At 59.7% G+C, this 56,800-nt stretch carries 53 protein-coding genes and 6 pseudogenes (2 of these 59 cut by a window edge); 13 read left to right on the top strand and 46 right to left on the bottom strand.

Going from position 1 to position 56,800, the window contains the following annotated elements; translation table 11 throughout:
• Both C1896_06925 and C1896_06920 read right to left on the bottom strand, forming a co-directional pair.
• Window positions 1-1,026, bottom strand: the 5' portion of a protein-coding gene (locus tag C1896_06925) for a tRNA pseudouridine(13) synthase TruD (GenBank protein AZZ44671.1). The gene continues 15 nt to the left of window position 1, outside the view; 1,026 of the gene's 1,041 nt are visible here — the first part of the coding sequence; its start codon is at window positions 1,024-1,026; the stop codon falls past the left edge of the window.
• A complete protein-coding gene (locus tag C1896_06920) occupies window positions 1,023-1,496 on the bottom strand; it encodes a 2-C-methyl-D-erythritol 2,4-cyclodiphosphate synthase (GenBank protein ID AZZ47557.1) in 474 nt (157 codons plus the stop codon). Before C1896_06920 ends, C1896_06925 begins: the two co-directional genes overlap by 4 nt.
• A gap of 185 nt (window positions 1,497-1,681) precedes the next feature.
• Here C1896_06920 and C1896_06915 point away from each other — a divergent pair, with 185 nt between their 5' ends.
• Together C1896_06915 and C1896_06910 are read left to right on the top strand one after the other, a co-directional pair.
• Window positions 1,682-1,984, top strand: a complete 303-nt coding sequence (locus C1896_06915; protein AZZ44670.1) for a transcriptional regulator — start codon at window positions 1,682-1,684, stop codon at window positions 1,982-1,984.
• Between the two features lie 38 nt (window positions 1,985-2,022).
• Window positions 2,023-3,072, top strand: a complete 1,050-nt coding sequence (locus C1896_06910) for an alkene reductase (protein AZZ44669.1) — start codon at window positions 2,023-2,025, stop codon at window positions 3,070-3,072.
• Window positions 3,073-3,295: 223 nt separating this feature from the next.
• On the opposite strand, the gene fghA is transcribed toward C1896_06910, so the two are convergent.
• On the bottom strand, window positions 3,296-4,141 hold the full coding sequence (gene fghA / locus C1896_06905; protein AZZ44668.1) for an S-formylglutathione hydrolase: 846 nt from the start codon (window positions 4,139-4,141) through the stop codon (window positions 3,296-3,298).
• Between the two features lie 69 nt (window positions 4,142-4,210).
• Window positions 4,211-5,326 carry an S-(hydroxymethyl)glutathione dehydrogenase/class III alcohol dehydrogenase gene (locus C1896_06900; protein AZZ44667.1) on the bottom strand — a complete coding sequence of 372 codons (1,116 nt, stop codon included), beginning with the start codon at window positions 5,324-5,326 and terminating at the stop codon, window positions 4,211-4,213.
• A 143-nt stretch (window positions 5,327-5,469) separates the two neighbouring features.
• Here C1896_06900 and C1896_06895 point away from each other — a divergent pair, with 143 nt between their 5' ends.
• From C1896_06895 to C1896_06885, 3 genes are all read left to right on the top strand, one after another.
• On the top strand, window positions 5,470-6,369 hold the full coding sequence (locus C1896_06895; GenBank protein ID AZZ44666.1) for a LysR family transcriptional regulator: 900 nt from the start codon (window positions 5,470-5,472) through the stop codon (window positions 6,367-6,369).
• Window positions 6,370-6,500: 131 nt separating this feature from the next.
• Entirely contained in the window at window positions 6,501-6,818 is a 318-nt protein-coding gene (gene raiA / locus C1896_06890) for a ribosome-associated translation inhibitor RaiA (GenBank protein AZZ44665.1), read from the top strand.
• A gap of 81 nt (window positions 6,819-6,899) precedes the next feature.
• Window positions 6,900-8,066 carry a hypothetical protein gene (locus tag C1896_06885; protein ID AZZ44664.1) on the top strand — a complete coding sequence of 389 codons (1,167 nt, stop codon included), beginning with the start codon at window positions 6,900-6,902 and terminating at the stop codon, window positions 8,064-8,066.
• Window positions 8,067-8,136: 70 nt separating this feature from the next.
• Here C1896_06885 and C1896_06880 read toward each other — a convergent pair whose 3' ends face one another.
• From C1896_06880 to C1896_06850, 7 genes are all read right to left on the bottom strand, one after another.
• Window positions 8,137-8,841 carry a 2-C-methyl-D-erythritol 4-phosphate cytidylyltransferase gene (locus C1896_06880; protein AZZ44663.1) on the bottom strand — a complete coding sequence of 235 codons (705 nt, stop codon included), beginning with the start codon at window positions 8,839-8,841 and terminating at the stop codon, window positions 8,137-8,139.
• Window positions 8,838-9,116, bottom strand: coding sequence for a cell division protein FtsB (locus C1896_06875; protein ID AZZ47556.1), 279 nt, complete (start codon window positions 9,114-9,116; stop codon window positions 8,838-8,840). The genes C1896_06880 and C1896_06875 overlap by 4 nt, the downstream gene beginning before the upstream one ends.
• 175 nt (window positions 9,117-9,291) lie before the next feature.
• A complete protein-coding gene (locus C1896_06870) occupies window positions 9,292-10,581 on the bottom strand; it encodes a phosphopyruvate hydratase (protein ID AZZ44662.1) in 1,290 nt (429 codons plus the stop codon).
• A gap of 33 nt (window positions 10,582-10,614) precedes the next feature.
• Window positions 10,615-11,460, bottom strand: a complete 846-nt coding sequence (locus tag C1896_06865) for a 3-deoxy-8-phosphooctulonate synthase (protein AZZ44661.1) — start codon at window positions 11,458-11,460, stop codon at window positions 10,615-10,617.
• Entirely contained in the window at window positions 11,457-13,088 is a 1,632-nt protein-coding gene (gene pyrG / locus C1896_06860) for a CTP synthetase (protein AZZ44660.1), read from the bottom strand. The genes C1896_06865 and pyrG overlap by 4 nt, the downstream gene beginning before the upstream one ends.
• Window positions 13,089-13,228: 140 nt before the next feature.
• The gene (gene tilS, locus C1896_06855) at window positions 13,229-14,548 is read right to left on the bottom strand and encodes a tRNA lysidine(34) synthetase TilS (GenBank protein ID AZZ44659.1); all 1,320 of its coding nucleotides are present in this window, start codon (window positions 14,546-14,548) and stop codon (window positions 13,229-13,231) included.
• A gap of 74 nt (window positions 14,549-14,622) precedes the next feature.
• A complete protein-coding gene (locus C1896_06850) occupies window positions 14,623-15,156 on the bottom strand; it encodes a hypothetical protein (protein ID AZZ44658.1) in 534 nt (177 codons plus the stop codon).
• A gap of 70 nt (window positions 15,157-15,226) precedes the next feature.
• On the opposite strand from C1896_06850, the gene C1896_06845 reads away from it, so the two are divergent.
• Entirely contained in the window at window positions 15,227-15,538 is a 312-nt protein-coding gene (locus C1896_06845; GenBank protein AZZ44657.1) for a hypothetical protein, read from the top strand.
• Here the strand turns inward: C1896_06845 and C1896_06840 are convergent.
• From C1896_06840 to C1896_06810, 7 genes and pseudogenes are all read right to left on the bottom strand, one after another.
• Window positions 15,519-15,669: pseudogene (locus tag C1896_06840) on the bottom strand (energy transducer TonB). The gene C1896_06845 and the pseudogene C1896_06840 sit on opposite strands and share 20 nt — an antisense overlap.
• Before the next feature lie 219 nt (window positions 15,670-15,888).
• The gene (locus tag C1896_06835; GenBank protein ID AZZ44656.1) at window positions 15,889-16,113 is read right to left on the bottom strand and encodes a hypothetical protein; all 225 of its coding nucleotides are present in this window, start codon (window positions 16,111-16,113) and stop codon (window positions 15,889-15,891) included.
• Between the two features lie 284 nt (window positions 16,114-16,397).
• Window positions 16,398-17,615: a hypothetical protein gene (locus C1896_06830; GenBank protein AZZ44655.1), complete on the bottom strand. Its 1,218-nt coding sequence runs from the start codon at window positions 17,613-17,615 to the stop codon at window positions 16,398-16,400.
• Window positions 17,616-17,826: 211 nt separating this feature from the next.
• Window positions 17,827-18,171 carry a QacE family quaternary ammonium compound efflux SMR transporter gene (locus tag C1896_06825; protein ID AZZ44654.1) on the bottom strand — a complete coding sequence of 115 codons (345 nt, stop codon included), beginning with the start codon at window positions 18,169-18,171 and terminating at the stop codon, window positions 17,827-17,829.
• Window positions 18,172-18,238: 67 nt separating this feature from the next.
• A pseudogene (locus tag C1896_06820) lies at window positions 18,239-18,776 on the bottom strand (aminomethyltransferase).
• 71 nt (window positions 18,777-18,847) lie between these two features.
• Window positions 18,848-19,051, bottom strand: a pseudogene (locus C1896_06815) (hypothetical protein).
• A 3-nt stretch (window positions 19,052-19,054) separates the two neighbouring features.
• A pseudogene (locus C1896_06810) lies at window positions 19,055-19,276 on the bottom strand (hypothetical protein).
• A 6-nt stretch (window positions 19,277-19,282) separates the two neighbouring features.
• Between C1896_06810 and C1896_06805 the strand changes: the two are divergent.
• The 3 genes and pseudogenes from C1896_06805 to C1896_06795 all read left to right on the top strand — a co-directional run bounded on the left by C1896_06805 (window position 19,283) and on the right by C1896_06795 (window position 21,149).
• Window positions 19,283-19,684, top strand: a pseudogene (locus C1896_06805) (aminomethyltransferase).
• 2 nt (window positions 19,685-19,686) lie between these two features.
• Window positions 19,687-20,373: pseudogene (locus tag C1896_06800) on the top strand (sarcosine oxidase).
• Window positions 20,370-21,149, top strand: coding sequence for an IclR family transcriptional regulator (locus C1896_06795; GenBank protein ID AZZ44653.1), 780 nt, complete (start codon window positions 20,370-20,372; stop codon window positions 21,147-21,149). The pseudogene C1896_06800 and the gene C1896_06795 overlap by 4 nt, the downstream one beginning before the upstream one ends.
• 262 nt (window positions 21,150-21,411) lie before the next feature.
• Here the strand turns inward: C1896_06795 and C1896_06790 are convergent, their stop codons facing one another.
• The 17 genes from C1896_06790 to rpsB all read right to left on the bottom strand — a co-directional run bounded on the left by C1896_06790 (window position 21,412) and on the right by rpsB (window position 40,949).
• Window positions 21,412-22,362: an acetyl-CoA carboxylase carboxyl transferase subunit alpha gene (locus C1896_06790; protein ID AZZ44652.1), complete on the bottom strand. Its 951-nt coding sequence runs from the start codon at window positions 22,360-22,362 to the stop codon at window positions 21,412-21,414.
• Window positions 22,363-22,548: 186 nt separating this feature from the next.
• Complete coding sequence (locus C1896_06785; protein ID AZZ44651.1) at window positions 22,549-26,070, bottom strand: DNA polymerase III subunit alpha; 3,522 nt, start codon at window positions 26,068-26,070, stop codon at window positions 22,549-22,551.
• A 136-nt stretch (window positions 26,071-26,206) separates the two neighbouring features.
• Complete coding sequence (locus C1896_06780) at window positions 26,207-26,866, bottom strand: ribonuclease HII (GenBank protein AZZ44650.1); 660 nt, start codon at window positions 26,864-26,866, stop codon at window positions 26,207-26,209.
• Window positions 26,866-27,999, bottom strand: a complete 1,134-nt coding sequence (locus C1896_06775; GenBank protein AZZ44649.1) for a lipid-A-disaccharide synthase — start codon at window positions 27,997-27,999, stop codon at window positions 26,866-26,868. The genes C1896_06780 and C1896_06775 overlap by 1 nt, the downstream gene beginning before the upstream one ends.
• A gap of 1 nt (window position 28,000) precedes the next feature.
• Entirely contained in the window at window positions 28,001-28,777 is a 777-nt protein-coding gene (locus C1896_06770; protein ID AZZ44648.1) for an acyl-[acyl-carrier-protein]--UDP-N-acetylglucosamine O-acyltransferase, read from the bottom strand.
• Window positions 28,774-29,214, bottom strand: coding sequence for a 3-hydroxyacyl-[acyl-carrier-protein] dehydratase FabZ (gene fabZ, locus C1896_06765; protein ID AZZ44647.1), 441 nt, complete (start codon window positions 29,212-29,214; stop codon window positions 28,774-28,776). The genes C1896_06770 and fabZ overlap by 4 nt, the downstream gene beginning before the upstream one ends.
• 100 nt (window positions 29,215-29,314) lie before the next feature.
• Window positions 29,315-30,376: a UDP-3-O-(3-hydroxymyristoyl)glucosamine N-acyltransferase gene (lpxD, locus tag C1896_06760; GenBank protein AZZ44646.1), complete on the bottom strand. Its 1,062-nt coding sequence runs from the start codon at window positions 30,374-30,376 to the stop codon at window positions 29,315-29,317.
• Window positions 30,373-30,876, bottom strand: a complete 504-nt coding sequence (locus C1896_06755; GenBank protein ID AZZ47555.1) for a hypothetical protein — start codon at window positions 30,874-30,876, stop codon at window positions 30,373-30,375. The genes lpxD and C1896_06755 overlap by 4 nt, the downstream gene beginning before the upstream one ends.
• A 47-nt stretch (window positions 30,877-30,923) precedes the next feature.
• Complete coding sequence (gene bamA / locus C1896_06750) at window positions 30,924-33,287, bottom strand: outer membrane protein assembly factor BamA (protein ID AZZ44645.1); 2,364 nt, start codon at window positions 33,285-33,287, stop codon at window positions 30,924-30,926.
• Between the two features lie 69 nt (window positions 33,288-33,356).
• A complete protein-coding gene (rseP, locus tag C1896_06745; GenBank protein AZZ44644.1) occupies window positions 33,357-34,709 on the bottom strand; it encodes an RIP metalloprotease RseP in 1,353 nt (450 codons plus the stop codon).
• 94 nt (window positions 34,710-34,803) lie between these two features.
• Window positions 34,804-35,997, bottom strand: a complete 1,194-nt coding sequence (locus C1896_06740; GenBank protein ID AZZ44643.1) for a 1-deoxy-D-xylulose-5-phosphate reductoisomerase — start codon at window positions 35,995-35,997, stop codon at window positions 34,804-34,806.
• A complete protein-coding gene (locus C1896_06735) occupies window positions 35,991-36,806 on the bottom strand; it encodes a phosphatidate cytidylyltransferase (GenBank protein AZZ44642.1) in 816 nt (271 codons plus the stop codon). The genes C1896_06740 and C1896_06735 overlap by 7 nt, the downstream gene beginning before the upstream one ends.
• Complete coding sequence (gene uppS, locus C1896_06730) at window positions 36,800-37,561, bottom strand: di-trans,poly-cis-decaprenylcistransferase (GenBank protein AZZ44641.1); 762 nt, start codon at window positions 37,559-37,561, stop codon at window positions 36,800-36,802. Before uppS ends, C1896_06735 begins: the two co-directional genes overlap by 7 nt.
• A gap of 159 nt (window positions 37,562-37,720) precedes the next feature.
• A complete protein-coding gene (locus C1896_06725) occupies window positions 37,721-38,278 on the bottom strand; it encodes a ribosome recycling factor (protein ID AZZ44640.1) in 558 nt (185 codons plus the stop codon).
• On the bottom strand, window positions 38,275-39,018 hold the full coding sequence (locus C1896_06720) for a UMP kinase (GenBank protein ID AZZ44639.1): 744 nt from the start codon (window positions 39,016-39,018) through the stop codon (window positions 38,275-38,277). The genes C1896_06725 and C1896_06720 overlap by 4 nt, the downstream gene beginning before the upstream one ends.
• 194 nt (window positions 39,019-39,212) lie before the next feature.
• Entirely contained in the window at window positions 39,213-40,082 is an 870-nt protein-coding gene (locus C1896_06715; GenBank protein ID AZZ44638.1) for an elongation factor Ts, read from the bottom strand.
• Between the two features lie 126 nt (window positions 40,083-40,208).
• The gene (rpsB, locus tag C1896_06710; protein ID AZZ44637.1) at window positions 40,209-40,949 is read right to left on the bottom strand and encodes a 30S ribosomal protein S2; all 741 of its coding nucleotides are present in this window, start codon (window positions 40,947-40,949) and stop codon (window positions 40,209-40,211) included.
• A gap of 302 nt (window positions 40,950-41,251) precedes the next feature.
• Between rpsB and C1896_06705 the strand changes: the two genes are divergently transcribed.
• Window positions 41,252-42,034: a type I methionyl aminopeptidase gene (locus C1896_06705; GenBank protein ID AZZ44636.1), complete on the top strand. Its 783-nt coding sequence runs from the start codon at window positions 41,252-41,254 to the stop codon at window positions 42,032-42,034.
• A gap of 28 nt (window positions 42,035-42,062) precedes the next feature.
• Window positions 42,063-44,765, top strand: coding sequence for a [protein-PII] uridylyltransferase (locus C1896_06700; protein ID AZZ44635.1), 2,703 nt, complete (start codon window positions 42,063-42,065; stop codon window positions 44,763-44,765).
• A 58-nt stretch (window positions 44,766-44,823) separates the two neighbouring features.
• On the opposite strand, the gene C1896_06695 is transcribed toward C1896_06700, so the two are convergent.
• The 7 genes from C1896_06695 to C1896_06665 form a co-directional block, all read right to left on the bottom strand.
• Window positions 44,824-45,153 (bottom strand): Na+/H+ antiporter subunit G, encoded by a 330-nt coding sequence (locus C1896_06695; GenBank protein AZZ44634.1) that lies wholly within the window; start codon window positions 45,151-45,153, stop codon window positions 44,824-44,826.
• 9 nt (window positions 45,154-45,162) lie between these two features.
• The gene (locus C1896_06690; GenBank protein AZZ44633.1) at window positions 45,163-45,432 is read right to left on the bottom strand and encodes a K+/H+ antiporter subunit F; all 270 of its coding nucleotides are present in this window, start codon (window positions 45,430-45,432) and stop codon (window positions 45,163-45,165) included.
• Complete coding sequence (locus tag C1896_06685) at window positions 45,417-45,917, bottom strand: Na+/H+ antiporter subunit E (GenBank protein ID AZZ44632.1); 501 nt, start codon at window positions 45,915-45,917, stop codon at window positions 45,417-45,419. The genes C1896_06690 and C1896_06685 overlap by 16 nt, the downstream gene beginning before the upstream one ends.
• Complete coding sequence (locus C1896_06680) at window positions 45,914-47,416, bottom strand: monovalent cation/H+ antiporter subunit D (GenBank protein AZZ44631.1); 1,503 nt, start codon at window positions 47,414-47,416, stop codon at window positions 45,914-45,916. Before C1896_06680 ends, C1896_06685 begins: the two co-directional genes overlap by 4 nt.
• Window positions 47,413-47,742 (bottom strand): Na+/H+ antiporter subunit C, encoded by a 330-nt coding sequence (locus tag C1896_06675; GenBank protein AZZ44630.1) that lies wholly within the window; start codon window positions 47,740-47,742, stop codon window positions 47,413-47,415. The genes C1896_06680 and C1896_06675 overlap by 4 nt, the downstream gene beginning before the upstream one ends.
• Window positions 47,742-50,534: a monovalent cation/H+ antiporter subunit A gene (locus tag C1896_06670; GenBank protein AZZ44629.1), complete on the bottom strand. Its 2,793-nt coding sequence runs from the start codon at window positions 50,532-50,534 to the stop codon at window positions 47,742-47,744. Before C1896_06670 ends, C1896_06675 begins: the two co-directional genes overlap by 1 nt.
• A 297-nt stretch (window positions 50,535-50,831) precedes the next feature.
• Window positions 50,832-51,293, bottom strand: a complete 462-nt coding sequence (locus tag C1896_06665; GenBank protein ID AZZ44628.1) for a hypothetical protein — start codon at window positions 51,291-51,293, stop codon at window positions 50,832-50,834.
• 179 nt (window positions 51,294-51,472) lie between these two features.
• On the opposite strand from C1896_06665, the gene C1896_06660 reads away from it, so the two are divergent.
• Window positions 51,473-51,709 carry a hypothetical protein gene (locus C1896_06660; protein AZZ44627.1) on the top strand — a complete coding sequence of 79 codons (237 nt, stop codon included), beginning with the start codon at window positions 51,473-51,475 and terminating at the stop codon, window positions 51,707-51,709.
• Between the two features lie 46 nt (window positions 51,710-51,755).
• Here the strand turns inward: C1896_06660 and pdxH are convergent, their stop codons facing one another.
• From pdxH to C1896_06640, 4 genes are all read right to left on the bottom strand, one after another.
• Entirely contained in the window at window positions 51,756-52,403 is a 648-nt protein-coding gene (pdxH, locus tag C1896_06655) for a pyridoxamine 5'-phosphate oxidase (protein ID AZZ44626.1), read from the bottom strand.
• 111 nt (window positions 52,404-52,514) lie between these two features.
• Complete coding sequence (locus C1896_06650; protein AZZ44625.1) at window positions 52,515-53,144, bottom strand: hypothetical protein; 630 nt, start codon at window positions 53,142-53,144, stop codon at window positions 52,515-52,517.
• Window positions 53,145-53,280: 136 nt separating this feature from the next.
• Window positions 53,281-54,429, bottom strand: coding sequence for an EstA family serine hydrolase (locus C1896_06645; GenBank protein ID AZZ47554.1), 1,149 nt, complete (start codon window positions 54,427-54,429; stop codon window positions 53,281-53,283).
• A gap of 130 nt (window positions 54,430-54,559) precedes the next feature.
• Window positions 54,560-56,704 (bottom strand): ATP-dependent DNA helicase DinG, encoded by a 2,145-nt coding sequence (locus C1896_06640; protein AZZ44624.1) that lies wholly within the window; start codon window positions 56,702-56,704, stop codon window positions 54,560-54,562.
• Between the two features lie 86 nt (window positions 56,705-56,790).
• Between C1896_06640 and C1896_06635 the strand changes: the two genes are divergently transcribed.
• Window positions 56,791-56,800, top strand: the beginning of a protein-coding gene (locus C1896_06635) for a hypothetical protein (GenBank protein ID AZZ44623.1). It continues 455 nt past the right edge of the window; only the first 10 of its 465 coding nucleotides appear in the window; the start codon lies at window positions 56,791-56,793; the stop codon falls past the right edge of the window.

Below are 56,800 nucleotides of genomic sequence, written 5' to 3'. Positions count from 1 at the left end.
CCCTGCCAGGCTGACCAGTTCGCGCACCACAGCAGTGGCAAAGCATCCGGTCGGCAGGACGAATTCAAGTTGCAGAATGTCAGGCTCGGGATAATGCCACGACAAGCCGCCTATTGGGAGGCGAAGAATGCGCCGTTCATGCTTCATTCCGGCTTCTGCGAGCCACTTGGCGATTGACGGCTCCGTTGCAGCTGCCTGCATCTCCAGTGCTTGTACTGCGCCTGCAGCAGGCGATTCGCCGGCGCCCCACAGCGGACCGGTCGGATGCAGATCCAGCACGGCCAGCCGTGGGTCGCTGCACTCGGCTTCACCTGCCGGGAAAAAGCTGCGGCTATCTGTGAAGGCCAACAGATCACCGACTTGGGCCTGGTTCCAGCTACCCGCGGCAACTCGCTCAGCTAATACGTGATTGAATAGGTAACTGCGGCCCGCCGATAGCAGGCGTGAGCGGAGATTGCGCTGCACGGGCAGCTCTTGCCTATCCGCGTACTCACGGGCGCCGTGGACATTTCCGCCCTCATAACCGAAGCGCTGCAAGCCAAAATAGTTGGGCACACCGTCGATCTTGATCCGCTCGAGACGCGCATCGAGCTGGGCATGGTCAGCCTGCAGTTCCGTCAGACGCAGGGTAAACCCATTGGCCGAATGGGCGCCGCGTTGCAGTTTTCGCTGATGGCGGCTGCTTTGGAGAATCCTCAGGGTTTCGTCTTCGGCCCTAGCCAGTGCGGGATCAGCTTTGCCTGGCAGATGCAGACTGAACCATTGGCGGGTCAGAGCCTGACGATCTTTCAAGCCGGCGTAGCTGATGTTGCGCACCGGGACGCCAGCAGCACGCGCCAGGCGTCGCGCGGCTTCTTCGGTATTGAGGTTGCGCTTTTCCACCCAGAGCCAAAGATGTTCGCCTGCACCAGACAAGGGAATATCGAGCACCTCGTCGACCTGGAAATCCTCCGCCACAGCTTTGAGCACTGCGGAGCCACAGGCCCCTCCGTGCGCCCTTGGGCCGAGCAACTGGTCTTCGGTCATGCGCTGACCAGCAGCGCAACAGCGTGAACGGCTATGCCTTCTTCACGCCCGGTAAAGCCGAGCTTTTCGGTGGTGGTGGCCTTGACGTTGACCTGATCCAGATCGACCTGCAGGTCCTCAGCGATCAGGGTTCGCATGGACTCGATGTGCGGTGCCATCTTGGGTGCTTGCGCAACAATGGTGGCGTCAACGTTACCGACCCTCCAGCCCTTGCTCTGCACCTGCTTGAGCACGTGCCGCAGCAATACCCGGCTGTCGGCGCCCTTGAAGGCCGGATCGGTGTCCGGGAAGTGCTTGCCGATATCGCCAAGCGCCGCGGCGCCGAGCAATGCGTCGCTCAAAGCATGCAGCACCACGTCGCCATCCGAATGCGCGAGCAGACCGAACTTGTGAGCAATCCGCACCCCACCGAGGGTGACGAAATCGCCCTCACCGAAACGATGCACGTCATAGCCATGGCCGATACGCATAGTCATTTGCACCTCGAAAAGATCAGCCGGCGATTCTACAGGACCGCGGCAGACGTTGAAGCCGCAGCGGTAAGAACCCCTGCAGATCAACGCAGCCGATAAGCACCATTAACCGAATCGATCATGTATCGCTTTTTGCCGATATATAGTTCGCTCCATCGCGATATACCGAACCGGACGACACCATGCCCGACGAACTGGACGACATCCTCAAAGCAATCTCCCACCCTTTGCGGCGGGAGATTCTGGGTTGGCTGAAAGAACCACAACGCTATTTCTCCGAGCAGCATCACTCGTTGGAAAACGGGGTGTGTGCCGGACAGATCGACCAGCGCGCCGGGCTATCGCAATCAACCGTATCGGCTCATCTGGCGACCTTGCAACGGGCCGGCCTGATCACCAACCGCAAGGTTGGCCAGTGGCATTTTTTCAAACGCAATGAACCGGCCATCGCCGCTTTCGTGGCCCGCCTCGGCCAGGACCTCTGAGCCCACCAACCCTTACCGTGTAAAGGAGCAGCATCGCTATGCCTACACTTTTCGACCCGATCAAGATTGGCGAACTGGAACTGGCCAACCGCATCATCATGGCCCCGCTGACCCGCTGCCGTGCCGAGCCGGGCCGCATACCGGGTGACTTGATTGCCGAGTACTACACCCAGCGGGCCGAGGCTGGACTGATCATCAGCGAAGCCACCTCCGTCACGCCGATGGGTGTCGGTTATCCGGACACGCCCGGCATCTGGTCCGCTGAGCAGGTACAGGGCTGGAAAAAGGTAACCGATGCGGTCCATGCGAAAGGCGGCAAGATCGTGCTGCAGCTCTGGCACGTGGGTCGGATCTCCGATCCGATCTACCTCGACGGTCAACTTCCGGTCGCGCCGAGCGCTATCCAACCCGCCGGGCACGTCAGCCTGGTCCGGCCGATGAAGAATTTTGAAACGCCACGAGCGCTGGAAACCGAAGAGATCGCAGGCATCGTCGAGGCCTACCGTAAAGGGGCCGAGAATGCTCGCGAAGCAGGGTTCGACGGCGTCGAAATACATGGCGCCAACGGTTACCTGCTTGACCAGTTCCTGCAAGACAGCACCAACCAGCGCACCGATCAGTACGGCGGCTCACTGGAAAACCGGGCACGTTTGCTGTTGGAAGTTACCGATGCGGCGGTAGGGGTCTGGGGCGCTGGCCGCGTAGGCGTTCACCTGGCACCACGCGCCGACGCTCACGACATGGGCGACTCGAATCGTGCCGATACCTTTGCCTATGTCGCTCGTGAACTGGGCAAGCGCGGCATCGCCTTCATCTGCACGCGGGAGAAAGCCGGCGAGGACAGCCTCGGCCCACAGCTGAAGGAGATCTTCGGTGGCGTTTATATCGCCAACGAACGCTTCACCAAGGACCAGGCCAACGCCTGGCTGGCCGAGGGTAAGGCCGACGCCGTGGCCTTTGGCATTCCCTATATCGCCAACCCCGACCTGGTCCAGCGCCTGCGCCAGGACGCGCCGCTCAACGAGCCGCGGCCTGAGCTGTTCTACGCAAAAGGCGCCGAAGGTTACACCGATTATCCATCGCTCTAGCTCCTTGCGATGGAAGGCCCGCCCGGAATTCCGGGCGGGCCTTTTTTCGTTCTACCGCTTGTGACGCATAGCGTCACCGAGCGGCTACGCATAGGCGCCGGAGCAATGCGGACAACCGTAAGCGGCAGCGGTTGATCCCCATACGCTTGCTACCGGCATAGGCTTGATCGTGAATGGGGCGGCATTTTCTCTGCAAACACGCTCGCTCGTAAGCGCAGCTGACCTAGGCCTTCAATGCCTGCGCGTGATGGCGCAGATGGTCATCGATAAAGGTGCTGATGAAGTAATAGCTGTGATCGTAGCCCGGCTGAATACGCAACGTCAGCGGATGATCCGCCGCGGTTGCAGCTGACTCCAGCGCTTCGGGCTTCAACTGATTGGCCATGAAATCATCCCGATCGCCCTGATCGACGAGTATCGGCAACTTCTCCTGCGCCTTGGATATCAGGGCACAGGCGTCCCATTCGCGCCAGCGTGAGCGATCTTCTCCGAGGTAATTGGAGAAGGCCTTCTCGCCCCATGGGCAATCAGCCGGATTGGCGATCGGCGCGAACGCCGACAGCGACTGATAGCGACCAGGATTCTTTAACGCGCACACCAGCGCACCATGACCGCCCATCGAATGCCCACTGATACCGCGCTTGTCGGATACGGGAAAGTTTGCCTCGATCAGCGCCGGCAGCTCATCGACCACGTAATCGTACATGCGGTAGTGCTGAGCCCAGGGTTCCTGGGTCGCGTTCAGGTAGAAACCTGCGCCAAGACCGAAGTCATAGGCAGCGTCCGGATCGTCCGGAACGTCGGGGCCGCGGGGGCTGGTGTCTGGGGCGACGATAATTAAGCCGAGCTCCGCAGCAAGCCGATGCGCCCCCGCCTTCTGCATGAAGTTCTCGTCGGTACAGGTCAGACCGGACAACCAGTACAGCACCGGAAGCTTTTCGCCTTGCTCTGCCTGAGGCGGCAGATATACGGCAAATACCATGTCGCAGTTCAAGCTACTTGAGCGGTGACGATAGCGTTTGTGCCAGCCACCGAAGCTCTTCTGGCAAGAAATATTCTCGAGGCTCATGGGCCCTCCTGAGCGGGCCCGTAGCACTCGCACCATCGCAGGCGGAGCGCTGCGGCCCGACGTGCTGAATCAGTAATGGATGACGGTTCGGATGCTCTTGCCTTCGTGCATCAGGTCGAATGCCTGATTGATTTCATCCAGCCCCATGTTGTGAGTGATGAAGGTATCCAGCGGGATCTCGCCGGTCTGAGCCTTCTCCACATAGCTCGGCAGCTCGGTACGCCCCTTGACGCCACCGAAGGCGCTGCCACGCCAGACGCGGCCGGTTACCAGCTGGAACGGACGGGTGCTGATTTCCTGACCGGCTCCAGCCACACCAATGATCACGGACTCGCCCCACCCCTTGTGTGCACATTCCAGCGCCGCGCGCATCAGCTGGACATTGCCGACGCATTCGAAGGAATAGTCCACGCCGCCGTCTGTCATCTCCACGATGACCTCCTGGATCGGCTTGTCGTGATCCTTGGGGTTGACGAAGTCTGTCGCACCCAGCTCTTCGGCAATGGCGAACTTGGACGGGTTGATGTCGATCGCGATGATCCGGCTAGCCTTGGCCATTTTCGCACCGATGATCGCAGCCAGCCCGATGCCACCGAGCCCGAAGATGGCCACGGTCGCGCCCTCTTCCACCTTGGCGGTATTGAGTACCGCGCCGATGCCAGTGGTGACGCCGCAGCCGAGCAGGCAGACCTTGTCCAAGGGCGCTTCCTTGGGGATCTTCGCCACGGATACTTCAGGCAGCACCGTGTATTCGGAAAAGGTCGAGGTGCCCATGTAGTGATAAATCGGCTCGCCGTTGTAGGAGAAGCGTGTGGTGCCGTCTGGCATCAGCCCCTTGCCTTGCGTGGCGCGCACCGAGCTGCAGAGGTTGGTCTTGCCGGATTTGCAGAATTTGCACTGCCGGCATTCGGCCGTGTACAGCGGGATCACGTGATCGCCCACGGCAACCGAAGTGACGCCCTCGCCTACCGCCTCGACGATCCCGCCACCTTCATGGCCGAGGATGCAAGGGAATACACCTTCCGAATCTTCGCCGGAGAGCGTGTACGCGTCGGTATGGCAGACGCCCGTCGCGACGATGCGCACCAGCACTTCGCCAGCCTTGGGCGGCTCAACGTCCACTTCGACAATTTGCAGAGGTTGGTTCGGGGCAAACGCGACGGCGGCGCGGGACTTGATGGTCATGACTGGCGGTACTCGTGGATGGAAAGTAATACGCAGTGTAGTTTCATCGATGGATAGGGTTAATAAGCTGTTCGTGGAAACATTATTGCCGCCCAGGGATAATCGCAACGCACCGCTTTGGGCAACTCGCAAAAGGACCGCCTATGAATCGATGGGAAGGACTGGATGAATTCGTCGCCGTCGCTGAGTGCGGAAGCTTCATGCAGGCCGCAGGGCAACTGCGCGTGTCGTCATCTCACGTCAGCCGCCAAGTCGCACGCCTCGAGGAACGTCTTCAGGCACGGCTGCTCTATCGCACGACCCGCCGGGTTTCCCTGACCGAAGCCGGTCATACCTTTCTCTCGCGCTGCCAGCGCCTGATCGAGGAGCGTGATGAAGCCTTTCATGCAATCAGCGACCTGCATGCTGCGCCCACTGGTCTGCTGCGTATGACCGCAGCGGTCGCGTACGGTGAACGCTTCATCGTGCCGCTGGTGAACGAATTCATGGCGCAGCATCCGCAGCTGAGGGTTGATATCGAACTGTCCAATCGCACCCTCGATCTGGTGCAGGAAGGCTACGACCTGGCTGTACGCCTGGGCCGGCTGAGCGAATCTCGGCTGATCGCCACACGCCTTGCCCCACGCGCGATGTATCTGTGCGCGGCGCCAAGCTATCTCGAGCGCTACGGCCGCCCACATACCCTGTCCGAGCTATCGCGGCACAATTGCCTGGTTGGCACTGGCGATACCTGGATGTTGCAGGTCGACGGCCGCGAGCAGCCATTCAAGCCCTCGGGCAACTGGCGCTGCAACAGCGGTCAGGCGGTACTGGATGCTGCGCTTCGGGGCTTCGGTCTTTGCCAGCTTCCGGACTATTACGTCCAGGAGCCACTACGCCGCGGTGAGCTGGTGTCCCTGCTGGAAACGCATCAGCCACCGAACACGGCGGTGTGGGCCGTCTATCCGCAACGGCGTTATCCGCTACCGAAGGTCCGCCTGCTGATTCAAGCATTGAAGGACGGCCTCGCAACTCGTCCCGAATATCGGAAAGAACGCGATTGAGTTGCGACTGCGCCGCGCGTCCGACTGCCGACTTGAGGCGGAACCCGACTTAACCCACCACGTCGAATTTCTGAAGCCGGTGCCTCCGGCCCTCTGCTTGAGCGAGCCGGCCAATCAATCAGGAGGACATCATGCAGATTCTGGTGAACAGCAATCATAGCGTCGACGTGACCAGCAGCCTTGAGGAGCACGTGAAAGCGACGGTCGAGAGCGAACTGGAGCGCTTCGACGATCAGCTGACCCGAGTCGAAGTTCATCTCAACGACGAAAATAGCGGCAAAAGCGGCCCGCAGGATAAGCGCTGCCAGATGGAAGCGCGGGTCAAGGGACACGAACCCATTTCGACCAGCCACAAAGCGGACTCGCTGAATCTTGCCATTGACGGCTGCGCCGAAAAGCTCAGCCATGCCCTTGCCCATGCGCTAGACAAGAAACTCAACCACCACTGAATGCCGCCTGATGCGACCCGCTGAAGCGGGCCGATAGAGACCATGAGGAACTGAATCATCTGACCACGAGTGAGGCCGTACATGAACAGATTGCTCGATCGCGAAACCATGTCCCAGTTACTGGCAAAACGCGAAGCGCCTTGCCTTTCGCTTTATCAGCCCACCCACCGCAGCTTTCCCGAGCGTCAGCAAGACCCGATTCGCTTCAAGCACCTTGTCCGCGAGCTTGAAGACTCGCTCAAGCAACAAGGTCGTGGCGACCAGGCCAAAGCGCTGCTGAAGCCCTTCCACGACCTGATCGACGATCCCGATTTCTGGAATTCCAACCGCGATGGGCTTGCTGTCTTTGCTGCCACGGATTACTTCGAGGTGTTCCGCCTGCAGCGCAGCGTTCCAGAGCTCGCTGTCGCCAATGACCGTATGCACCTCAAACCGCTGCTGCGTATCGCGCAGTCGGCCGACCGCTATCAGATATTGGCGATCACGCTGGACTCGGTTCGTCTGTTCGAAGGCAACCGCGACGGCGTTGACGAAGTCCGCTTGGGTGAAAACGTTCCGAAAACTGTTGAAGAAGCGCTGGGCCGCGAGTTGACCGAGAAAGGTCAGACCGGCTTCCCGCAAGGCTACAGTCGCGCCAGCGAGCGTGGTGATCCGATGCAGGTGGAGAGCGGAGGCGCCGGGCGCCAAGACGAAATCGATCGAGACCGCGAGCGCTTCTTCCGTGAAGTGGATCGCGCGATTCTTGAGCATCACAGCCGCAAGTCGCGACTGCCACTGATCCTCGCTGCACTTCCCGAGCACCAGTTCCACTTCCGCAAACTCAGCCACAACGAATTTCTACTGCCGGAAGGCATCGAGAACGATGCTTCATTGCTGAATCATGACGAACTTCGCCAGAAGAGCTGGATGGTCATGCAGCCGCGCTACATCAAGCGGCTAGAAGGTTTTATCAACCAGTACGGCGAGTCGCGAGGTCAGGGACTCGCGACCGACCAGCTTGAGCAGATCGGCCAGGCCACACTTGAAGGCCGTGTTGCGACCCTGCTGGTCGAGGCGGAGCGTCGAATCCCCGGTGTGGTCGACAAGGAGCAAGGCAAGGCAGTTGCGGTGGAAGATGACTCAGCCACGACACCCGATTTGCTCGATGAATTGACCATATGGACGTTGGAACAAGGCGGCGAGGTAATCTCAGTTCCTACCGAACGCATGCCGACCGAAAGCGGCGCTGCTGCGATCTACCGCTATTGATCACAACGGCCTTGCCTCCGCTATGCGGGATGAGTCGGCGCTCTGCATAGTGGACTGAACAGCGCTGGGCTCAAGATTTCCAGCGCTGTTCCAACCACTGAAGATCCTCGGGCCGGGTGATCTTGAGATTGTCAGCCCGCCCTTCGACCAGACGCGGGTGGTGGCCCGCCCATTCAAGCGCGGACGCTTCGTCAGTTACGGCAACTCCACTGCCAAGGGCATCCGCTAACGCCTCACGCAGCGATCCAAGCCGGAACATCTGTGGCGTGAACGCTTGCCAAATGACGCTACGATCTACCGTCTCCTGAACGCGCCCATCCGCATCAGCACGCTTGAGCGTATCGCGAGCTGGAACAGCGAGCAGCCCACCGACAGGATCGTCCGCGAGCGTCTCCAATAGATGATTTAGATCTGTGGCTGCCAGGTTGGGCCTAGCGGCATCGTGCACCAGCACCCAGTCGTCGTCTGAGGCGCCTAGCCGGCTCAGCTCTCGCAGCCCACCCAGGACCGAGTCGGCTCGCTCAGTGCCACCATCGGCACGGTGAACACGCGGATCTATCGAGCAAGCGAGATCGGGCCAATAGGCATCATCGCTCGCTACGCACACAACCAGCCCCTTGAGCTGAGGATGGCCTAGAAAGCAATCCAGGGTGTGCTCGAGGATGGTCCTTCCTGCCAACTGCAGATATTGCTTGGGCCGGTCGGCTCGCATACGACTGCCAATGCCGGCAGCCGGAATCACGACCCAGAACAGTGGGAGATGGGCTGCACTCATTCGGTGAGCTGAAAGAGAGTCTCGCCCTCTTTGACCATGCCCAACTCATGCCGCGCACGCTCTTCTACAGTTTCCATACCCTGCTTGAGCTCCTTGACCTCGGCTTCGAGAATCCGGTTTCGCTCAAGCAATCGCTGGTTCTCGCCCTGCTGCTCGGCGATCTGCTTGTTCAATCCGCTCACCTGGGCGAGGCTGCCCTCGCCCACCCACAGGCGATACTGCAAGCCACCCAGCAGCAAAATCAGGACAACAAACAACCAGTAGGGACTGCGTATGGAAGGCATGGATCGAATTCGATTGGTTTCCAGTGACGTTGTATAAGCGGCGGTCAGCAACATGGTCCGGCTTTCCTTTGCTGGCTAGCGCATCGCTGTGCGGCGACCTTAACAGCGCTGACCGTTATCCACAAAAAAGGGCGACTAACGCCGCCCCTTTCTAGCATGCTTGGGTTTAGCCGCGGAACTCGGCACGGCCCTTGTAAGCTGCTTTTCCGCCGAGCTGCTCTTCAATACGAAGCAGTTGATTGTACTTGGACACGCGGTCCGAACGGCACAGCGAACCTGTCTTGATCTGACCGGCAGCCGTTCCCACAGCGAGGTCGGCGATAGTGCTGTCTTCGGTTTCGCCGGAGCGGTGCGAGATCACCGCCGTGTAACCTGCGGCCTTGGCCATCTGAATGGCTTCCAAGGTTTCGGTCAGCGAGCCGATCTGGTTGAACTTGATCAGGATCGAGTTACCGATGCCCTTCTCAATGCCTTCCTTGAGGATCTTGGTGTTGGTCACGAACAGATCGTCGCCAACCAACTGAACCTTGTCGCCGAGTTTGTCAGTCAGCACCTTCCAGCCATCCCAGTCGGACTCGTCCATACCATCTTCGATGGATATGATCGGGTAGCGCTCGGCCAGGCCAGCCAAGTAGTCGGCAAAACCAGCGGCGTCGAAGACCTTGCCTTCGCCGGCCAGATCGTACTTGCCATTCTCGAAGAATTCGCTGGAGGCGCAATCAAGCGCCAGGGTCACGTCGTCACCAAGCTTGTAACCGGCGTTAGCTACTGCCTCGGCGATAGCGGCCAGCGCGTCTTCGTTGGATGCCAGGTTCGGTGCGAAACCACCTTCATCACCGACAGAAGTGCTCAGACCACGAGCCTTTAGCACGGCTTTGAGGTGATGGAAAATTTCGGCACCCATGCGCAGGGCATCCGCGAACGTCTTGGCACCGACCGGCTGCACCATGAATTCCTGGATATCGACGTTGTTGTCGGCGTGCTCGCCGCCATTGATGATGTTCATCATCGGCACCGGCATGGAGTACTGGCCAGGCGTGCCGTTGAGGTTGGCGATGTGCGCGTATAGCGGCAGGTCCTGATCTTGAGCAGCCGCCTTGGCAGCAGCCAACGACACGGCGAGGATTGCGTTGGCACCCAGGGAGGCTTTGTTCTCGGTACCGTCCAGCTCGATCATGGCGCGGTCCAGCGCCTTTTGATCCAGCGGATCCTTGCCCAGCAGCAAATCCCGGATCGGGCCATTGATATTGCTGACAGCCTTCAGCACACCTTTGCCCATGTAACGGCTCTTGTCGCCATCGCGCAGTTCCAGCGCCTCGCGGGACCCAGTGGAAGCACCGGACGGCGCACAGGCGCTGCCGGTAATGCCGTTATCCAGGATAACGTCCGCTTCAACAGTGGGATTGCCACGGGAGTCGAGAACCTCACGCCCTTTGATGTCGACGATCTTTGCCATTTTTATTAACACTCCGTAGATAGCTTCAAGGCTTCAAGCTGTTTCGATTGGCGCAAAATTCTTGATCAGATCATCCAGCTGCTTGAGCTGGGTGAGGAAGGGTTCGAGCTTGTCCAGACGCAGCGCACAGGGTCCGTCGCACTTGGCATTTTCCGGATCCGGATGGGCCTCAAGGAACAATCCCGCTAGGCCCTGACTGAGGCCGGCCTTGGCAAGATCCGTGACCTGGGCACGACGACCACCAGCCGAGTCGGCGCGGCCACCCGGCATCTGCAGCGCATGTGTGACATCGAAGATCACCGGATATTGCATCCGCTTCATGATGTCGAAGCCGAGCATGTCGACGACCAGATTGTTGTAGCCGAACGACGAGCCGCGTTCGCAAAGAATCAGTTGATCATTGCCGGCTTCTTCACACTTGGTGAGGATGTGCTTCATTTCCTGCGGCGCGAGGAACTGCGCTTTCTTGATATTGATCACCGCCCCGGTCTTCGCCATCGCAACCACCAGATCGGTCTGGCGCGACAAGAAGGCTGGCAGCTGAATGATGTCGCACACTTCAGCCACCGGCTGCGCCTGGTGCGGCTCGTGTACGTCGGTGATCACCGGCACGCCGAAGGTCTTCTTCACTTCTTCAAAGATCCGCATCCCCTCTTCCAGGCCGGGGCCTCGGAAGGAGTTGATCGAAGAGCGATTAGCCTTGTCGAAACTGGCCTTGAAGATATAGGGAATACCGAGCTTTTCGGTGACCTTCACGTAGGTTTCGCAGATTTGCAGTGCGAGATCCCGGGACTCCAGTACGTTCATCCCGCCGAACAGCACGAACGGCTTGTCGTTGGCTATCTCGATACTGCCGACGCGAATGGTCTTCTGGCTCATGCCTTGCCCGCCTTGTAGTCCAGCGCCGCTTTGACGAAGCCGCTGAACAGCGGATGACCGTCGCGAGGGGTGGACGTGAATTCTGGGTGGAACTGGCAGGCCACGAACCAGGGATGATCCGGCGCCTCGACCACCTCGACCAGCGCACCGTCACCGGACCGACCGGTGATCTTCAAGCCGGCGGCCTGCAGTTGCGGCAGCAGATTATTGTTTACCTCATAGCGATGACGATGGCGCTCGATGATGCGCTCCTTGCCATAGCAGGCGAACACATTGGAGCCGGCCTCGAGGCCGCATTCCTGAGCACCCAGACGCATGGTGCCGCCCAGATCAGACGCGTCGCTGCGGGTTTCCACTGCTCCGGTGGCGTCCTCCCACTCGGTGATCAGACCAACGACCGGATGGGTGCTGTCCTTGTCGAATTCGGTGGAGTTGGCGTCGGTCCAGCCCAGCACATCACGGGCGAACTCGATCACTGCGACCTGCATGCCGAGGCAGATACCCAGGTAGGGAATCTTGTTCTCTCGGGCATATTTGACGGTGGCAATCTTGCCTTCCACGCCACGCAGACCGAAACCACCCGGAACCAGAATCGCGTCCATGCCTTCTAACAGGCTGGTGCCCTGGTTCTCGATGTCTTCGGAATCAATGTAGCGGAGGTTCACTTTGGTACGGCTCTGGATGCCAGCGTGGCTCATTGCCTCGATCAGAGATTTGTACGCATCCAGAAGTTCCATGTACTTGCCGACCATGGCGATGGTGACTTCCTTCTCGGGGTTCAGCTTGGCATCCACCACCCGATCCCACTCAGAGAGGTCGGCACCGCCGCATTCCAGGCCGAAGCGTTCGACGACGAAGTCATCCAATCCCTGCGCATGCAGAACACCGGGGATCTTGTAGATAGTGTCGACGTCTTCCAGGCTGATGACCGCACGCTCTTCGACGTTGGTGAACAGTGCGATCTTGCGGCGCGAAGAGACGTCGATCGGGTGGTCGGAACGGCAGACCAGCACGTCCGGCTGCAAACCAATGGAGCGCAGCTCCTTGACCGAATGCTGGGTCGGCTTGGTCTTTGTTTCACCGGCCGTGGCGATGTACGGCACCAGCGTCAAGTGCATGAGCATTGCGCGCTTGGCGCCGACTTCGACCCGGAGCTGGCGAATCGCTTCAAGGAAGGGTTGCGACTCGATATCGCCAACCGTTCCGCCGACTTCCACCAGCGCCACGTCAGCATCACCAGCGCCCTTGATGATACGGCGCTTGATCTCGTCAGTGATGTGCGGAATGACCTGAATGGTTGCGCCCAGGTAATCACCACGGCGTTCGCGACGCAATACGTCTTCATATACGCGGCCGGTGGTGAAGTTATTGCTCTTGGTCATTGTGGTGCGGATGAACCGCTCGTAATGACCCAGGTCGAGGTCGGTCTCGGCGCCGTCATGAGTGACGAACACCTCACCGTGCTGGAACGGGCTCATGGTGCCCGGATCCACGTTGATGTAAGGGTCCAGCTTGAGCATCGTGACCTTCAGGCCCCGCGCCTCCAGGATGGCCGCCAATGAAGCCGAGGCGATGCCTTTCCCCAATGAAGAAACAACACCACCCGTGACGAAGATGTAGCGCGTCATGAAAAACCCTAGAAGTCTGCGTTAAGCGGTCAGCGCCGCCGGGGAAAAGCGAAGGTGCCATCGCGCCAAAGGCGGCAATAGCATAACTGCCACGGTTTTCGAAGAAAGCCGCAGAAGCTGTATTGGGACGGGAGCGTAGTCTACTTGAAAGACCCTATCAGCTCAAACCTGGCGTCGGCCGGCGGCGTCCACTGAAGCGACAGGGCTTGCGTATCGAACTGCGGCAGATTGGCTACCGCAACAAGCTCACCTTCTCGAAAGAGCAACGGTAGACGTGAGCGCACGAAACCTGGCACGCCGGCCTCGTTGAGCAGCCGTTTGAGATCACGACGACCACGGCCGGGTAGCGCCACTACCTCACCGCCACGGCGATAGCGCACCTGCAAACTGCCGGAGGGAAGTGGACCGACGAGACGCAGCTGCCCGTTACCGGGTAACGCCAGCTTGTCGCAAGGCTGCGGCCAGTCGAGAGACTCTTGCAGCGGCATCGTCCATGTATTGCTGACCCACCAGATTCGCGCGCCGGTACGGCGCAACTCGCCACAGCCAAGGCGCCAACAGGGCATGGCATCACCCCGCGCGTCACGCAGCGATTCCCATCCGCTCCAGTGATCGCTGTCAGGCAAGGGAGTAAAGGGCGCCAGCCAGTGCCGCAGCGCGTTGCGCTGCCGGGCTGGCGACAAGGCACGCAGCGTTGACAGACAAAGACTGGGCAGGGTGAGCCAGTCAAACTCGGAGGGCATTCGTGCGGCGGCCAGATCTGCCCGCGCCAGCTCGTCTAACAGAGTCTGCGCCTCGGCCATATGCGCCGCGGTGCGCGCCAGGTTCGCCGCGGCCTGCGGCCAGCGTTGGCTGATCAGCGGCAGCACCTGCAGGCGCAGGTAATTGCGCGCATGCTCAACGTTCTGGTTGCTCGGGTCCTCGATCCAGCGCAGCCCCTCGCTTTCAGCGTAAACCTGCAGCTGTGCACGCGTGATATCCAGCAGTGGCCGCACAAGCCTGCCCTGCCCCAACGGCCGCTCCACCGGTATCGCCGCCAGGCCGCGCACCCCTGCACCGCGCAGCAGACGAAACAGCAGCGTCTCGGCCTGATCGTCGCGGTGCTGCGCGGTCAGCAGCAGGTCACCCGCATCCAGCCGTTCGGCAAAGCTCGCATAGCGCGCCTCCCGCGCCGCGCGCTCCAGGCTCGCGCCAGGCTCGACCTGCACGCGCACCACTTCGAGAGGCACGCCATTGGCCGCGCACACCTCACGGCAATGCGCCGGCCAGTTGTCCGCCGCCGCCTGCAGACCGTGATGGACATGAATCGCGCTGATTGGCGGCACTGCATGACGCTGCGCCAGTTGCACGAGCGCATGCAACAGTACGGTCGAATCCAGACCGCCTGAAAAGCCGACCAACCAGCGTCGCGCGGCAAGCCACGGGCGCAGTGCATCGAGCAGACGGGATTCGAGTGGCATAAATAGATGGTTTCGCCAGAACGGCTGGCAAGCATAAGCCAGAGTGACGCAGGACTACAGCCACGTGCGGCGCACTAGCGAGGTAGTTCGAGCACCACGCCTTCCAGCCCGAGCACGCCACCGTTTTCCGAATAGATGGCGCTGCCACGTTCAAGCACGGGCTTGTGTCGGCCGTCGGCACACAGCAGCCGGTACTTGAAAGCGAAAGGCCCTCGCTCGACGAGCCCGGCCTGCACTTCGGCCCAGACGCGGTCACGGTCTTCGACATGAATCAGGCTGTCAAAGGTGAGGCTGCGGCTGTTGACGAGGCGCTCTGCCGGGTAACCGGTTAGTTCGAGGCAGCCGGCGCTGACGTACTCCATGCTCCAGTGTCGATTGTTGCGGCAGCGGTAGACCATCATCGGCAGTCCATCGAGCAAGTTGCTCAGGCTTCGGTGACTGGCCTGCATATATTGGCGCCACTGCATCTGTCCGCTGACATCGGCAAGACTGACGATGAAGCCATCCGCGAGCCGCCGCAGACGTGCTTCGACCCGGCGCGACTCGCCCGTGCGGATCAGGCAGCGCAGCAGCAGCACCTCGGTATTTAGCGGCGCCATGCCGCGCATTCACTGCATCGCCAACGCCCAGGTCTCCCGCTCTGCAGGGTGTAGAAAGTCGCCCTTCGGCGACCAGCACGTGGTCGAACCTAGGATCGATCTGCACCGGCACGCCCTTGAAGTTGGGCAGCGGGCTGCTGGCGTGGGCGCGCAGGCTCAGGCCCATGACGCCTGTGAAAAAGCTCAGCGCCGCCAGGCTCAGGCCGCCCTTGAGCACGTTACGCCGCGCCGGGTCGACCAGTTGCTCAAGGGCCGGGTTGGCGCTGGGGTTGATCGACTAGTCGTCGTGGGCCTCAAGGCTGGCGCCGAATTGGCTGTGGTCGTGGCTCATCGGTGGCTCTCGCTGCTTATCGGTTGGCTGGCGGCGTGGTTTATTCGATGCGATAGGTAAAGGTGTTCTTCACATTGGGCACTGCGACGGCGCGGCCGTCGATTTCCCGCAGTTGGTAGCGGAAATTTTTACTGGCGATCAATGACGGATTGATGGCACTCGCCGGCCACCTGAGGATCTTCCACCCGGCCCAGAGCATCGCTGGTCGGCGAGGATATACGCCACGCTTGGCAATGATCTGCTCGGTGCTCTGCCGCGCAGGGTGGGCTTCAGCCCACCGTTTGCACCTCGCGCAATGTCCATCACAAGGTAGTCGCACGGCAATGGCCGTTTGACTGGTGGGCTGAAGCCCACCCTACCGGCTGGCGGCAGGATTCGGGGGCGCGTTCATATGCGAGGGGGTGTCAGCTTTAGCGGCGGCCTCTGCCGCCGACTACCAGAAGAAGCCCACCAGCGAGGATGGCTCCGATGCCTGCCCAGAGTGGGATATTGACCGTCTCCTTCTCCTGGACGGAGAGCTCGATCGGGCCAAGTTTCACAGCCGTTGTGTCTTTGGTGTAGCTGAAGCCGCCGTAAGCGAGGCCAAGCGCACCAACGACAATAAGAGCGACTGCAACGAGTTTGATAGCGTTCAAGGATGGACCTTCAAGAGTGAGTCTCGTCCGCACGTGCTAGCGGCGCAGGCACGTCAGAGCGGGAGACATTGAAGCACAGTCGAAAAGAAAACCGGAACAGCCCTCGCCGTCCCGGTCCTAAATCCGATTTCGCCCAAATCAGAAAGACTTTTTCAGCGCTGTCCCACCGCCGTTGAAAACAACTTCAAACTGACCATGCTGGCGACGATCAGGCTCGGGCAGGCGATGCGGGCATCACGATGGTTTCGGTGGGCTGAAGCGGAGCGCCGCCCGGTTTTGTGCAGCTAACCCAGATCTTCGATGTCGTAGGGCTGGATCGGCTTGAAACGCGAGGAGCGGTCGAGGCCGAAACGGGCATCGAAAGTCGCGAAGGTTGCCGCCGGATCAACGGCATGCAGACGCTCGAAGTCGATGCGCTGCCACTGCGCGCGGTCGATGATGGCCGATATCACATACTCGTCGTATGGATGACCGGTTGCCTGGTCGATGCGCTGGATGTATCCGGAAACCAGCACCCGTTCGTTGGCCGGCAGCGCCGCAAACACTTCCCCGGCAACCCGAAACAGACTGGCAAACGCCAGGGCGACGAAGTCGCGGCGGCATTGGGCGTCCGAGCGTTTCTTCATCGCAAGTTTGCCCCTCGTGCGAACCTCGGCCGAGATGCGCGGCGTCTCGTCTTCGTCCGGCAGCTCGACGTCCACGGCGATGCCGCTGTTGTCATGGCTGAAGAGGTAGGCCACCTGCGTCTGCTTGGGCCAGGCGATGCCGCTCAACACAAAATCCAGCGCGGCTTCCATGTGCGCGCTATAGCCTTTGGCGGCAAGTCGAAAGGCCTTGTCGACCTCGGCGCGCTCCTTCTCGTGGGCGTCTCGCTCCGCCTGCCAGGCAGCCAGTTCCAGGTCATGCCGGGCCAGTGCGGCCGCGTAGTCCTGCTCTATCTCGCCGGCTCGGAAAAGCAGCTTGTCCATGAGCGACAGCGCTTCGCGCGTGGGTAGCTGTGGCGCTGGCGCTGGCGAATCGAACGCGGGCAGGCAGATGGGTGCCGAGGTCGGGGACGGCGTAGCGAGGTGAACGCCCAGACAGGCCGCAAGGTCCCGGTTGATCTTCTCGGCCGCCCGGTTGAGCACCTCGGTGATCTCGTTCGCCCGCTGCGCCTTGATGCGCCTGACCACCGCCGCCGGCAGCTCGTGCCCGGCCGCATCGGTGAAACGCAGCACCCCGCCGGAATCCACCTCGAAGTTGACCGGGCCGGAAAGCTCGCTGGCGGGCCGGCCCGTTGAGGGGCTGTCCAGCCGCTCCCGGTAGGAAAGCCCGGTACCCGGCAAACCCAGATTGAGGGGCGTGCCGCGCTTGCCGGCTGTCACGCTCAGCCCACGCGGCCCGAACGAGGCACTGACACCACTTTTGCTGATATTCAGCCGAATGCCGGGTACGAGGGTGATGCGCTTTTGAAATCGAAATCCCTTGAGACTTCCTGTCGTTGTGTGAGGCTGTCGCGGCAGGAATGATAGGGGAAGTTTGCGGTTCAGGTGCGATGGGCGCCTATCTTCAGAATCGGCCGTGTAGGGTGGGCCGGGCGGCGCTCCGCTTCAGCCCACCAACAAGCAGCGGACGCAGAGCGTCCCAGGCGGCATTTCCACGCGGAGCGTGGGAACGATCAACGTAGGTCGGGTCACGCCTTACCGACCCGACATGCAAAGCCCACCCCGCGCCTCAATGCCCCACCGGTGAAAACAGTTTCAAACCCACCACGCCGGCGACGATCAGGCTCAGGCAGGCGACGCGGGCGATGTTGGCGGGTTCGCCGAAGAAGGCGATGCCGCAGATCGCGGTGCCCACCGCGCCCATGCCGACCCACACGGCGTAGGCGGTGCCAATGGGCAGCGTGCGTGTGGCGATGGCCAGCAGCCACAGGCTGAGGGCGATGAAGAAGGCGCAATAAAGGGTCGGCCATAGCCGGGTGAAGCCGTCGGTCTTGGGAATCACCGCCGCGTAGCAAATCTCGCTGAGCCCGGCCATCAGCAGGAACCACCAGCCGCCGCCTGAACCACTGAACATAGGGTGCGCTCCCTTGAAATAAATCGGCAGCGCAAGGCTGCGCCGCCGTTGGTGTTGCAGAAAAGTCTCAGCCCTTGGCGATGCGTTTTTTCTTCTCCGGGTCATCGAAGGGCATGCTGTGGGCGATGGCGCTGGCGTCGAGACTGCCTTGCACCTGTAACGCGCAACCCTGCTCGGCGTAGGGCACATCCAGGCGGGCGATAGCCATGGATTTACCGGTCAGGTGCGAGTACATGGCGCACGACCTGCTTGCCGTCCGCCCACAGGCTGTCGCCTTCGGCGGCGGTCTGATCGCCGTCGAGCAGCACGCCGAAAATCTTGAAGCGCTCGCGTCCCTTTAGTCGCGCGTGCTCGGTGCCACCGCGGAATTCGCCCTTGGTCGGAGACACGGTGAAATCCAGGCCCAGCTCCCACAGGGTGTCACCGGCCGGCTGGTCGGCGAAGGGATACTTCTCCGAGTTGTCGTAGGGGAAGAACAAGAAGCAGCTTTCCACCCGCAGCCAGCCGAACGTCGTGAAGGCGCAGGGGATGATGCCCAGCGTTTTTCCCTTTTCCAGGATGCTGTCCCAGATCACCGGCGCATCGGCCGCCTTGCAGAAAATCTGCCGCGGTCGGCCGCCCGGCAATGATCGACGCCAGCTGGATCAAGCCCGGGGCCTTGCGCTGCACCGTCGGGGTCGACAGCGAAGCGCGCCCAGTTGAGCGAGCCGCCGAGGACCGGCTGCTGCTCGATCAACAGCACCCGGGCGCCGGCGTTGGCGGCATCCAGCGCTGCCTGCAACCCCGCGGGGCCGGCTCCGATCACAGCGACATCGACAAAGAGGAAGGCCTTGTCGTGGTATTCCGGACGAAACTGCAGGTCCAGCACACCGAGGCCGGCCTAGATACGGTCGACGCCGCTGGTGGTAGCGGTGGCATAGAAGTGGTTGTCTGCAAAGCGCGCACAGACGCCGTCGTCGATTACCACGCCTTGCTCATCGGTCATCAGAGCGTAACGCGAGCGCCCCACCGGCTGCCTGGAGAAGGCGAAGGTGTAGAGTCGGTTGAGAAATTCGGCGGCATCCGCGCCGCGCACGTCGAGGCCACCGAGGGTGGATACATCAATCAGGCCGTGATCATCAGCCAGGACACCGACGGCATGACGCATCCGGCCGAGATCGACATGGGGTGGGCAATCGCCCGCAGCAAACCGTTCTTTGTCGGCAAGCGTTCACTGGAGATCCTTGAGGCGCAGCCGCCCAAGCGCAAGCTGGTGGGCTTCACCCTGCCGGCGGTCGCCAGCAAGCCGCTGGAGGGCCATCTGGTGCTGCGCGGTGCGGACATCAGCGGCAACGTCACCTCTTGCGAGTATTCGCAGACCCTCGGACAGATCATCGGGCTCGCCTATGCTGGCGCCGACCAGAGCACGCCGGGATCGCAGATTCCGATCCGTGTGGAAGGTGGCGAAGTCGTTCACGCCACGGTAGTCACGCTGCCCTTCTTCGATCCCGATACCCAGCGTCAGGAGCTTTGATCATGGTCAACCTGCAAGCAGAGCCGTTCAGCGAGCGCAGCCCACTGTATCGCAAGCACGCCGGCGCCCAGCTGCGCCAGCTCGGCGAAACCACCGTGGTCGCGTGCTTCAGCGGCAACGACGAACGGGCGCAGCGGCAACGCTGCGGCCTGATCGACCTGTGCAACCTGGCGCGCGCGGGCTTTCGTGGCAGCGATGCCGCCGCTTACCTCCGCGCCCGTGGCTACCAGCTGCCCGAGCGGCCGAACCAGGCCATAGCGCAGCCGGACGGCGGCCTGGTCGCGCGCCTTTCAAAGACTGAATAACTCTTGCTGGGCAGCCTGGGTGATGCCGGGGTGCGGGTCGCGCAGGAAGAAACCGACTGGCAGCTCAGCGACCAGGTCAACTACCTGCTGCCGCGCCAGGATAGTCATGCCTGGCTGCTGCTCACCGGCGCCCATGTCAGCGAGGTGATGGCCAAACTCTGTGGCGTGGATCTGCGGCCGCAGGCGTTCGCACCAGGCTCGGTGGCACAAACCTCGGCGGCACGGATCAGCGTGATCGTTATCAATGCGCCGATAGCCGAACTGCCGGCCCTGCATATTCTCTGCGACCGCGCCTCGGCGAGCTATTTCTGGGACGCCCTGCTCGATGCGATGGCCGAATTCGGTGGTCAGCCGGTGGGCATCGATTCACTGCTCAAACCATGAACACCAGCGAGCCGGCAGAGCGGGAGAACGATTACCGCGTTCCCGCCCTGCAACGGGGCCTATACATCCTGCAGATGTTCGGTGCCAGCCAGCGCACCCTGACGATGGCGGAAATAGCCGAGCGCCTGGGTTTGAGCGTTTCGGCGATCTACCGAATCGTCCATACGCTGGTTGAGATGGGCTATCTTCGCAAGGTCGCCAAGAACACCTACGAGCTGGGCCCACAGGTGGTTTCCGACGGCTTCAGCTACCTGGCCAGCCGTGACCTGGTGGACATCGCCCTGCCGCACCTCAACGGCCTGCGCGACCGGACCTCGCTGTCCTGCCATCTGACTATTCGCGAGCACACCGACAGCCTCTACATCTATCGAGCCTTCGCCGCTCAGCGGCTGTCAGTGAACATTCTGATCGGCACCCGGATTCCATGCCATTGCAGCGCCATGGGCCGCATCCTGCTGACCGCGCTGCCAGAGGAGGCGCTCGGAAACTTGTACCGGCACGCTCGCCTGGACGATTACCCGCCGCCGGCACCGAAGACGCTACCGGAGCTGCAGCAACTGATCCACGAGGGCCGCGAGCGTGGCTGGGTGCTGCACCGCTCCGACTATTCCACGGCGATCGCCTGCGGCATTCGCAATCACCTTGGCGAGGTGGTCGCGGCCATCAACCTGTCCGGGCCGGAAGCGGTCATGGACGACCCGCAGGCCCAGGAGCGCTTTCGCCAGCAGGTGCTGCTCAGCGCCGATTTGATCTCCCAGGAGCTAGGGACAACATGAAAGGTCGAGCCGCTGTGCTCGCCTGCGCATAGTGTGCGGGTGCTCCCAAGGCGCCCGCTCCGAAGCCTGCGATGAAGCCGGAATATCCGCTTTTTTGTGCGGCAGCCGGCGCACCCCATGGTTTTCATACGGCACAAAAGCAAACGCCCCGAACTTCATTCGGGGCGTTTGCTTTGCCTGCTGCCGATACCGGCCCGTTTCACACGGCCGGTAGAGAAAGGCACTGCATGACCGACGCGCGGTGCAGCGCCATCGTCCGCTATCAGGCGATGCCGTAGCTCATCAGGCGCTCGTAACGCCGCTTCAGCAAGGCTTCGGTGTCGAACCCCTTGAGCATTTCGAGCTGGGTGGTGAGCTCTTCGCGCAGCGACGCGGCAGTGACGGCCGGGTTGCGATGGGCACCGCCCAGCGGTTCGGAGATCACCTTGTCGACGATACCCAGATTCTTCAGACGCTCGGCGGTGACACCCATGGCCTCAGCAGCTTCCGGCGCCTTGTCAGCGGTACGCCACAGGATTGAGGCGCAACCTTCCGGCGAGATGACCGCATAGGTCGAGTACTGCAGCATGTTCAGCTGATCGCAGACGCCGATGGCCAGCGCACCTCCAGAACCACCCTCGCCGATCACGGTAGCGATGATGGGTGTCTTAAGCCGTGCCATGACCCGCAGGTTCCAGGCGATCGCTTCGCTCTGGTTGCGCTCTTCAGCGTCGATACCCGGATAGGCGCCCGGCGTGTCAATGAAGGTCAGGATCGGCATCTTGAAGCGTTCGGCCATCTCCATCAGGCGGCACGCCTTGCGATAGCCTTCTGGACGCGGCATACCAAAGTTACGGCGGACCTTTTCGCGGACTTCACGGCCCTTCTGGTGGCCGATGATCATCACCGGTTCGCCGTTCAGTCGAGCCGTCCCGCCAACGATCGCGGCATCATCGGAGAAATGGCGGTCGCCATGCAGCTCTTCGAATTCCGTAAACAGATGGTTGATGTAATCCAGCGTGTAGGGGCGCTGCGGGTGTCGAGCCAGGCGAGCGATCTGCCAACTGGTGAGATTGCCGAAGATGCTCTCGGTGAGCGACTCGCTCTTGTCCTGCAGGCGGGCAATCTCATCGCCAATGTTCAGCGAGTTGTCGTTACCAACCAGGCGCAATTCTTCGATCTTGGCTTGCAGGTCGGCGATCGGCTGTTCGAAATCGAGAAAATTCGGGTTCATAGGCATCCGTCATGCGTCGACGGCCAGGCGGCCGGGAGCTGTTCCGTTTTTTGCGCCATACCTTACGGGACGGACGCATTCAGGTCGAACAAAATGTTCGCAAACATGACCCGATCCAGGACCGGGCCGGTTCAGGACGTCGAATGGGGCTCGCACCAGCAATGGTGCACCACTCGGCTAGTCCTGCTATCGGTATTGCAGAAAGACGTTGTCGCGCCCGAACTGGTCACGCAATGCCTGAATCAAGTTGTCGGCCGGGTCGATTCGCCAGCCTTCACCGAACTGCAGCAGGGCCCGGGCATCGGCACTGGTGTACTCAAGCGTGATCGGACAGGCGCCGCGATGACGGCCACAGACATCCGCCAGCCAGCGCACTCGATCGCCCTTGAGCGCCTCGCCGGCCACTTTGACTCGCAGGCTCTCGGCCAGCCCGGTTCGGGCTTCTTCCAAGCTCATGACCCGCTTGGCCCGCAAGCGCAGGCCACCAGAAAAATCATCGTTACTGACTTCACCCTCGACCACTACCAGGGCATCGGTCTGCAACAGCGCCTGAGCACTGTTGAAGGCTTCAGCAAACAGCGAGGCCTCGATCCGTCCTGAGCGGTCATCCAGGGTGATGAAACCCATTTTGTCGCCTTTCTTGTTCTTCATGACCCGCAAGTTGACGATCAAGCCGGCAATGGTCTGCTCACCCCGCGCGGGACGCAAATCAATGATGCGCTGACGGGCGAAGCGGCGAACCTCACCCTCATATTCATCGATCGGATGGCCGGTGAGGTATAGCCCCAGCGTGTCTTTCTCGCCTTTCAGACGCTCCTTCAAGGACAGCTCGCGGGCTTTGCGATGGTTCGCATAAACATCGGCTTCGGGCTCAGCGAACAGCCCACCGAACAGGTCCGCATGGCCGCTGTCGAGGCTGCGTGCCGTCTGCTCCGCGGCCTGAATAGCCTCTTCCATCGCCGAGAGCAGGACCGCCCGGTTGCGATCGATATTGGCTTGGTAGGCTTTTGGTTCGTCCGAGAAATACGGCCCCAGACGATCCAGCGCGCCCCCGCGGATCAACGCTTCGAGGGTGCGTTTGTTGATTCGCTTGAGATCGACACGGCTGCAGAAATCGAACAGCTCCTTGAACGGCCCGCCTTCTTTGCGGCATTCGCAGATAGCTTCGACCGGTCCCTCACCGACGCCTTTGATCGCACCCAGACCGTAAATGATTCGTCCATCGTCACTGACCGTAAACTTGAACTCCGAATTGTTCACGTCCGGGGCATCGATGCGCAGCTTCATGCTGCGGCATTCCTCGATCAGCGTGACCACCTTGTCGGTGTTGTGCATGTCCGCAGACAGCACCGCAGCCATGAAGGGCGACGGGTGATGCGCCTTTAACCAGGCGGTCTGGTAGGAAACCAGCCCGTAAGCAGCCGAGTGCGATTTATTGAAACCGTAGCCGGCGAATTTTTCCACCAGATCGAAGATGTTGCCCGCCAGGTCCGCATCGATGCCGTTGTTGGCGCAACCCTCGATGAACCCGCCGCGTTGCTTGGCCATCTCCTCCGGCTTCTTCTTGCCCATGGCACGGCGCAGCATGTCCGCCTGGCCGAGGGTGTAGCCACCCATGACCTGGGCGATCTGCATCACCTGTTCCTGATACAGGATGATGCCGTAAGTGGGCGCCAGTACGGGCTTGAGCCCTTCGTACTGGTAGTCAGAGTGGGGGTAGGAGATTTCCGCGCGGCCGTGCTTACGGTTGATGAAGTCGTCGACCATGCCCGACTGCAGCGGGCCAGGACGGAACAGCGCCACCAGAGCAATCAGGTCTTCCAGGCAGTCGGGCTTGAGCTTCTTGATCAGCTCTTTCATGCCGCGCGATTCAAGCTGGAAAACCGCCGTCGTTTCAGCTTTTTGCAGCAACGAGAACGTCGGCTTGTCATTCAGCGGAATGAAGTCGATGTTCAGCGGATCCAGGCCCTTCTTGGCTTGCTCCCGGTTGATCGTCTCCATCGCCCATTTGATGATGGTCAGGGTCCGCAGGCCGAGGAAGTCGAACTTGACCAGGCCGGCGGATTCGACGTCATCCTTGTCGAACTGGGTCACCAGGCTGCCACCTTCGTCATCGCAGGCGATGGGCGCGAAGTCGGTGAGTTTGGTTGGCGCAATGACCACGCCCCCGGCGTGCTTGCCGGTGCCACGGGTAATGCCTTCGAGCTTGAGCGCCATGTCCCAGATTTCCCGGGCGTCTTCGTCGACGGCAAGAAAGTCCCGCAGCGGCTCCTCCATTTCGTAGGCTTTTTCGAGGGTCATGCCGACCTCGAAGGGAATCATCTTCGACAATCGATCGGCTAGGCCGTAGGACTTGCCCTGTACCCGCGCCACGTCCCGCACCACTGCCTTGGCGGCCATGGTGCCGAAAGTGATGATCTGGCTGACAGCGTTGCGGCCATATTTCTCAGCCACGTAGTCGATGACACGGTCACGGCCATCCATGCAGAAGTCGACGTCGAAGTCGGGCATGGAGACCCGCTCAGGGTTGAGGAAGCGCTCGAACAGCAGATCATAGGCGAGCGGGTCGAGATCGGTGATCTTCTGCACGTAGGCGACCAGGGAGCCGGCACCCGATCCCCGTCCGGGCCCTACCGGAACGCCGTTGTTCTTCGCCCACTGGATGAAGTCCATGACGATCAGGAAGTAGCCCGGGAAGCCCATCTGGATGATGATGTCGAGCTCGAAATTCAGCCGGTCGATATAGACCTGCTTCTTCGCCTCGTAGTCAGGCGTGTCCTTCGGTAGCAGCACCTCGAGGCGCTCATCAAGGCCGTCGAACGAGACCTTGCGGAAGTACTCGTCCATGGTCATGCCCGCAGGTACCGGAAAATCAGGCAGGAAGTAGGTCCCCAACTGCACTTCGATATTGCAGCGCCGAGCAATTTCGACGGTATTCTCCAACGCCTCAGGCAGGTCGCTGAACAGCTCCCACATTTCCGCAGGGGTCTTCAGGTACTGCTGATCGGAGAAGTTACGCGGCCGCCGCGAGTCGTCGAGCGTACGGCTCTCACCAATGCAGACGCGGGTTTCGTGGGCTTCAAAATCTTCCTGCTTGAGGAAGCGCACATCGTTGGTGGCCACCAGCGGTACACTGCAGCGCTGCGCCAACGCGACCGCAGCGTGCAAGTGCTCTTCATCGTTCACCCGGCTGGTGCGCTGGACTTCCAGGTAGAACCGCTGAGGGAAGACAGCCTGCCACTCGTTCAGCAACGCCTCGGCTGCAGCTTCCTCGCCGTCGAGCAGCGCGTGGCCAATTTCTCCTTCCTTGGCGCCGGACAACGCGATCAGGCCTTCTGCGGCAGCTTTGACCCAGTCGCGTTCGATGATGATCTGATCGTTGCGCTGGCCCTCCGTCCAGCCGCGCGAGACCAGCTCGGTCAGGTTGCGATACCCCCGGCTGTTCATCGCCAGTAACGTCAATCGGCTGAGCGGACCGTCCTCCTCGCGACTCGCCAGCCAGATATCGGCGCCACAGATCGGTTTAATTCCGGCGCCCTGCGCCGCCTTGTAGAACTTGACCAGAGAGCACATGTTGCTCTGATCCGTGACGGCCACCGCCGGCATGCCAGCGCCTGCCACCGACTTCACCAGCGGCTTAACGCGCACCAGCCCGTCAACCAGAGAATATTCAGTGTGCAGACGAAGATGGACGAAGGAGACGGACATGAACCAACCTTGGACTGGCGAAACGACAAGCCGCGAATTGTACCGGAAAGCCGAAGCCGATTAAGACGGTGTTTGGCCTGTTATGGATCAGCGGAACGTAGGCCTCGATAGGCTGCAAGATGCTCCGGGCGGAAATTCAGCCCAGCAGGCTGGCAGGGGCGCCGACCGTTTCGATGATCACGCTTCCGCCCAGCGCGCCGCGTTGCTCCAGCAGGTTGCGCACTGGCGCGAAGGATCGGCGATGGATGATGGTCGGACCGAGCCGTTGCAAGGCTTCGAGATGGTTTGGCGTCGGGTAGCCCTTGTGTGCGGAAAGCCCATAGCCTGGATAACACAAGTCCAGCGCACACATTTCGCGATCTCGGCTGACCTTGGCCAGAATCGATGCAGCGGCAATGGCGGGCACCTGAGCATCACCCTGTATGACGGGTGCGCTCGGCACCGCAAGCTGAGGGCATCGATTGCCGTCAATCAAGGCCAGTCGAGGAGTCACGCTCAGCCCTTCAACCGCCCTCTGCATCGCCAGCATAGTGGCGTGCAGGATGTTCAGCTGATCGATTTCATGCACCTCGGCGCGGGCAATACACCAGGCGATCGCTTTCTCGCAGATCTCGTTGAATAGCGCCTCGCGGCGTGCCTCAGTGAGCTTCTTCGAGTCGTTCAGGCCCCTGATCGGTCGCAATGGGTCAAGAATCACTGCCGCGGTCACCACTGGCCCGCACAGCGGCCCACGGCCAACCTCGTCGACGCCTGCAACGAGCTCTTCTACCAGATTGAAATCCAACCCGATCTGCATTAGCGCGTGCCTACCAGTTCGAGCACCGCATCGGCTGCCTGGCTCGAGGCATCGCAGCGCAGCGTACGGTGAATGGCATCAAAGCCCTCGGTCTGGCTGTCACCGTTATCCAGCAATGGCGACAACAGCTGCGCCATTGCATCGGGAGTCGCGGCATCCTGAAGCAACTCCGGAACCAGAAGGCGCTGAGCCAGCAAATTGGGTAAGGCTACGTAGGGGCTCTTCACCAGGCGCTTGAGAATTCGAAACGTCAGCGGCGAAACGCTGTAAGCCACCACCATGGGACGTTTGTACAGCAAGGCTTCGAGCGTCGCGGTGCCGGAAGCAATCAGTACCGCATTGCAGGCGGCCAACGCCTCGTGGGAACAGCCATCGAGCAGTGTCAACGGAAGGTCCCGCCCTATTAGCATCTGCTCCAGTTGAGCACGCCGCTCGGGACTGGCACAGGGCACTACGAAACGGATTCCCGGCCGCATCGAGCGTAGCCTGTCAGCGGCAGCCAGGAAGAGTTCACCAAGACGCCCGACCTCGCCGCCCCGACTGCCGGGCATCAGGGCCACAATCAGCCCTTCCTGCGGCAGGCCCAATGTTGTCCGCGCCGCGGCTCGATCAGAGACTAACGGGATGGTGTCAGCCAGAGGGTGGCCCACAAAACGCACCGCCACCTCGTGTGCGTCGTAAAACTTCGCCTCGAAGGGAAACAGCGTAAGCATCAGATCGCAGGCGTCTCGGATTTTCAGCACGCGCTTCTGTCGCCATGCCCAGACCGACGGACTGACGTAATGCACAGTCTTGATCCCCGCACGCCGCAGCTTAAGCGCCAAGTCCAGATTAAAATCCGGCGCATCGATGCCAATGAACACATCGGGGCGCACACCCAGCAACGTCTGGAGCAGACGCTTGCGGCGTCTCAGCAGCTCCGGTAGGCGACCGAGCACCTCCACCAGCCCCATCACAGCCAGGCGCTCTTGCGGGAAATAGGATTCGAGGCCCTGCGCCTCCATTCGGGGTCCGCCTACACCGACGAATTCGACGTTCGCGTGCTGCGCCTTGAGCGCCTGCATCAAACCTGCACCAAGGATGTCGCCGGACGCTTCGCCAGCCACGAGTGCAACTGTCAACGGCCTGGACATATCAGCGCGTGATGCCGCGGTTTGAGGCTTGTATGGAGTCTCGGAAGAGCGCTACTTCTGGGAAGGCCTGGGCATCGCCGGCGAGCACAGCGAGCGCAGCCTCGACTGTCAGCCCCTTGCGATAGACGACTTTGTAGGCGTTGCGCAGCGCTAGGATGGTTTCTTCGGTAAAACCACGGCGACGCATGCCCTCGAAGTTCATGCTGCGCGCCTCGGCCGGGTTGCCGAATACCGTCACAAACGCAGGAACGTCCTTGCCTATTGCGGTGCCCATGCCGGAGAAGCTGTACGCACCGATGTGGCAATACTGGTGCACCAGCGTGTATCCGGACAGAATCGCCCAGTCACCAACATGCACATGACCGGCCAGCGCCGTGTTGTTGACCAGGATGCAATGATTGGCGATCACACTGTCATGACCGATGTGGGCATAGGCCATGATCAGGTTGTGGTTGCCGAGCGTGGTCTCGCCTCGATCCTGAACAGTGCCGCGGTGAATGGTTACTCCCTCCCGGATCACGTTGTGGTCACCGATCACAAGGCGCGTGGGCTCGCCCTTGTATTTGAGGTCGGGCGTGTCTTCACCCACCGAAGAAAACTGGAAGATTCGATTGTGCCGGCCAATACGGGTCGGCCCTTTGATGACCACGTGAGACGCGATCACTGTTCCCTCGCCAATTTCGACATCCGGGCCGATGATCGACCATGGGCCGACCTGAACGTTATCCCCCAGCCGGGCCGCAGGGTCGACGATGGCGCGAGGGTCGACCAAACTCATATCTTCTGTTCCGCACAAATGATTTCGGCCGAGCATACCGGCTTACCATCAACACTGGCGCGGCAATCGAACTTCCAGATCCCGCGCTTGGCGCTGATGAAAGATGCCTCGAGGGTCAACTGATCGCCCGGCACGACTGGTTGACGGAAGCGCAGCTTGTCCGAGCCAACGAAGAAGTAAAGCGTGCCATCGGCCGGCTTCGCACCCATCATCTTGAAACCAAGCAGTCCTGCCGCTTGCGCCATCGCTTCAATGATCAATACACCCGGCATGATTGGATGTTGCGGGAAGTGACCGTTGAAGAAGGGTTCGTTGATGGTGACGTTCTTGTAGCCACGAATACGCTTGGCGTCCGTGTCGAGCTCCACCACCCGGTCAACCAGTAGAAAGGGGTATCGGTGGGGAAGGTATTCGCGTATCTCGTTGATATCCATCATATGAAGAAAAAGCCCGTAAGGAGATTGGGAGTCTGCACAGCCATATGGCTGCGCGACCCGCTGGCAAATGCCTTCTGACAGGAGCGATCAGACGGTGGGGTCAGCCATCAGAAGACGCATCCCCGCGCGGGGTCACGGAGGCCAGGCGTTTTTCTACTTGCTGCAGGCGGCGCGCCATGTCGTCGAGATGACGAATCCGGGCAGCACTTTTGCGCCATTCCGCGGCGGTCTGCATGGCCGTCCCCGAAGAATAACTTCCCGGCTCGGTGATCGAGCGGGTGACCATGGTCATGCCGGTTATGAACACGTTATCGCAGACTTCGATATGCCCAACCAGCCCGGCGCCGCCAGCGATCATACAGTTGCGACCGATTTTGGTGCTCCCGGAAATGCCGGAACACCCTGCCATGGCAGTGTTATCGCCGATCTGTACGTTGTGCGCGATCATGATCTGGTTATCAAGCTTGACGCCATTTCCTATAACCGTATCCGATATGGCACCACGGTCGATGGTGGTATTGGCGCCAATCTCGACATCATTACCAATACGCACACCACCTAGCTGAGCAATCTTCTCCCAACTCCCTTGTTCATTGGCGAAGCCGAACCCCTCACCACCGATAACCGCACCGGGCTGAATGACCACGCGATCGCCAATGATCACGTCATGGCAAATAGTGACTCGAGCAGCGAGTCGCCCCCCTGCGCCGATGCGGCTTCGCGCGCCGATCACGGACTGGGCGCCGATCTCCACATCGGGGCCAACCCAGGCTCCTGATTCAATCACCACTTGAGCACCGATGCGCGCTGAGGGATCAACCACAGCGCCGGGATCCACTACTGCGGTGGGATGAATACCGGTGGACGCTCGAGGCCGGCTCTCGAACAAATGCGAGATACGCGCATAGGCGAGATAGGGGTTGGCGACAACCAAAGCGGTACCCGCGTAGCCTTCGGCATCCTTGGCGGTAAGCAGCACACCACCAGCCCTCGTCGTGGGCAGAAATTTCCGGTACTGCGCGTTGGCAAGGAAACTCAAATGCTCAGGGCCGGCGTCCTGCAAAGTCGCCAGACCGGACACTTGCAGCGAGCCATCGCCGCGCAGCTCGGCCCCTAGTCTTTCGACTAGATCACCTAGTGAATAGGCTACTCCGCTCATCAGCGCAGCTGATTCATGCGCTCAATGACCTGGCGGGTGATGTCGTACTGCGGCTTGACATCCACCACCGCGCCGCGCTCCAACACCAAGTCGAAATCGCCCTTCTTGATAACTTCTTCGACAGCCTTGTCTAGCTTTGGCTTGAGCTGCTTGAGCATGTCACGATCGGCGGAGGCCTTAGACTCGTTCAGCTCCTTTGAAAGAAACTGAAAGTCGCGAGCCTTCTGCTTGAATTCAAGCTCAAGGCGCTCACGCTCAGCCTGCTGCATCTTATCGCCGTCTTTGCCCAGGCGGTCCTGAATGCGCTTGGCGTCGCTCTCCAGCCCTTTGAGCTTCTCCAGCTGTGGGCCGAACTTCTTCTCTGCGTCGACCGAGTAGCGTTTGGCTCCGTCCGATTCGAGCAGAGCCATCTGATAATTCATCACCGCTATTTTCATTTCGGCGAATGCGGGGGTCGCCACTAGAGCAGCGGCAATAACAAGCAATTGGGTCAACTTACGCACGGTATATACCACTCTTCAGGAATGCGCTGGAGCAGGGCTCCAGATGATTAAAAGGTTTGGCCCAGCGAGAACTGGAAGACCTGGGTATCTGCTTCGTCCGGCTTCATTACGGGCATCGCCAGACTGAAACTCAACGGGCCCATGGCAGTGATCCAGGTCAGACCGACACCGACCGAACTGGCCATGTCCCCGATATCGATGTCGCTGCACTTAGCCGAGCTCGACGGGCAATTTGTATCGTAGACGTTACCCACGTCCCAGAACACTGAGGTGCGCAACGAGCGCTGATCCTTGACGAACGGCATCGGAAACAGCAGCTCCATTCCGCCCTGGATCAGCACGTTACCACCGTATGGCAGCGCATCCTGATCAGGATCGGCAATGGTGCCCTCATTCCCGGTTACAGGCTCGCCAAGGCTCGGTGTGCTGCGCGGACCGAGACTGCTGTCTTCGAAGCCACGAACCGAGTTGAAACCACCAGCATAGTAGTGCTCGTAGAACGGCAGCCGTGAGGTCGAGCCATAGGCATCCCCATAACCCAACTGCGTATGCAGCCTCATGGTGTAGGTCTTGGTAACCGGCACGAACAGTTGAGCGTTGTAATCGAGCTTATAGAACGACAGGTCACTGCCTGGAATGGTGGTTTCCACAGAAAGGCTTTGCGAATGTCCGCGAGTTGCCAGAACCCCGCGGTTCAACGTCGACTCAGACCAACCGACTGAGGCCTTGAAGTTGAGGTAGCTGTCGCCTTCTTGCTCGATAAAATCGAAAATTTCATCGACCGTGTACCGTCCGCTATCAATCGTGTCCTGTTGCGCGGATAGACCAAACGACAACCGCGAAGTCTCGCTGATCGGATAGCCGATATTCACACCGCCGCCCAGGCTGTCGACCGAGTAGCTAGACACGTCGTAGTCCAACTCGTCGTAATCGGTGGTTCGATAGAAGGCGTTATAACCGAGGCTGACACCGTCTTCGGTCCAGTAGGGATCGACGAACCCGAAGTTGTAACGCGACTGGTATTCGCTGCGGGTCAACCCGAGGCTGACACGGTTACCGGTGCCCAGGAAGTTGTTCTGGCTGATTGAACCGCCGAGAATCAGACCCGCATTCTGCGCAAATCCAATGCTCGCCATGATCGAGCCAGACGGCTGCTCTTCGACACTGTAGTTCACGTCGATCTGGTCGTCGGTACCCGGGACCTGGGGCGTTTCGACGTTCACTTCTTTGAAGAAACCCAACCTTTCGAGACGGGTTTTGGATTGATCGATCAAATAAGTCGAAGCCCAGCCCCCTTCCATCTGGCGCATCTCACGGCGCAGCACTTCGTCTTCGGTCTTGGTATTGCCGCGGAAATTGATGCGATTGACATAGGCGCGCTTGCCTGGATCGACCACGAAGGTGATCGAGACAGTATTGTTCTCGTCGTTGGTTTCCGGCACACCATTGACGTTGGCGAAGGTGTAGCCCTCATTGCCCAAGCGACGCGTAATCAGCTCTGAGGTAGTGGTCATGACTTTGCGCGAGAAAACCTGACCCTCCTTCGCCAACAGCAAAGATTGCAGCTCTTCCTGCGGCACTTTCAAATCGCCGCTCAGCTTGACGTCGCTGACGGTGTAACGATCACCTTCAGCGATATTTACCGTGATGTAGACGTCTTTCTTGTCCGGCGTAATGGACACCTGAGTAGAGGTGATGTCCATGTTGATATAGCCGCGATCCAAGTAATAAGAGCGCAGACGTTCAAGGTCACCGGAAAGCTTCTCCCGGGCATACTTGTCGTCGTTGCGGAAGAACGACAACCAGTTGCTGGTCTTCAGCTCGAACAGATCGGTGAGATCTTCGTCGGGGAATACGGAATTGCCGACAACGTTGATGTGCTTAATCGCCGCAACGGAGCCTTCGTTAATATCTATTTTCAGCGCGACGCGGTTGCGAGGCTGCGGGACGACCTCAGTTTCGATCGTAGCCGAGTAGCGCCCCTGCGCAACATATTGACGCTGCAGCTCGTTGCGCACGCCCTCGAGCGTGGCGCGCTGGAAGATTTCACCTTCTGCCAGGCCCGACTGCTGCAGGCCGGAAAGCAAGTCTTCAGTCTTGATCGCCTTGTTGCCGTCGATCTCGATGCCGGAGATTGAAGGGCGCTCGACCACGTTGATGACCAGTACATCGCCCTCACGGCCGAGCCGGATGTCTTCAAAAAAGCCGGTACGAAACAGCGCGCGGGTAGCATCGACCAGGCGACTGTCGTCAGCTGCCTGGCCGACGTTTAGCGGCAACGCGCCAAAGACGCTGCCAGCAGAGACACGCTGCAGACCGTTAACGCGTATATCGGAAATAGTGAAGGACTCGGCGTGAACTTCGGCAATCATCAGTGCGGAAATTACCGCAGGTAGCAGCAGACGTTTCATGAAGTCCTTTCTTTTCAAACCTGATAATTGAACCTGCGCGTGGCGCGGCGACATCAAGGTATATGGCGATTAAAGGCGGCCAAGGTCGTTGACCAGCGCAAGCAGCATCACCCCAACAACCAGGCTGATACCGATCTGTACTCCCCAGCCCTGGACCCTGTCCGACAAGGGACGTCCACGGACCCACTCGACCAGGTAGAAGAGCAGATGGCCTCCATCCAGGACGGGGATAGGCAATAGATTGAGTACCCCAAGGCTTATGCTCAGGTAGGCGAGGAAATTCAAGAAGTCGCCCACGCCCGACTGTGCAGAAGCGCCCGCCACTTTAGCAATGGTTATCGGGCCGCTCAAGTTTTTTACCGAGAGCTCCCCGAAGAGCATTTTCTTAAGCGAATCCAGAGTCAGAACACTCATCGTCCATGTGCGACGAAGCCCTTCCCCGACAGCTTCGACAGGACCGTGGCTGACCTGCCGCAGCATTTCAGGCGGCCATTCTCCACCCGCGACGCCGGCGCCAAGGTAGCCCCGACGCTCATCTCCTTCGCCACGTTCAGCCAGCGTCAGAGGGAGTTCGATCTGCTCACCGTTACGCTCAACCACCAGCAAAACCGCTTGCCCGCCCAGCGGCCTAACACGGTCAATCACTTCTTGCCATTCGGTGAGCGCCTCGGCGTCAAGGCTGACCAATCGATCCCCAATCTGCACGCCAGCTGCCTGCGCCGGACCTTCGGGATCTAGCTGAGCGACAACCGGGGCAATTTCCGGACGCCAGGGACGAATACCCAGCGAGCCGATCGGGTCCGGTTCCTCAGCCCCCTTAAGCCAGTCCTTCAGCTCGACCTGTAACCGCTGCGACTGACCTCCATCAACCTCGCTCACCAACATTTCGAGCGAACCGGTCTCACCAAGGCGCCTGATCAACTGCAAATTGACATCTGCCCAGCCTGCAGTTGGCTTGCCGTTAATCTCGACGATTTCCTGCCCAGCCATCAAGCCGGCTCGCTCAGCAAGGCTGCCAATCTCTACTGCGCCTACGACCGGACGAACTTGCTCCGTACCCAGCATCGCCAAGATCCAGAAGAACACCAGGGCAAGCAGAAAATTGGCCAAAGGCCCGGCCGACACAATGGCGAAGCGCTGCCTAACGGTTTTGCGGTTGAAGGCCTGCCCCAGCAGAGTGGGCGGCACGTCACCCTCGCGTTCGTCGAGCATTTTGACGTAGCCACCGAGGGGGATGGCGGCGAGAACGAATTCGGTACCATGGCGGTCATGCCAGCGCAACAGCGGCCGCCCGAAGCCTACCGAGAAGCGCAGAACCTTGACGCCGCAACGCCGAGCCACCCAGAAATGTCCGAACTCGTGGAAGGTTACCAGTACACCCAACGCCACCAGGGTACCGATGATCATGTACAGCGCGCCCATATTTCCTCTGCCTCGAAAGGTCTTTTAGCAGCTGCGAGCCCGGTCCATGCCGGAGCGCTACAGCCAAGTTGGGACTTTTGATCGCTTCCGACCGCTACCGATCGCGACTTTGCAACCAGTGCGAAGCGAGCCTGCGGGCCTGGGCATCGGCAGTCAGCACATCTGCCAGGCAACGTGCCGGAACCGAAGCTTCCAGATCGAGAACATGCTCGATAATACTCGCGATTTCAGTGAAGCGAATGCGACCATTGAGGAACGCATCCACGGCTACCTCGTTCGCAGCATTGAGCATCGCTGGCGCCGTTCCGCCATCCTGCGCGGCCTGCCTGGCAATCCGAAGACAAGGAAATCTGTGCTGGTCGGGGGCCTCGAAATCCAGACGACCTACCTGCAACAGGTCCAAAGCCGATACGCCTGAGTCGATTCGTTCCGGCCAGGCCAGTGCATGCGCAATCGGTGTCCGCATGTCGGGATTACCCAGTTGCGCCAAGACCGAGCCGTCGACATAGTCGACCATCGAGTGAATGACGCTCTGCGGGTGAATCACAACTTCTACCTGTTCCGGGCGCGCATCGAACAGCCAGCACGCCTCGATGAGCTCAAGCCCCTTGTTCATCATGCTCGCTGAATCAACGGAGATCTTGCGGCCCATGGACCAGTTGGGGTGGGCACAGGCCTGGTCGGCAGTTACAGAAGACAGCTGATCCAGAGGTAGTTGCCGGAAAGGCCCACCGGAAGCCGTAAGCAGAATTCGCCTGACGCCGACACGACTCAAGCCCTGCGCATAGTTGCCAGGCAAACACTGGAAGATGGCATTGTGCTCGCTATCGATGGGCAGCAGCACCGCCTCGCTGTCACGCAGCGCCTGCATGAACAACGCGCCGGACATTACCAGCGCCTCTTTGTTCGCCAACAGGACCCGCTTGCTGGCCTGGACGGCGGAGAGCGTCGGGCGTAAGCCCGCTGCACCAACGATCGCCGCCATGACCACGTCGACCTCGGGATGCGCTGCAACTTCGCTTAGACCACCCTCACCCACGAGCACGCGCGTTTTGACGCCGTCACTGTCGAGCTGCCCCTGCAACACACGAGCCCGGTCACTATCGGCAACCACCGCATAACGCGGCCGATGCAGTCGGCACAGCTCCCGTAATTCGGCAATGCGACTGAATGCACTGAGCGCAAAGGCTTGGTAGCGCTCCGGATGACGCGCAATCACATCCAGCGTGCTCAGGCCGATGGATCCGGTCGCACCAAGAATTGTTACCTGCAGCGGACCACTCACCATGCACCCCAGCCGGCCAGCCACAGCAGGACCGTGAACACGGGTACCGCAGCGGTCAAGCTGTCGATACGATCCATCACGCCGCCATGCCCTGGAAGCAGCTGACTGCTGTCTTTAATACCCGAGCTGCGCTTGAACATGCTCTCGGTCAAATCGCCAACGACGGAAATGACCACCACCAGAGCTGCACCTAACAGAGCGAGCGCCAGCTCACGCGCAGACCAGGATTGATAAAGCCCAACGAACAATGTGATTAGCAGGCTGGTAACCAAGCCGCCAATCATCCCCTCCCAACTCTTGCCTGGGCTGACCTGAGGAGCGAGCTTGCGACGACCAAAGGTCTTGCCTGCCGCATAGGCACCAATATCAGCCCCCCACACCAGGACCATCACTGCAACGATAAGCCAATTGCCCTGTGGCCACTGCTTGAGCAAAACCAGGCCCTGCCAGGCGGGCAATAAAATCAACAATCCGATGACCAGACTGCCGACAGATCCACCCCAGTGTCGCTGACTTCGAGGATAACTGACGACGAGCGCCGTGGCAGTCAGCCACCAGATCACGCTCAGCGTAAGCAACCAAGACGCCAAGGCCGGAGCCAAATAGAGCCCCGCAAGCAGCAGAGCGACCGCTATCGCATAAAGAACCCTAACCGGCTGAGCCTCAAAGCCCGCCAGACGCGCCCATTCCCATCCCCCAAGCACAACGACTACGCCTATGAACAACGCAAAAGCGAGACCTTCGAGAAGGAAAAAACCAATCAGTGCGATCGGAAGAAGGATGGCTGCCGTGATGATGCGATGCTTCAGCATTCAGCTCGAACCTCTATTTCTACCTGGTCACCGGTCTTACCGAAACGTCGCTGACGCTTGGCGAAATCGGCCAATGCTGTACGCATTGCATCGTGCTTGAAATCGGGCCAGAACAGGTCCGAGAAATACAGTTCAGCATAAGCCAACTGCCATAACAGGAAATTGCTGATGCGTCGCTCACCACCGGTGCGAATACAGAGATCCGGCAGAGGCATGTCGCCAGTTGCCAGATAGCGCTGAAAAAGGGCGGGAGTCACTTCATCCGGATTGAGTCGACCTTCCTGCGCTTCGCGGGCCAACCGCTGTGCGGCCTGGAGAATGTCCCACTGTCCGCCGTAATTGGCGGCGACCTGAAGCACGAAACGGCCGGAGCCCGCGGTCATTTCCTCGGCTTCGAGCATCGCCGTCTGCAGCTCCGGGTGAAAGCGTGAACGATCGCCAATGATCCGCAAACTGATGCCATTTTCGTTGAGCTTGCGCGCTTCTCGGCGTAGAGCGCTCAGGAAAAGCTCCATCAGCGCCCCAACCTCCTCGGCCGGCCGCTGCCAATTCTCACTGGAAAAGGCAAACAGCGTCAGCACCTCAACACCCGCCTCGGCGCAAACCTCTATAACGGCTCGCACCGCATCGACGCCCGCCTTGTGCCCGGCCACGCCCGGCAAGAGACGCCGCTTCGCCCAGCGATTGTTACCATCCATGATGACTGCGACATGACGGGGTACATTCCGTCCGGCAATCTGCCTGACCTTATCCATGAAACGACTCTACCTGCGCTCAATCACGCTGCGAACAATGGGAGAAACCGCCAAAAGGCAATTTCCGGGGATACGACTGGTTAGCCCCTCGCGCCACGAACCTTTCGGCCTCGACGCACCCCGACGTGTGCAGTACGGACGAAGTCCGGTACAGCGACATCAAACAGCCATCAGATCGTTTTCCTTACCTTCAAGCGCCTTGTCGATTTCCGCAACGTACTTGTCGGTCAGCTTTTGAACGTCGTCTTGACCGCGTCGTTCCTCGTCTTCACTGATTTCCTTTTCCTTCACCAGATCCTTGAGCTGGGCGATAGCATCGCGCCGAATGTTGCGCACGGCGACACGAGCGTTTTCAGCCTCTGAGCGTGCCTGCTTGGTGTACCCCTTACGGGTCTCTTCAGTAAGCGCGGGCATCGGTACGCGAATCGTAGTACCGGCAGTCGCAGGGTTCAGGCCCAGATCTGACGTCATGATTGCCTTTTCTACCGCCTGGATCATGCCTCTATCAAAGACAGTAAGGGCCAAAGTGCGCGAGTCTTCTGCCGTGACATTGGCAATCTGGCGCAGAGGTGTATCGCTGCCGTAATACGACACCATAACGCCATCTAGAATGCTCGGATGAGCGCGACCGGTACGAATTTTGGCGAACGCATGCCCCAGCGATTCCAGGGTTTTCTTCATGCGCTCTTGAGCGTCTTGCTTAATCTCGTTGATCATTGGTACTGCTCCTCGATCAGGGTTCCTTCAGCGCCACCAAGCACAATATTGAGCAAGGCACCGGGCTTGTTCATGTTGAACACCCGCAGCGGCATGTTGTGGTCGCGGCATAGGCAAATGGCAGTCAGGTCCATGACGCCCAGCTTGCGGTCAAGCACATCATCATAGGTCAGCTGCTCGAACTTCTCGGCATTCGGATCCTTGAAGGGGTCGGCCGTATAAACGCCGTCAACCTTGGTGGCCTTGAGCACCACATCCGCATGAATCTCGATGGCACGCAGGCAGGCGGCCGAATCAGTGGTAAAGAACGGATTGCCGGTGCCGGCGGAGAAGATCACTACCTCGCCACTCTTCAGGTGACGCATCGCCTTGCGGCGGTCGTAATGGTCAGTGACCCCGACCATTGAAATCGCCGACATGACCAATGCCGGGATGTTCGAGCGCTCCAAGGCGTCACGCATTGCCAAGGAGTTCATGACCGTAGCGAGCATACCCATATGGTCGCCAGTCACACGATCCATGCCTGCGGCGGACAGAGCGGCGCCACGGAAAAGATTACCGCCGCCAATGACCAAACCAACTTCTACGCCTATGCCGACTAACTGCCCAACCTCCAAGGCCATGCGATCAAGCACCTTGGGATCAATGCCAAAGTCCTCCGACCCCATTAGGGCCTCGCCGCTTAGTTTGAGCAGAATGCGTTTATAGCGAGGATTGCGTGCACTCATCTGCTGAGCCATTGGCGTTGTCTCTCCTGCGGCATTGTATGACTAGGCTGGCCTGCAGCCGGGAAAAATGTCTGCGCTATGACAGCGCAGTCTCGCATTGGTGCCAAGCGGTGACTGTCGCATTGGCAAAAAACGTTTCCTTCCTCCAGTCCGACAAAGAGGCCGCACGCGTGAGCGGGCAGCCTCTTAGAGGACAGCAGAGCGTCTTATTGCTTAGTAGCAGCGACCTGAGCGGCAACTTCGGCGGCGAAGTCAACCTCAGCGCGCTCGATGCCTTCGCCTACTTCGTAACGAACGAAGGAAACGATCTCAGCACCAGCCTTCTTCGCCAGCTCGCCAACTTTGACATCGGGATCCTTGACGAAAGCCTGCTCGACCAAACTGGCTTCAGCAAGGAACTTGCTGATGCGACCGGCAACCATCTTCTCGACGATTTCGGCAGGCTTGCCTTTGATCTTGTCTTCATTCAACGCCAGGAAAATTTCTTTTTCCTTGGCAACGGCTTCTTCAGAAACCTGCGACGGATCCAGGAACTGAGGGTTGCTGGCGGCGACGTGCATGGCGATTTCTTTGGCCAGCTCGACACTGCCCCCCTTCAGCGCAACCAGAACACCGATACGGTGACCGTGCAGGTAGGATCCAACCAGATCCGCCTCAACGGTGGTCAAACGACGGATATTGACGTTCTCGCCGCACTTGGCGACCAGCGCCTCGCGATCAGTTTCCTGAGCGGCAATCAGCGGCGCTGCATCAGTCATCTTCTCGGCGAAGGCTTTCTCGACACTGCTATTGACGAAATTCTTGAAGTCGTCCTGCAGTGCCAGGAAGTCGGTCTGCGAGTTGACTTCGATAATCACGGCGCGCGTGTTGTCGTCGGCCACTTTAACAGCGATCGCGCCTTCAGCAGCGATATTGCCGGCCTTCTTGGCTGCCTTGATGGCGCCCGCAGCACGCATATCGTCAATGGCTTTCTCGATGTCGCCACCAGCAGCGGTGAGCGCCTTTTTGCAATCCATCATGCCTTGGCCAGTCCGCTCGCGCAGTTCTTTAACCAGGGCTGCAGTGATCTCTGCCATGTTCGCAAATCCTCTCGATTCGATTTTCGATCATCGCCCATCATTCGGACGATCAATTCGGAAGTGGCAAAAAGGGGGCATAGCCCCCTTTCTGTTCAACGGGTATCAGCTAGGCGACAAGTGCGCTCAGCCTTGAGCAGCCTCGACAGGGGCTTCTTCAACGAACTCGTCAGCACCGCCAGCATTGGTCTGACGACCACGCAGTACTGCGTCTGCCATAGAGCCCAGATAGAGTTGCACGGCGCGGATGGCATCGTCATTACCAGGAATGATGTAATCGACGCCTTCCGGGCTGCTGTTGGTATCAACGATGCCGATAACCGGAATACCCAGCTTATTGGCTTCGGAAATAGCAATACGCTCGTGATCGACGTCAACAACGAACATGGCGTCCGGCAGACCGCCCATGTCCTTGATGCCGCCCAAGCTACGATCCAGCTTCTCAAGATCGCGAGTACGCATCAGCGCCTCTTTCTTGGTCAGCTTCTCGAAGGTGCCGTCCTGAGCCTGTGTTTCCAGCTCACGCAGACGCTTGATCGAGGCGCGAATGGTCTTGTAGTTGGTCAGCATGCCGCCCAACCAGCGATGATCGACATACGGCGAGCCACAACGAGCAGCCTCTTCGCGAACGATCTTGCCAGCGGAACGCTTGGTGCCAACGAACAGAATCTTGTTTTTGCCTGCAGCCAGCTTTTCAACGAAACGCAGCGCGTCGTTGAACATCGGCAGGGTCTTCTCAAGGTTGATGATATGAATCTTGTTACGCGCGCCAAAGATGTACTTATTCATCTTCGGGTTCCAGTAACGGGTCTGGTGGCCGAAGTGCACACCGGCCTTCAGCATATCGCGCATAGTGACTTGAGACATGAGAGTTCCTCAGATAAGTCGGGTTAGGCCTCCACGCGTCCCGATATCCAACTCTTGCGAGCACCCAGGATACCGTGTCGACACGTGTGTGGGGTCAGGCTCGGCAGGTAGTCCCGCAGAGCGGCGCGTTTTATAGCACAAGCCAGCATCGGAGGCTAGCACGGACTGACATTGAACGTAGCTAACAAGGTTGCCTCTGGTTTGCCCGAGCCGCCAGGGCCGCCTGCAGGTAAAGCCTTCTTTGGTTTATCATTTGCCTCTTATATCTATTTGCCTGCGCCTCTTGGCGCCAAGAGGGTTGCATGACTGTTTCCATCAAGACGCCTGAAGACATCGAGAAAATGCGCATTGCCGGCCGCCTGGCCGCCGAGGTGCTCGAAATGATCGGTGATCACGTCAAGCCGGGTGTCACCACCGAAGAACTGGACCGCATCTGCCACGAGCACATCGTCAACGTGCAACAGGCCATACCCGCCCCGCTCAATTACAAGGGTTATCCCAAATCGATTTGCACATCGATCAATCATGTCGTCTGTCATGGCATTCCCAACGACAAGCCTCTCAAAGACGGGGACATCCTCAATATCGATATCACGGTCATCAAGGATGGTTACCACGGCGATACCAGCCGAATGTTTCTTGTCGGCAAAGCGCCAGAGTGGGCCGAGCGGCTGTGTAAGGTGACGCAGGAGTGCCTTTATAAAGGTATCGAGGTAGTCCGCCCCGGAGCGCGCCTAGGGGACATCGGCGAGGTGATCCAGAAGCATGCCGAGAAGAACGGATTCTCCGTCGTCCGCGAGTATTGTGGGCATGGCATCGGCAAGGTTTTCCACGAAGAGCCTCAAGTGCTTCATTACGGCCGCGCCGGGACCGGGCTGGAGCTAAAGGAAGGAATGACCTTCACCATAGAGCCAATGATCAACCAGGGCCGGTCGGAAACTCGCCTGCTTGGTGACGGCTGGACAGCCATTACCAAGGACCGCAAGCTATCCGCCCAATGGGAACACACCCTGGTGGTCACAGCAGATGGCTATGAAATTTTCACCCTGCGCAGCGATGACACCATACCCCGCACATCGCCCTAATTTTGATGCTTTGATGGAGGGCGACGGTATGCCTCAGGTTGATTCCGAATTGTTCGACCGCAGCCAGTTCCAGGCTGAACTGGCACTTAAGGCCAGCCCCATCGCCGCCTTCAAGAAAGTCATACGCAAGGCGCGGGAAGTGCTCGATGCACGGTTCCTCGCCGGCCAGGATATCCGCGGCCTGATCGAAGGCCGCGCCTGGTTCGTCGACCAGATATTGCGAGCCGCCTGGGGCCGCTTCGACTGGAACAACGAGGCGGAAATAGCGCTGGTAGCCGTCGGTGGCTATGGGCGCGGCGAGCTGCACCCCTATTCCGATATCGACCTGCTGATACTGCTCGATAACAATGACCAAGAAATATTCCGCGACGCCATCGAGCGGTTTCTGACCCTGCTATGGGACATTGGCTTGGAAGTTGGCCAAAGCGTTCGCTCGGTACAGGAATGTGCCGAGGAGGCACGTGCGGACCTGACCGTCATCACCAATCTCATGGAAAGCCGTACGATCGCAGGCCCCGAGCGCTTGCGTCAGAACATGCTGAAGGTCACCAGCCCTTCGGAAATGTGGCCGAGCAAAGAGTTCTTCCTCGCCAAACGTAACGAGCAGGCCACGCGCCACTCGAAGTACAACAATACCGAATACAACCTGGAGCCAAACGTCAAAGGCTCGCCTGGTGGGCTGCGCGACATCCAGACGATCCTGTGGATAGCGCGGCGCCAGTTTGGCAGCTTGAATCTTAGCGCCATCCTCGATCAGGGATTTCTGACCGAAGGCGAGTACTCGTTGCTAGTGGCTGGACAAGAATTCATCTGGCGGGTCCGTTACGGATTACACATGCTGGCCGGGCGTGCGGAGGATCGACTGCTATTCGACCACCAGCGCAGCCTCGCCGCCCTCCTCGGCTATGAAGACAGTGACGCCAAGCTGGCGATCGAGCGCTTCATGCAGAAGTACTACCGCGTCGTGATGAGCATTTCAGAACTAAGCGATCTGGTAGGGCAGCACTTTGCCGAAGTTATCCTATGGGAGGGCGACAGCGGCGATGCGGTGCCGCTCAACAGCCGCTTCTTGGTGCGCGATGGCTATCTGGAAGTAACCGATGATTCGGTGTTCAAGCGCAGGCCCTTCGCGATTCTGGAAATCTTCGTACTGCTGGCGCAACACCCTGACATTCAGGGTGTACGAGCGGAGACCATTCGCCTCCTCCGAGACCACCGACATCTCATTGACGACGATTTTCGCAGCGACATCCGCAACACTAGCCTGTTCATCGAGCTGTTCAAATGCAAGGAAGGCATCCACCGCAATCTGAGACGCATGAATCGCTACGGCATTCTTGGACGCTACCTGCCCGAGTTCGGCCATATCGTAGGGCAGATGCAGCATGACCTCTTTCATATCTATACGGTCGACGCCCATACGCTCAATGTCATCAAGTACCTGCGCAAACTGAGCAAACCCGGCGTCGCCGAAAAGTATCCACTGGCCAGTAAACTCGTGGAACGGCTGCCCAAGCCGGAGCTCATCTATATCGCAGGGCTCTATCACGATATCGCCAAGGGCCGTGGCGGCGACCATTCGGAGCTGGGCGCGGTGGATGCGCAGGAGTTCTGCGCGCGCCACAAGCTGCCTGCATGGGACACGCGGCTGGTGGTATGGCTGGTTGAGAACCATCTGGTGATGTCAACGACTGCGCAGCGCAAAGACCTATCTGACCCACAGGTGATCAACGACTTTGCCCAACAGGTGGGTGACGAAACCCACCTTGATTACCTGTATGTGCTGACCGTCGCAGACATCAACGCAACCAACCCGACCCTCTGGAATTCCTGGCGGGCGAGCCTGCTGCGCCAGCTGTATACCGAAACCAAACGCGCGCTCAAGCGCGGTCTGGAGAACCCGCTGGGGCGCGAGGAGCAGATTCGCCAGACCCAGCGCGCCGCACTCGACAACCTCGTGCGCAACGGGACCGATCCGGACGACGCCGAACAGCTATGGTCGCAGCTAGGTGACGACTATTTCATGCGCCACAGCTCGATTGATGTCGCCTGGCACACAGAAGCCATCATCGAGCACCCAAGCGACGGCGGTCCGCTGGTCCTGATCAAGGAAACCACCCAACGTGAATTCGAGGGCGGCACGCAGATCTTCATCTATGCACCCGATCAGCATGACTTCTTCGCCGTTACCGTTGCGGCCATGGACCAGCTGAACCTGAACATCCACGATGCCCGCATTATCACTTCGAGCAGCCAGTTCACGCTGGACACCTATATCGTGCTGGACGCCGACGGTTCTCCCATTGGCAACGACCCCGAGCGCACGGAGGAGATTCGGCAAGGATTGATCAACGCGCTGCGTAATCCGGATGACTACCTGACCATCATTCAGAAACGTGTGCCCCGGCAACTGAAGCATTTCGCATTCCCACCGCAGGTCACCATCCACAACGACATGCAGCGCCCGCAAACGATCATTGAGGTCGTTGCACCGGACCGCCCTGGGCTATTGGCGCGCATTGGCCAGCTGTTTCTGGACTTCGACCTCTCGGTACAGAACGCCAAGATCGCGACGCTGGGCGAGCGTGTCGAGGACGTGTTCTTCGTCACCAATGCCGACAACCAGCCCTTGTCTGACCCGCAGCTATGCACCCGACTGCAGCAGGCGATGATTAAGCAGCTGACGCAGGACAATGAGCATCAGCCCTCGCCCAGCAGCATCGTCATCTGAACGACAACGCCATGCCGCCTCGGCAACGAGGCGGTAATGAACGCTCGTCAGACCCGCTTCAATCCCAGGGTTTGCCGCGGGTTTTGGCTGTATAAGGCAACCTTTGCTGCATGGCTGCCTTCGCCAGGACATGGGCGCTGACCGGCGCGGTCAAAAACAAGAACAGGGTGATCAGCACTTCATGGACGCTGATACCGTGGCCCTGGTTACTAAAGAAGATCATCGAACCGATGACGATCCCACCAACCCCAAGCGTGGTTGCCTTGGTCGGACCGTGCAGCCGTGTGAAGAAATCGGGAAGGCGATACAAACCGATCGCCCCAACCAAGGCGAACGCGCTCCCCACTATTAGAAACACACTCACCAGCAATTCTATCCAGAATGGCATGCAGCCTCCTCAGTCAATGATTTCGCCGTGCAACAGGTGCTTGCCCACCGCCACGGTACTGACGAAGCCCATCACCGCGATGAGCAGAGCCGCCTCGAAGAACAGATCGGACGCGAGCCAGATACCAAACAGGACGATCAACGCCAGCGCATTGATATACAAGGTGTCGAGCGCCAATACGCGATCAGGCATGTCCGGCCCCTGAACGAGCCGCACCACGTTTAGGATCGCTGCGATTCCGATAACCGCCATGCACAAGGGAATTACATACGCGAGCATTCGAAAATCTCCAGCAGCGGCGTTTCGTAACGGCTCTTCACCTCGGCTACCAGCGCCTCCGTGTCGGGGGCATCCAGAGCGTGAATCAGCAACATCTTGTGCCCAGGCCGCAAAGACGCCGATACCGTTCCAGGGGTTAGCGAAATGATGCTGGTCAACACGGCGAGGACGAACGGATGCTCAATGGCCATCGGTATCTCGACGAAGGCAGGCTGCAGTCGATCCCGAGAACTGAGCACCAGCTTGGCCACACTGACGTTGGCCACGACGATGTCGTAAAACACCTTCAGCAGAAACAGACAGAGCTTCAAGGGCCTACGCACTTTCGGTAGGTCAACCAGAAATCCCTGTACCAGCAATGGGATCGCCCAACCTAAAAACAGTCCAAGCACCAGTTGCCCCACGCTCAGTGCGTTATTGAGCAGTAGCCAGAGCAGCGTAAGGAGCAAGGTGAGCGCAGGGTTGGGCAGCAGACGTGATTTCATGCCTCACCTCCGCGGATAATCTGCAGATACGGCTGTAGCTCGAACAACTGGGCTGCGGTCGCCTGCATGTAGGTCTGGATCGGCTGCGCCACTGCAACCAACAACACGCTGCCAAACAGCAGACCAAAGGTTGCCATCACACGCACGCGATCCGCGGGCCTCCCAACACTGACCGCTTCACTAGGCCGCCAGAACACCATGCTGCCGGCTCGGCTCAGTGCGATCACCATCCCCAATCCGCCCACCAGAACCACTGGCCAAAGCAGCAGGGCGTCGACCCCGGGAGGAACGGCCTGCAGTAGCATCACCTTGCCAATGAAACCAGAGAAAGGCGGGAGCCCGGCAATCGAAATCGCGCCAGCGAAAAACAACGCGCCCAACAACAACGGCTGCTTGAGCGCGGGAGCCGATAGCAACTCGGCGGCCATATCGCCGCGCTGGCGGGCGATGAGGTCAGCCAGCAGAAACAGTCCTCCGGACACCAGCGTGCTGTGCACCAGGTAGTACAGCGCAGCGCTGAGGCCCACTTCTGTTCCCAGCGCGATACCGGCGAGCAAGGTGCCCACCGAAACCACCACTAAATAGGACAGCAGTATTTGCAGGTTGCGGGCGGCCAGTGCGCCCAGTACGCCACCAACGAGCGTAAGCATCGAAAGCGGCCACAACCAATCCAGCACCATGTTGCTCAACACACCCGCTTCGCTACCGAAGATCAGCGTGAACACACGCACAATCGCGTAGAGCCCGAGCTTGGTCATGATCGCGAACAGCGCAGCCACCGGCGCGGTCGCCGCGGCATAAGCACGCGGCAGCCAGAAATACAGCGGCAGGATCGCTCCCTTCAGCGCAAATACCACCAGCAACAGGTAGCCCGCGGCAGCGAGAAGCGGAGCGTCAGCTGGATCAGCTGCACCAACCCGTCCTGCCAGATCGGCCATGTTCAAGGTTCCGGTCAGGCCATAGAGCATGCTGACACCAATCAGAAACAGCGATGAGCCCAACAGGTTCAGCACGACATAATGAATGCCCGACTGCACGCGCTTCGCGCCTTGGCCATGAAGCAGCAGCGCGTAAGACGAGATCAGCAAGATCTCGAAGAACACGAAAAGGTTGAATAAATCACCAGTCAGAAAGGCACCGTTGATGCCTGCCAGCTGAAACTGAAACAGCGCATGGAAATTCGGCCCGCGCTCGTCATCGCCACGCACGGCGTACAACACCGAGAATCCCGCCAGTATGGCGGTCACTAGCAGCATCAAGGCACTCAACCGGTCAAGCAGCAACATGATGCCGAACGGTGGCTGCCAGCCGCCAAGACGGTACACGGACAGTTGGCCAGCATCGGCTTGCCATAACAGCCCCAAGGCCAGCGGCACCAACAACCAGGTAGCCGTCACCGATAGCAGGCGTTTAAGCGATGCACTCTGGCGATGAAGCAACAGCAGACTGCAGCCGATCAACAAAGGCAGCAGGATCGGCATGATCAACGCATGATTCATTTGCGCGGCTCCCGACCATCAACATGATCGGTACGCAACTCGCCCAGTCCGCGAAGCGCCAGTACCACAACGAACGCGGTCATGGCGAAACCAATGACGATCGCAGTCAGCACCAAGGCCTGCGGCAACGGATCACCGTACTCGGCGCTGGCTCCGATAATTGCCGGAACACCGGTGGAGAGACGCCCCATTGCGAAAATGAACAGATTCACTGCATAGGAAATCAACGTCAGCCCCATGACCACAGGAAATATCCGTGCGCGGAGCAACAGATAAACGCCACTGGTCATCATCACGCCCAACGTGACCGCGAACACGATTTCCATCAAAGCACCTCCTTGCACGACTCGTCCTGACTGACATGACCCATGTTGGAAAGAATCAGCAGGGTTGCTCCTACCACGGCCAGATAGACACCAAGATCGAACAGCATCGCGGTGGCCAACTCGAAGTCGCCAATCAATGGCAGGTGAAAATGGCCGAAAGCTGAGGTCAGGAAAGGCCGACCGAACAGCCAACTACCGAGGCCGGTCAGACCCGCGATGAGCACACCGAGCCCCGCCACGCCGTGATAGCTGAACGGCTGTCGCTGCTGCGCCCAGACCACACCATGCGAGATGTACTGGAGGATCAGAGCAACCGCAGTGATGAGGCCAGCGATGAAGCCGCCCCCTGGTAAATTGTGGCCACGCAAGAAGATGAAAACCGACACCAACAGCGCCATCGGCAACAGCACACGGGACAGCGTGTCCAGCACCATTGGATGCCTATCGGTTGACCACAGCCTACCGCCGTAGTCGCGGATCGGGTGTGGCAGGCGCAGTCCATGGAGCAGTCCGTAGATCCCAACCGCAGCGATTGCCAGCACGGCAATCTCACCCAGAGTATCGAAACCCCGAAAATCGACCAGAATCACGTTGACCACATTGGTGCCACCGCCCCCGGACACACTGTTCTCGAGAAAGAACGAGGCGATGCTGTCATACGGCCGACTCAGTACCGCGTAGGCCAACAAGGCGACCATGGTGCCAAAGGACGACGCAATAATCAGGTCACGGAAACTGCGCAGGCTGCTCGACTCGACTGGCGTTCGGTCAGGCATGAAAAACAACGCGAGGATCAGCAGAATGATGGTCACCACCTCGACGGAAATCTGCGTCAGTGCCAGATCAGGTGCGGAATAGCGAGCGAACACCAGCGCTACCATCAACCCAACAACGCTGAGTACCATCAGCGCCATGAGGCGTCTGCGGTGGAAGACCACTGTCATTACCGATGCCAGCCCGAGAAGCAGCATGCCACCGACGGTGATACCGTCCAGAGGCGTCAGCGGCACAGAGCCCCGCAGCGTTTGCAGCGGGGTCAATGCGTAGATCACAACAAGCAAAGAGCTGACCAGCATCAGCGCCAGATAGCGTTGCAACGACCCGTTCTCCATACGCTCGGTTACCCAGCGCGCCGTGGCAGCAATCCCGCTAACCACCCGAGCGAACACCTGCAGCGAATCGACACGTGGCAGCCCCTCATACCAGCGAAACGCCCATTTACGCATCGAATAGATCAGCAGGCCTCCGCCCAGCGCAACGAAACTCATCGCCAAGGGCAGATTGAAGCCGTGCCAGATCGCTAGGCTGTATTCAGGCACGTCACCGCCCAAGCTGCCGGCTACGGCTGCAGCCAGCAGGGGTGCGACCGTGTAGGCAGGCAAGGTGCCCACCAGCAGACACAGCAAAACCAGGATTTCGACCGGAATCTTCATGTACCGCGCCGGCTCGTGTGGCGGGTATTTAGGTAAGTCGATCGGTTCGCCATTGAAAAACACGTCGTGCACGAAGCGCAGCGAGTAAGCGACCGAAAAGGCACTCGCCAGCGTCGCCAGGGCCGGGATCGTCCAGTAGAAGCTGCCCAACAGATGCTGATCGAGGGTCTCGGCAAAGAACATTTCCTTGCTGAGGAAGCCGTTGAGCAGCGGCACCCCAGCCATTGCCAACGACGCCACCATTGCCAGCGCCGCCGTGTGCGGCATGTACTTCAGCATGCCATTGATGCGCCGCATGTCGCGCGTTCCGGTCTCGTGATCAATGATCCCCGCAGCCATGAACAGCGAAGCCTTGAAGGTGGCGTGATTGATGATATGGAAGATCGCTGCCACTGGCCCGAGGCGCGAGTCGAGGCCGAACAGCAGGGTAATCAAACCGAGATGGCTAATGGTCGAATAGGCCAGCAACCCCTTCAGGTCATGCTGGAACAGCGCCATTACTGCGCCGATCAGCAAGGTCGCCAAGCCTGTCAGGCTGACCAGATAGAACCACCATTCCGAGTCCGACAGTGCTGGATACAGCCGCGCCAGCAGGAACACACCGGCCTTGACCATCGTTGCGGAGTGCAGGAAAGCCGATACCGGGGTGGGCGCCGCCATCGCCTGTGGCAACCAGAAGTGAAACGGAAACTGCGCCGACTTGGTAAACACGCCAAGCAGAACCAGAATCAGGGTCAACGGGTAAAAAGCACTGGCGCGGATCAGATCACCCGACGCTAGAACGGTGCTTAGCTCGTAACTGCCGACGATATGCCCGATCAGCAAGATACCCGCCAGCAGAGCCAGCCCGCCGCCACCTGTCACCGCGAGCGCCATCCGGGCACCTTGGCGAGCATCGGAACGGTGATTCCAGAAGCCTATCAACAGGAACGACGAAAGGCTGGTCAACTCCCAAAACATCAGCATCAGAAGAAGGTTTTCGGCCAGCACTACACCGAGCATGGCGCCCATGAACAGCAGAAAGAAGCTGAAAAAGCGTCCCATCGGCTCGCTTTTCGACAGGTAATAGCGCGCATACAGGATAACGAGCAGGCCGATTCCCAGGATCAGCAGCGCGAAGAGAAACCCTAAACCGTCTAGCCTCAAGCTGAGATTCAGCCCCAGATCGGGAAGCCAGGTTAATGTCTGCACTTCCGTCTCACCGCCAAATACATCAGCACGCTTGGACAACAGCAATGCCAACGCCAGCAACGGGGCCAGGCCGGCACCGAACGCACAGGCTGATCGGCCGAACCGTTCAAACAGCAACGGCAGGCAGATTCCGAGGAATGGCAAAGCGATGATCAGCGCAAGCGCCATGAGTAAAACCCCTTGAGCCGTGCATGCGCATGGCAGTTATATCCCTTGGTCGACCCATTCTCGCCCCGAAGGGGCATGCCGGTGAGCGCCGATTATCCATACCGATCGCAGCAACGTCATGGATTCAAGTATTTCGAAAAACAAAAGGCGCAGCCTGAACACCGTACCTTCCGGCCTTCAGCCTGCGCCCTGTCTCCTAGGCAATACGGAAACAACCCACGCGCTCCCGCTCATCGAGTCTCACTGGCGTCGCAACAACCTGTTGATAGGCCTTGCCGCGCCGCGAACCCAGCGCAATCAGGGTGCGATGCGGCTAGTGCCATTAACCGTCATGATGCGTACACGCTGACCGACGCGAAAAACCTGGTTAGGCTCGACTTCCTGCACATAGGCGCGCATGTTGCCGTCATCCTCACGTACCGTGATTTCAACGCCTTGAGCACGGGTGATACCCTCTTCCGCTGCCGAACCGAGCATACCGCCCGCCAGCGCACCGATTACTGCCGCAACGGCACTGCCCCGGCCTCCTCCCACTCCGCTGCCGGCAATCCCACCGATGACTGCGCCTGCACCGGTACCGATCGGGGTTTTGGTGCCTTCGAGCTTGACCGGGCGCAATGACTCGATCGTGCCATAACGTACCGCCTGGACAGTTCGCGCCTCGTCGCGGGAATAGCTATCCCCGGTAAGGTTGGAAGTACAACCGCCGACGGCAAGCGCCACGGCCGTGAACGAAGCAACAAAAATGGAGTTGCGCATTGGTACTCTCCTGGGAAACGAGATTGGTCCCGACCGCATGGTCAGTCGTATGCGGCGATGAAGCACTTGGCAACCGCCTCGATCTGACTCAGCATTCATTCAACTAGGACCGTACTTTACCCGAGGCGATCCCGCCCCGCATGTAGAGCGCTCGCTCAAGCTGTTGCCAGAGACTACCCATGGACTACTTCATCATCACGATCGTCACGCTGGCCGGGCTGGTTTTCCATGCCTGGCTGTTCATCCGCTTCAGGCGTTGGGCGGACCGGGACCTGGCGTTGTCGTTGGCGGGAGACGATCCGCAGAAGCGAGCGTGGCTGTTGCAACGCCTTTCAGCGGCGAAAGATGCGCGGGTCAAACGCAAGGACTTGCAAGCCTGGCTGGAAAGCGAGCTGGCCCGCTACAACGAGACCTGACAAAAAGAGGCCGGAGCCGGCCTCTCATCAAAACCGTGTCAGCGAGTCAGGGCGCCAGACGTTCCCGCTGCCAGTTGCTGGCGAGGCGTCGATAATTCAGCCGGTCATGCAGGCGGCTGGAACGCCCCTGCCAGAACTCCATCCGTTCCGGCAGCAAACGGTAGCCGCCCCAATGAGGGGGGCAATGCGGGGCCTTGTCCAGAAAGCGCTGCTCTGTCTCGGCAAGGAGCCTTTCCAGTTCGGCGCGATCGCGGATCACATGGCTCTGCGGTGAAGCCCAAGCACCGAGGCGGCTGCCCAGCGGTCGCACCTGATAATAGGCGTCCGACTCGGCAGCACTGACTTTCTCCACCCGCCCCTCAATACGAACCTGACGCTCCAGGCTTGGCCAGAAGAAGGTCATCGCAGCGAAGGGGCATGCTTCCAGCTGCTCGGCCTTTGCGCTGTCGTAGTTGCTGAAAAAGGTGAAGCCGCGCTCGTCCAGCGCTTTGAGCAGGAGCACTCGGCAATGCGGGCGACCCTCGGCGTCTACCGTAGCCAAGGTCATAGCATTTGGCTCCACGGGAAGCTGCTCGGTCTCCACCGCCTCCTGGAACCACTGACGAAATAGCCCGAAGGGCTCTTCCGGCGCGTTCGCTTCACTGAGTCCGTCACGCGTGTAATCGCGGCGCATATCGGCCAAGGATTGGGTCATCACTGTGTTTCCTGGAAAACAGTTGAAGCCAAAGCTTACCGGCTCTGTGCTTCGCCCCGCTTGATTCAACGCAAAAGTGGGCCGAACACCTGGACTGTCAGGCGACGCCCCTTATTTGGTTTTGTTGACTTCTGCCGCAGCAACCTGAGTCGGTTTGCCTGGCGCGTCGCTGTACTTGGCAATCAGCGCGAGTAAGGTAGGCTGCGGAGCCAAGACCATCTCGACACGCCGGTTCAAAGCGCGTCCTTCTTCCTTCTCATTGGAGGCCCGGGGCATATCCGAACCGAGCCCGCGAATACGCAGCCGGTCGTGCTTCAAACCACTGAGCCGAAAAATCGCGGCAACGGCACCCGCACGCTGACGGCTGATGTCACGGTTGACCTCGATTGGCCCGGTGCTGTCAGCATGGCCAAGCACGACCACAGCAGTCTTCGCGTCGCCTTCCACCAGTTTCGCCACTCGACTGAGGGGACCAAGCGTCACCGGCAACAGCATGCCTGGGCGGTCGGGATTGAAGGAGCCATCGACTGGGGCCGTAACCACCAACACGCCTTCGCGGCGCTCAAGTTCGAAGTGACTGTCTTTCAACGCATCGCGAAGCCGCGGCTCGTATCCATCCAACCAGGCCGCATCAATCACGGGACTCGGCGCAGCAACCACCTCGACCGGCTTTTCATCATTGGAGCTGCAGCCGGCGATGACCATACAGAGTATCAGGGAGGCGCTTTTCAGCAGGTTCATGAGCCAATTTCCGTGAAAGTGAGTTGCGAAAACAAACCGCGCGCGTTCAGCACGCAGCTTAAGCAAGGATTTGTCTCAAATTGTGGACGCAGGTCCTTGTTCTGCAAAGTCTCGTCCGACCAACCAGACGAGTGGTTCAACCTACGCATGCCTTAACTACACGAGCGAGCGTCTGCGCTCTAGGGTCCATCAGAACATAAGGACCTAGCGTATTGGTGACATAGCCAAAGGCTACATCACGTTGGGGATCGGCAAAACCGATACAACCGCCAGCGCCAGGGTGACCAAAAGCCCCGGGCCCCATGCCGAACGTAGCGTTCTCAACGTCCGGCTGGTCCAGCCAGCAGCCCAGCGCAAAACGAGTACGGGTGAGCAGCGTGCGATCCTCTCCAACGCAGTGCTCGCGGGTCATCTCGTCCAACAGCTGGTAATCGAGCAGCTCCCCTCGCAACAGGCCATCATAGAAGCCCGCCAATGACCGTGCATTGCCATGTCCGTTGGCGGCCGGCTGAGCCATTCGACGCCACTCTGGCTTGTTTGCACTGTTCATAATCGACGGAGGGTTGGTAAAGGCTCGAGCGGTGAGTGATTGTGGGTCACTCATCAAGGCTTTGATTACTCGTTGGGCTGCCGCATCGCCAAGATTGTTTTTCTGACGGGTCAGATAGCCGACCCGGTCGAACTCGCTATCGGCCAGGCCGATATGAAAATCCAGGTCTAGAGGACGAGCAGTGCGCGCGACTATGGCTTCGCCCGGCTCACGACCGTCGCCGCGGCGGATCAATTCGCCAACCAGCCAACCATAGGTAATCGCGGCATACCCGTGCCCGTCACCAGGCGTCCACCAGGGCGTTTCGGCCACGAGTGCTGCAGTCATCGCTTCCCAGTCGTACAACGCCTCGGGCGGCAATGGCTGGCGAATAGCCGGCAGCCCAGCCTGATGGCTGAGCAGCTGCCGTAGGGTAATGTCCTGTTTGCCATTGGCGGCGAATTCCGGCCAAACACGGGCGACCGGCTCATCCAACTGCAGCTTGCCCTCCCCTACTAGCTGTAACGCAGCCACCGCAGCGAATGTCTTGGTGCAGGAAAACAGATTGACCAGGGTGTCGCTCTGCCAGGCCTGCTCACCAGCATTGTCCGCAACACCGGCCCAGAGGTCGACAACCGTTTCGCCACCGACCTTCACGCAGACTGCCGCGCCACGCTGCTGGGTCTGCTCGAACAGCTGGCTGAACGCGTCTCTGACCGCCTCGAAACGGAGGTCGAAATATCCCTGGATCTGCACGCTTGCGCCCTCTAGGTTGGTATGACTGGCGAGCAGTGTTTCAGCCACATTGCCTCAAAGGAACAGCCCCGTCGAGAATGATTGTCCTATCAGCCTTTTGAATGACGCCTCATGATGGCCGCCGAGGCGGTTAGCCAATCTCTCGCCGGAACGGCGGCAGCGCGTTAAGAATGGCTTTCCCGTAGCGCTGCGTGACGACCCGTCGATCAAGCAGCGTAATAGTGCCGCGGTCCTCTTCGGTACGCAGCAACCTGCCGCAGGCCTGAACCAGGCGCAACGAGGCATCTGGCACGGCGATTTCCATAAATGGATTGCCGCCTCGTGCCTCGATCCACTCGGCCAGCGCCGCCTCAACCGGGTCATCAGGTACCGCGAAGGGGATCTTGGCGATGACAACATGCTCGCAATAAGCCCCAGGGAGATCGACACCTTCCGCGAAACTGGCGAGCCCGAACAGCACGCTCTTCTCCCCATCATCCACGCGCGCCTTGTGCTTGTTGAGTGTCTCCTGCTTGGACAGATTGCCCTGAATGAGCACCCGTCTACGCCAGTCACGCTCCAGCCCGTCGAATACGTCTTGCATCTGTTTGCGTGAGGAGAAAAGCACCAGCGTGCCGCGCGAATCCTCCACCAGCTCCGGCAGATCCCGCACGATGGCTGCTGTATGCGCAGCTGCATCACGCGGGTCAGCTTTAAGATCGGGCACCCTCAGCACGCCGGCGTCTGCATGATGAAACGGGCTCGGCACCACCGCGGTGACGGCACAGCGTGGCAGCCCGGCACGCATGCGATAGCGATCGAAACTGTTCAATGCGGTGAGCGTCGCCGAGGTCACCAATGCGCCGTAGCAGACGTTCCACAGATTGCGGCGCAACGTTTCAGCCGCGAGGATCGGGCTGGCGTTGACCTCGATATCGAACAGCGCGCCGCCTTCGGCCAGCGTCAGCCAGCGCGCCATCGGCGGACTGTCCTCCGGATCGTCGACGGTGAAGGCCGTCCATAGCTCCCAGTTGCCCTGTGCGCGAGTTAGCAGACTGCCGAATAGCGGGTACCACTCTTCGGCCTGATGGCTGGCGATGCCAACACCCGCCTCGCCATCCATCGCCTCCTTGAGCAATTCAGTAAGACGTGTGAACAGATCGTTGAGCTTGGCGAAACCCTTTTTCAGCTCGATACCCAGCTCGATCAGATGCTCCGGAACCACGCCGCCGACAAAACGGTGTCGTGGCCTCTCACGCCCCTCCATATCCTCGCCGGGTCGAAAGTCAGCCAGCTGTTCACAGGCACTGAACATGAACTGCTGCTGGCTGCGCAAATCCCGGGCGATCTCCGGCACGGCTTCGATCAGCCGGCCGAGATCGCCCGGCAACGGATGCTGGGCGAGCAGCTTGGTCAGGTTTTTTTCGACCTGAGCAAGCCACTCGGCAGTGGAACGCAGGCGGGTAAAGTGAGCGAAATGCCCGATCGCCTTGTCTGGCAGGTGATGGCCTTCATCAAAGACATAGAGCGTGTCGCGCGGGTCGGGCAACACCGCCCCGCCGCCCAACGCCAGGTCGGCAAGCACCATGTCGTGATTGGTGACAATGACGTCGACCTTGGTCATGCCTTCGCGCGCTTTGTAGAACGCGCATTGCTGGAAGTTGGGACAGTGGCGTCCGGTGCACTGGCTGTGATCGGTCGTCAGGCGCGCCCAGTCGGGGTCGGCCAGCTCTTCCGGCCAGCTGTCGCGATCACCATCCCAACGATTACCCGCGAGCTTCTCGATCATGCTGCCGAACAGCTTCTCGCTGCGCTCATCGACATCAATGCGAAAGCCTTCTTCTTCGAACAACTGAGCGGTAGCGCTCTGTGCCTGGCCTTCCTGCAGCAGCGCGTCTAGCTTGGACAGGCAAAGATAACGACCGCGCCCCTTGGCCAAAGCAAAGGAAAAGTTCAAGCCGCTGTTGCGCATCAGGTCCGGCAAATCTTTGTGCACGATCTGTTCTTGCAAGGCGACCGTAGCCGTCGCGATCACCAGACGCTTGCCTGCCGCTTTGGCCGTAGGAATCGCAGCCAGGCTGTAAGCGACCGTCTTTCCGGTGCCGGTCCCGGCCTCGACCGCAACGATTGCCGGCTCCCCATCTCGCCGCCCTTCGTCGTCGGCTTTGATTGCGCCCAGGACTTTCGCCACCTCGGCAATCATCAGACGCTGACCATAGCGGGGCTTGAGACCTTTGGCGTCGAGGAACTGAGTATAGGCGCCCTGGATCTGGGACTTGAGTTCGGTGCTGAGCATGGGCGCGGAGGCTGTATATATTTTCAGTACTTCGGAAGGGTCGCTATGATAACGCGCGTTTCCTCAACCGCCACCGGAGAATTCCCATGACAGCAT

Source organism: Pseudomonadaceae bacterium SI-3 (assembly GCA_004010935.1).
Lineage (GTDB): Bacteria > Pseudomonadota > Gammaproteobacteria > Pseudomonadales > Pseudomonadaceae > Stutzerimonas.
Note: the sequence above shows the minus strand (reverse complement) of the source record. Positions and strands in the feature narration are given on the sequence as shown.

What these genes read in the sequence shown, in the direction of transcription:
- C1896_06665 (AZZ44628.1), bottom strand. Translation starts at nt 51,293, where the DNA reads ATGCGCAACTCCATTTTTGTTGCTTCGTTCACGGCCGTGGCGCTTGCC.
- C1896_06785 (AZZ44651.1), bottom strand. Translation starts at nt 26,070, where the DNA reads ATGTCCGTCTCCTTCGTCCATCTTCGTCTGCACACTGAATATTCTCTG.
- C1896_06740 (AZZ44643.1), bottom strand. Translation starts at nt 35,997, where the DNA reads ATGGTGAGTGGTCCGCTGCAGGTAACAATTCTTGGTGCGACCGGATCC.
- C1896_06795 (AZZ44653.1), top strand. Translation starts at nt 20,370, where the DNA reads ATGAACACCAGCGAGCCGGCAGAGCGGGAGAACGATTACCGCGTTCCC.
- C1896_06780 (AZZ44650.1), bottom strand. Translation starts at nt 26,866, where the DNA reads ATGCAGATCGGGTTGGATTTCAATCTGGTAGAAGAGCTCGTTGCAGGC.
- C1896_06865 (AZZ44661.1), bottom strand. Translation starts at nt 11,460, where the DNA reads ATGAGCCAGAAGACCATTCGCGTCGGCAGTATCGAGATAGCCAACGAC.
- C1896_06790 (AZZ44652.1), bottom strand. Translation starts at nt 22,362, where the DNA reads ATGAACCCGAATTTTCTCGATTTCGAACAGCCGATCGCCGACCTGCAA.
- C1896_06685 (AZZ44632.1), bottom strand. Translation starts at nt 45,917, where the DNA reads ATGAAATCACGTCTGCTGCCCAACCCTGCGCTCACCTTGCTCCTTACG.
- C1896_06900 (AZZ44667.1), bottom strand. Translation starts at nt 5,326, where the DNA reads ATGACCATCAAGTCCCGCGCCGCCGTCGCGTTTGCCCCGAACCAACCT.
- C1896_06650 (AZZ44625.1), bottom strand. Translation starts at nt 53,144, where the DNA reads ATGAACCTGCTGAAAAGCGCCTCCCTGATACTCTGTATGGTCATCGCC.
- raiA (AZZ44665.1), top strand. Translation starts at nt 6,501, where the DNA reads ATGCAGATTCTGGTGAACAGCAATCATAGCGTCGACGTGACCAGCAGC.
- C1896_06660 (AZZ44627.1), top strand. Translation starts at nt 51,473, where the DNA reads ATGGACTACTTCATCATCACGATCGTCACGCTGGCCGGGCTGGTTTTC.
- C1896_06705 (AZZ44636.1), top strand. Translation starts at nt 41,252, where the DNA reads ATGACTGTTTCCATCAAGACGCCTGAAGACATCGAGAAAATGCGCATT.
- C1896_06680 (AZZ44631.1), bottom strand. Translation starts at nt 47,416, where the DNA reads ATGAATCATGCGTTGATCATGCCGATCCTGCTGCCTTTGTTGATCGGC.
- C1896_06915 (AZZ44670.1), top strand. Translation starts at nt 1,682, where the DNA reads ATGCCCGACGAACTGGACGACATCCTCAAAGCAATCTCCCACCCTTTG.
- C1896_06720 (AZZ44639.1), bottom strand. Translation starts at nt 39,018, where the DNA reads ATGGCTCAGCAGATGAGTGCACGCAATCCTCGCTATAAACGCATTCTG.
- C1896_06775 (AZZ44649.1), bottom strand. Translation starts at nt 27,999, where the DNA reads ATGTCCAGGCCGTTGACAGTTGCACTCGTGGCTGGCGAAGCGTCCGGC.
- C1896_06910 (AZZ44669.1), top strand. Translation starts at nt 2,023, where the DNA reads ATGCCTACACTTTTCGACCCGATCAAGATTGGCGAACTGGAACTGGCC.
- tilS (AZZ44659.1), bottom strand. Translation starts at nt 14,548, where the DNA reads ATGCCACTCGAATCCCGTCTGCTCGATGCACTGCGCCCGTGGCTTGCC.
- C1896_06690 (AZZ44633.1), bottom strand. Translation starts at nt 45,432, where the DNA reads ATGCTCGCGTATGTAATTCCCTTGTGCATGGCGGTTATCGGAATCGCA.
- C1896_06885 (AZZ44664.1), top strand. Translation starts at nt 6,900, where the DNA reads ATGAACAGATTGCTCGATCGCGAAACCATGTCCCAGTTACTGGCAAAA.
- bamA (AZZ44645.1), bottom strand. Translation starts at nt 33,287, where the DNA reads ATGAAACGTCTGCTGCTACCTGCGGTAATTTCCGCACTGATGATTGCC.
- fabZ (AZZ44647.1), bottom strand. Translation starts at nt 29,214, where the DNA reads ATGATGGATATCAACGAGATACGCGAATACCTTCCCCACCGATACCCC.
- C1896_06825 (AZZ44654.1), bottom strand. Translation starts at nt 18,171, where the DNA reads ATGTTCAGTGGTTCAGGCGGCGGCTGGTGGTTCCTGCTGATGGCCGGG.
- C1896_06670 (AZZ44629.1), bottom strand. Translation starts at nt 50,534, where the DNA reads ATGGCGCTTGCGCTGATCATCGCTTTGCCATTCCTCGGAATCTGCCTG.
- C1896_06895 (AZZ44666.1), top strand. Translation starts at nt 5,470, where the DNA reads ATGAATCGATGGGAAGGACTGGATGAATTCGTCGCCGTCGCTGAGTGC.
- C1896_06735 (AZZ44642.1), bottom strand. Translation starts at nt 36,806, where the DNA reads ATGCTGAAGCATCGCATCATCACGGCAGCCATCCTTCTTCCGATCGCA.
- C1896_06770 (AZZ44648.1), bottom strand. Translation starts at nt 28,777, where the DNA reads ATGAGTTTGGTCGACCCTCGCGCCATCGTCGACCCTGCGGCCCGGCTG.
- pyrG (AZZ44660.1), bottom strand. Translation starts at nt 13,088, where the DNA reads ATGACGCGCTACATCTTCGTCACGGGTGGTGTTGTTTCTTCATTGGGG.
- C1896_06695 (AZZ44634.1), bottom strand. Translation starts at nt 45,153, where the DNA reads ATGCCATTCTGGATAGAATTGCTGGTGAGTGTGTTTCTAATAGTGGGG.
- rseP (AZZ44644.1), bottom strand. Translation starts at nt 34,709, where the DNA reads ATGGGCGCGCTGTACATGATCATCGGTACCCTGGTGGCGTTGGGTGTA.
- C1896_06850 (AZZ44658.1), bottom strand. Translation starts at nt 15,156, where the DNA reads ATGCGCGGCATGGCGCCGCTAAATACCGAGGTGCTGCTGCTGCGCTGC.
- C1896_06880 (AZZ44663.1), bottom strand. Translation starts at nt 8,841, where the DNA reads ATGAGTGCAGCCCATCTCCCACTGTTCTGGGTCGTGATTCCGGCTGCC.
- rpsB (AZZ44637.1), bottom strand. Translation starts at nt 40,949, where the DNA reads ATGTCTCAAGTCACTATGCGCGATATGCTGAAGGCCGGTGTGCACTTC.
- C1896_06675 (AZZ44630.1), bottom strand. Translation starts at nt 47,742, where the DNA reads ATGGAAATCGTGTTCGCGGTCACGTTGGGCGTGATGATGACCAGTGGC.
- C1896_06700 (AZZ44635.1), top strand. Translation starts at nt 42,063, where the DNA reads ATGCCTCAGGTTGATTCCGAATTGTTCGACCGCAGCCAGTTCCAGGCT.
- fghA (AZZ44668.1), bottom strand. Translation starts at nt 4,141, where the DNA reads ATGAGCCTCGAGAATATTTCTTGCCAGAAGAGCTTCGGTGGCTGGCAC.
- C1896_06640 (AZZ44624.1), bottom strand. Translation starts at nt 56,704, where the DNA reads ATGCTCAGCACCGAACTCAAGTCCCAGATCCAGGGCGCCTATACTCAG.
- pdxH (AZZ44626.1), bottom strand. Translation starts at nt 52,403, where the DNA reads ATGACCCAATCCTTGGCCGATATGCGCCGCGATTACACGCGTGACGGA.
- C1896_06715 (AZZ44638.1), bottom strand. Translation starts at nt 40,082, where the DNA reads ATGGCAGAGATCACTGCAGCCCTGGTTAAAGAACTGCGCGAGCGGACT.
- uppS (AZZ44641.1), bottom strand. Translation starts at nt 37,561, where the DNA reads ATGGATAAGGTCAGGCAGATTGCCGGACGGAATGTACCCCGTCATGTC.
- C1896_06870 (AZZ44662.1), bottom strand. Translation starts at nt 10,581, where the DNA reads ATGGCAAAGATCGTCGACATCAAAGGGCGTGAGGTTCTCGACTCCCGT.
- C1896_06725 (AZZ44640.1), bottom strand. Translation starts at nt 38,278, where the DNA reads ATGATCAACGAGATTAAGCAAGACGCTCAAGAGCGCATGAAGAAAACC.
- C1896_06920 (AZZ47557.1), bottom strand. Translation starts at nt 1,496, where the DNA reads ATGCGTATCGGCCATGGCTATGACGTGCATCGTTTCGGTGAGGGCGAT.